Genomic DNA, 54,354 nt, shown 5'->3' with positions numbered 1-54,354 from the left:
ACGGTAGGCCGTCGGCGTGCCGGTGAGATTCGGCTGATGCGGCTTTTCCCACTCGCGCGGCTGGTAGTTGGCCTCGGTCGGCGGCACGTCCACGACGTGATGGATCCAGCCGTGCCAGGAGGGCGGAATACGGCTCGCCTCGGCGTAGCCGTTGTAGATGACCCAGCGCCGCTCGAAACCGAGCGTCGGATCGATCGCCCCGCCGCGGGTGCGATAGTAACGGTTGCCCTGCTCGTCCTCGCCGACCAGCTCTCCGTACCGCCTGGTCCAGAGTTGGGTGCCAAAGGTCTGGCCGTTCCACCAGGTGAAGAACTTGAGGAAGAATTGTTTCATACGGCAAGGGCCCTGCTTCGTGGGATCCTGATGCCATCCGGAGGCCGAAATGTCCAGTTCGGCGGGTGCGGCTGTGCCCCGCCCAAATGCGATGACACCGGCATGGACGCCGCCGCAAATCGGACGCGATCCGTTCATGCCGGGTACAGCGGCTGGATGAGAGGCTCCCTTCGCACGCAAACCGGCGTGATCCCAGGAACCCCCTCCGCTTCAAGGGGTTTGCTTCCGGGAAAAGGAGCTTGACCATGAACAGTCTGAAAGTTTTGAGTGCCGCCGCGGCGGTGGCGCTGGTTCTTCCGTTGGCGACGCCGAGCTTCGCCCAGGGCCATGGTGGCCGCGGCGGTGGTGGTATCGGCGGCGGCGGCGCTCACATTGGTGGTGGCGGCGGCGGCGGAGCTCACTTCGGCGGCGGCGGCGCGCGAATGGGCGGCGGCGGCTTTGGCGGCGGTGCGCGGATGGGCGGTGGCGGAAGCAATTTCGCGGCCGGCGCCGCGGTGCGTCCGAGCGGCGGCGCAGCGCCGACCTTCAGCGGTGGCGGTGGCCGCAGCTTCGCAGCCGCAGGCACCAATTGGAATGGCGGCGGCGGCAACTGGCACGGCGGCGGCTGGCGTCATCGCGGCGGCGGGTTCTGGCCCGGCGTAGCGGCAGGTGCAGCGATCGGCGGGCTCGGCTCGTACGCCTATTACGGCGGAGGATATTACAACGATCCCTACTACTACGGCGACGACAGCTATTATGACGAGCCGACAGTGGCGGTCGTGCCCGACACGGGCGGCGATTCCGTAGGCTACTGCGCGCAGCGCTATAGGTCCTACGACCCGGCGTCAGGCACCTATCTCGGCTATGACGGCCTGCGTCATCCCTGCCCGTAAGGCGGCCTGAAGCAATCGATCCGCAATTGATCCGGGCGGCGCCGACAATTATCGGCGCCGCCCATGCGTTTTGGCCGGCTGTTTGCAGGTCTCCAGCTTGCGATAGAGTTCGAGCCAGCGTCGCTCGCGCGCTGTCAGCGGCCCGCCTTCGAACGACCACGCGGGACGTCCCTCCTCGTCGAGCGGAGCCATGGCGTCGAGCCGCTCGAACTCTGCAAGCTCCTCTGGAAGGACAACGACCTCGCCAATCAGAACGTGGGGACGAGCAGCGTCTTCCCGATCGGCGGGATCAGATCGCAAGGCTGGCTTGTCGGCGGCCACGCCGGCTACAACTGGCAATACACAAGCGTCGTCGCCGGCGTCGAGATCGACGGCACGGCAACCGGTATCTCCGGCCAGTCGCAACGGGGAGTGCTTCAATTCACGCCGCTGGCAAGTGAAGCGATCACTCTGTCAGATGACGTGAAATATCTCGGCACGGTGCGTGGCCGCCTCGATTTATCTTCGTTGAACATCGACGAAATTCACCTGCCGTCATACTCTTGCTGAGCGAGGCGGCAGTAGCCCTCCCAAGACAGCGCGGGGGCTTGGAGTTTCCGTCTCAGCTATGCACAGCACCGTGCATATCTACCCTGACCCAATCCAAAATTGACCCACCCCACGATTCACCTATATCACCAACGGTATGGGGACTTCGATCTATGGGAAATGTCATGCCGCGTATCCTCGTGGTAGATGACGATCCGATGGTCGGCGCGACCATCGAGGTCCTCCTCCAACGTCAGGGCTTCGACGTCACGCTGGCCGACGGCGGAGAAACGGGGCTTGCTGCGCTCGAGGCGCAGACGTTTGACGTCATGCTGGTCGACATCTTCATGCCGCATATGCGCGGCTTCGAATCCATCCGCATCTTTCACGAGCGTGCGCCCGCGATTCCCTTGATCGCGATGTCCGGCTACGCCTTCGCGTCGGCCGCCGATCCCTCCCCCGACTTTCTGCGCATGGCGTTGGAACTCGGCGCGGCGCGCTGCCTGCGCAAGCCGTTCACGCCGGAAGCGCTGCTGACCACGATCCGGGAATGCCTCGCCGGGCCCGGCGATGGTGCACAGCCGAAGGACAAGAAAGAAGCCCCTTGATCCCAACGCAGCGCGTCATTCTCGGTGCTGGACTTGCAATCCTCCTGATCATCACCGCAGCCTCGATCGGGCTCGACGTCAAGTCGCGGTCCGACGCGGCCTGGGTCAATCACACCATCGGGCTCTTGAAGAAGATCTCCGATCTGCGCGTCCTGATGCGCCGCGCCGAGAGCGCCGCGCGCGGCTACGAGCTCTACCGCAACCCGAGCTTCAGCGACGAATTCCAGGCGGCCCGCGCCGGAATCGCACCCGCGCTCGCCGACCTCAAGCGCGCCGTCCGCGACAATCCCGATCAGGTCGCGCTCATCGAGGGCACCGAACCGCTGGCGCAGCGCCGGATCGAGATTGCGGCCGAAGTGATGCGGCTGCGCGCGGAGAACGATCAGGCCGGCATTGCCGTCCTCCAGGGCAAGGCCGAGGGCCGCGGCCTCATGGAAGCGGTGATGGGCAATCTCGACCGTTTGAGCGCGGAAGAAGAGAGGCTGCTCACCGCGCGCACGTCGGATTCGCGCCGCACCGGCATCGTGCTGCTCGGCATCGACGTCGCCGGCGCCATGCTGATCCTGCTCCTGGTCGCGCTGCTGATACGCGAAAGCCAGCGCGCCCGGGTGGCGCTCCAGAGCACGCTGACCGAGACCACGGCCGCCAAGGAAGTGCTCGAGGCGGCTGTCGCCGAACGCACCGAGCATCTCGTCATCGCCCATGACGAGCTGCGGCTGTCGGTCAACGTGCTCCAGAGCACGTTTCACAGCATGGCGGAGGCGGTGCTGGTCATCGACACCGAAAGCAACGTGCTGCTGTCCAATCCGGCAGCGGAGCGCATGCTGCTGCATCGGACCGGCATGAACCTGGGCAATTTGCGCGCGCTGTCCGGCGTCTTCCACGGCGACGGCGTCACGCCGCTCCGGCCCGAAGAGCTGCCGTCGGCGCGCGTGCTGCGCGGTGAGCCGTTCGAAGAGCTTGAGATGATTGTCCGCCCCCACAGCGGCAATCCCGTCCGCCACCTCATGGTCAGCGGCCGGCCCATGCTGAACGGACAAGGCGAAATCTCCGGCGCGGTGCTGGTCTATCACGACGCCACCACCTCGCGCGAGACCGAGCGGCAATTGCAGCAGTCGCAGAAGCTAGATGCTATCGGCAAGCTGACCGGCGGCGTCGCGCACGACTTCAACAACATGCTGACCGTGATCTCCGGCAACACGGAGACGCTGGTGGCGAGCCTGAAGGAGCAGCCCGAGCTGCAGCGCACGGCGCGCCTGATCGACGATGCCGCCGAGCGCTGCGCCGAGCTGATCCAGCATCTGCTGGCGTTCGCGCGCAGGCAGCCGCTCGAGCCGCGCAATGTCGAGATCAACGCCGCGATATCAGACATCGCAAAGCTCCTGCGCCCCACCCTCGGCGAGCAGATCCAGATCGAGACCGCGCTCGAACAGGGGTCGATGACCTCGCACATCGATCCGTCCAGGCTCACCAACGCCGTGCTCAACATGGCCATCAATGCCCGCGACGCCATGCCGAACGGCGGCAAGCTGCTGCTCGAGACCCACAGGGTCGTGCTCGACGAGGCCTATGCGCAAGCCAATGCGGAGGTGCGCCCGGGCCCTTACGTGATGCTCGCCGTCAGCGACACCGGCACCGGCATGCCCGCCGACGTCCAGGAGAAGGCGTTCGAGCCGTTCTTCACCACCAAGGAGGTCGGCAAGGGCTCGGGCCTCGGCCTCTCCATGGTCTACGGCTTCGTCAAGCAGTCCGGCGGCCACATCAAGATCTACAGTGAGGAAGGCCACGGCACCACGATCAAGCTCTATCTGCCGCCGGGCGAAGGCATGGCCGAGGCAATCATCTCCGCCGCGCCGCCGGCCGCAGGCGGGGCCGAGACCATTTTCGTGGTCGAGGACGACAGTCTGGTGCGCAACTTCGTCACCGCGCAGTTGCAGAGCCTCGGCTACCAGACGGTGGCCGCCGCCGACAGCAAGGCCGCGCTGCAATTGATCGAGGCCGGCCAGACTTTCGATCTGCTGTTCACCGACGTCGTCATCCCCGGCGGCATGAGCGGGCGCCAGCTCGCCGAGGAGGTCGCGAAGCGCCGGCCGGGCCTGAAGGTGCTTTACACCTCCGGCTACACCGACAACGCGATCGTCCACCACGGCAAGCTCGACGACGGCGTGATGCTGCTGACCAAGCCTTACCGGCGCAACCAGCTCGCCGAGATGATCCGCAAGGCGCTGAATGGCGGCGGGACGGCTGCGCCCTAGCGCGTCGCCAGCACCACGCCCGCGAGCGTGAAGATCAGCGCCGCGATCTGCCCCGGCCCCAGCGGCTCGCCCAGCGCCAGCGCGGAGGCCACCACGCCGATCACCGGCACCGCCATGGTGCCGATCGCGGCGACGGAGGCCGGCAGGCGCGACAGCGCAGCAAACCAGCTGACATAGGCGATGCAGAACTGCACCACGGTCGAATAGACCAGGAGACCCCAGCCGACCGGCGTCACTAGGTCCAGATGCGAGGTCTCGACGAGGAGCCCCACGATCGCGACCGGCAGGCAGCCGACGCCGATCTGCCAGGCCGCCGCCGTGATCGGCGGCAGGTGAATGGGATATTTCTTCAACAGCACCGTGCCGAGCGCAAAACCGGCGGCGCCCGCGAGCGCCATGACGATGCCCGGGAGCTTCTCTTCGCTGGCGGCAAAGCCGTTGCCCCCCATGATCGAGGCAAGGCCGGCAAAGGCCATCACCAGCGCGATGGTGCGGAGCACCGTCGGCCGCTCGCCGAGCACCGGCCAGGCGATCAGCGAGGCCCAGACCGGCATGGTGTAGGCAATCAGCGCCGCCTCGCTCGCCGGCAGCCACAGCAGTGCGAGCCCCATCAAGACCATCCAGCCGGTGACGTTGAGGAGCCCCGCGATCAGGAGCCGCGGCCAGATCCCGGCTGCGACTTTCAGGCTGTCGCCGCGGATCAGGGCGAGCGCGGCCAGCAGCACCGCGCCGAGCACGCCGGTCACCCCGCGCAGCGTCAGCGGCGGCAGCTCGGCGAGCAGGAATTTCGTCACCGGCCAGTTGAAGCCCCAGCCGACCGAGGTGATGGCAAGGAACATCAGGCCGGCCGGGGCGATGCGCGGCCGCGCATCCCGGCGAGTCGAATCAAGCATGTGGAGTTACCCGGCAGAAAACGAGGTCAGCTTGGCGCGGATTCGCACCTGCCACCACCACCTCGGCGGGCATGCCTGCCCTCACCTTCCGTAGCCCTACGTGAGTCCCGCTGGCGCAACCCTGTTGCCCAAAAATATACCTGCCCTGTGAACAGCGGGATGAAGCCTCCGGAACACCACAAGATGCAAATTTTTTCGATTGGGAATCCCTGAGGACTCACCGATACTTGCCCTCACAACAGGCGTGGGCTTGCCCCCTGTTTTCCCCCGCTGTCCACCATATTTAGTATTTGATTCAGGAACTCGTACTAGTTCTTGACGTGCGCAACGGAGAGTCCTAGCTTTCGGTCCGTTCGGCGCGAGTGTGTTTGCGTCCCGCCGGCACTCCCCCAACGGGTCCGCAAAACAGCACTCCGCCAAGCCAGACAAAGGCAGCGGGATGAGGGCTTGTCTGCCCTTCAGAAGCGGACTTTTCGGGCGCCAGAACGGGCCGGAAACAGGTTCGGATGGCATTGGTAGAAGACGAGGCGTTGAACGCATGTCGCGCGCATCCCCCTGGGGGCGGATGAGTGTGGACGTGCCGGCGGATGTGAGGTGCACGCACCGAACCATCGCGCCGGGAGAAACTGGGCCGGATCCACCGGCTTGAACTGCGAAGCCTTAAGGCCGCAAGGCCCTTCGAGGAATCGCGAAACGAAATATCGGCCCGGTCGCCTTGCGGAGGCGGTCCGGCAAATTAAAGGACGGGGCAAGACCATGCGGATTGAGCGGCGCCACACCACTGCGGGACAGTCACCTTACGCCGGGATCGATTTCCGGCTCACCACGTCGGAGATTCGCAATCCCGACGGCTCGGTCGTGTTCAAGCTCGACAATGTCGAAGTGCCGACCGTTTGGTCGCAGGTCGCCTCCGACGTGCTGGCCCAGAAGTATTTCCGCAAAGCCGGCGTTGCCGCGCGCCTGAAGAAGGTCGAGGAGGAATCCGTCCCCTCCTTCCTGTGGCGTTCCGTGCCCGACACCGAGGCCCTTAGCCTCCTGCCCGAGAAAGAGCGCTATGTCAGCGAGCTCTCGGCCAAGCAGGTGTTCGACCGCCTCGCCGGCTGCTGGACCTATTGGGGCTGGAAGGGCAATTACTTCTCCTCCGACGCCGACGCCCAGACCTTCTATGACGAGCTGCGCTACATGCTCACCATGCAGATGGTCGCGCCGAACTCGCCGCAATGGTTCAATACCGGCCTGCACTGGGCCTATGGCATCGACGGTCCCGGCCAGGGCCATTATTACGTCGACCCCTTCACCGCCAAGCTGACCAAGTCGAAATCGTCCTACGAGCATCCGCAGCCGCATGCCTGCTTCATCCAGGGCGTCGGTGACGACCTCGTCAACGAGGGCGGCATCATGGACCTCTGGGTCCGCGAGGCGCGCCTGTTCAAGTACGGCTCCGGCACCGGCTCCAACTTCTCGCGCCTGCGCGGCGAAGGCGAAAGGCTCTCCGGCGGCGGCCGCTCGTCCGGCCTGATGAGCTTCCTCAAGATCGGCGACCGCGCCGCCGGCGCGATCAAGTCGGGCGGCACCACGCGCCGCGCCGCCAAGATGGTCGTGGTCGACGCCGATCACCCCGACATCGAGACCTATATCGACTGGAAGGTGAGGGAGGAGCAGAAGGTTGCCGCTCTCGTCACGGGATCCAAGATCAACCAGAAGCACCTCAAGGCGGTGCTGAAGGCCTGCGTCAACTGCGAAGGCTCCGGCGACGACTGTTTCGATCCCGAGAAGAACCCGGCGCTCCGCCGCGAGATCAAGCTCGCGCGCCGCAGCCTCGTGCCTGACAACTACATCAAGCGCGTGATCCAGTTTGCCAAGCAGGGCTACAAGGACATCCAGTTCGACGTCTACGACACCGACTGGGATTCGGAGGCTTACCTCACGGTATCCGGCCAGAACTCCAACAACTCGGTCTCGCTGAAGGACGACTTCCTCCGCGCCGTCGAAACCGACGGCGACTGGAGCCTGATCGGCCGCACCACCAAGAAGGTGACCAAGACGCTGAAGGCGCGCGACCTCTGGGAGAAGATCGGCTACGCCGCCTGGGCGTCGGCCGACCCGGGCCTGCACTTCAACACCACCATGAACGACTGGCACACCTGCAAGTCGTCCGGCGACATCCGCGCCTCCAATCCGTGCTCGGAATACATGTTCCTGGACGACACGGCGTGCAACCTCGCCTCCGCCAACCTGCTGACGTTCTACGACATCCCCTCCAAGCGCTTCGACGTCGAGGGTTATGAGCACCTCTGCCGCTTGTGGACGCTGGTGCTCGAAATCTCCGTGATGATGGCGCAGTTCCCGTCCAAGTCGATCGCCGAGCTCTCCTACGAGTTCCGCACGCTCGGCCTCGGCTACGCCAATATCGGCGGCCTGCTGATGACGATGGGCCTGTCCTATGACTCGAAGGAAGGCCGCGCGCTCTGCGGCGCGCTGACCGCTGTCATGACCGGCATCACCTACAAGACCTCGGCGGAGATGGCTGGCGAGCTCGGCACCTTCCCCGGCTACAAGAAGAACGCGAGCCACATGCTGCGCGTGATCCGCAACCACCGCCGCGCCGCCCATGGCCAGTCCAACGGCTACGAGGCGCTCAGCGTCAACCCGGTGCCGCTCGACCTCGTCTCCTGCCCGCAAGCCGATCTGGTCGCGCATGCGCAGGCCGCCTGGGATGCAGCCCTCGAGCTCGGCGAGAAGCACGGCTATCGCAACGCCCAGACCACGGTGATCGCGCCGACCGGCACGATCGGCCTCGTCATGGATTGCGACACCACCGGCATCGAGCCCGACTTCGCGCTGGTGAAGTTCAAGAAGCTCGCCGGCGGCGGCTACTTCAAGATCATCAACCGCGCGGTCCCCGCGGCGCTGCGCGCGCTCGGCTATCGCGAAGCTGATATCGCGGAGATCGAGGCCTACGCCGTCGGCCACGGCTCGCTCTCCAACGCCCCCGGCATCAACGTCTCGACGCTGAAGGCCAAGGGCTTTACCGATGAGGCCATCGCCAAGGTCGAGAAGGCCCTGCCGACCGCGTTCGACATCAAGTTCGCCTTCAACAAGTGGACCTTTGGCGAGGACTTCATCCGCGACCAGCTCGGCATCGGCGCCGAAGCGATCGCGGCTCCCGGCTTCGACCTGCTCCAGGCCGTCGGCTTCACCAAGCGCGAGATCGAGGCGGCCAACGTCCACATCTGCGGCGCGATGACGGTGGAAGGCGCCCCGCACCTCAAGGCCGAGCACTATCCGGTGTTCGACTGCGCCAACCCATGCGGCAAGGTTGGCAAGCGCTATCTGTCGGTCGAGAGCCACATCCGCATGATGGCGGCGGCCCAGCCCTTCATCTCGGGCGCGATCTCCAAGACCATCAACATGCCGAACGACGCCACGGTGGAGGACTGCAAGTCCGCCTACATGCTGTCGTGGAAGCTCGCGCTGAAGGCCAACGCGCTCTATCGCGACGGCTCGAAGCTAAGCCAGCCGCTCAACTCGCAGCTCATCAGCGATGATGAGGACGAGGACGATGCGGTCGAGCAGCTCTACGACAAGCCGATGGCGGCACGTGCCGCCCAGGTCTCGGAAAAGATCGTCGAGAAGCTGGTCGAGCGCATCATCGTGATGCGCGAGCGCGAGAAGATGCCGGATCGCCGCAAGGGCTACACCCAGAAGGCGGTCGTCGGCGGGCATAAGGTGTACTTGCGCACCGGCGAGTATGATGATGGCCGCATCGGCGAGATCTTCATCGATATGCACAAGGAAGGCGCGGCACTGCGCTCCTTCATCAACAACTTCGCCATCGCCGTGTCGCTGGGTCTCCAGTACGGCGTGCCGCTCGACGAATATGTCGACGCCTTCACCTTCACCCGCTTCGAGCCGGCGGGCCCCGTGCAGGGCAACGACTCGATCAAGTACGCGACCTCGATCCTCGACTACGTCTTCCGCGAACTGGCTGTGAGCTATCTCAGCCGCTTCGACCTCGCCCATGTCGACCCCAGCGAGACCGGGTTCGACGTGCTCGGCAAGGGCGTCGAGGAAGGCAAGGAGCCGGACGACAACGCGGGCCACCACGCCACCAAGCTGGTGTCGCGCGGCCTCACCCGCTCCCGTACCGACAACCTCGTGGTGATGCGCGGCGGCTCGGCCGCGGTCGCCCAGGGCAATGACAGCGCACCGGCCGGTGGCTCCAAGGTCACCTCGCTTGCCTCCCACGGCACATCGGCCCGCGGCGGTGATGCGATGGAAGGCGCGGTCGCGCTGAAGCAGGAAGCCCAACACGACCTCTCGCCAACGGAGAAGCTCGAAGCCCTCCAGTGGAGCAAGACCGGCACCGCGCAAACCATGGTGCCCTCCAAGGCCGAGCGCCGCGCGGAAGCCAAGGCCAAGGGCTACGAAGGCGAGATGTGCGGCGAGTGCGGCAACTTCACGCTGGTGCGGAATGGCACGTGCATGAAGTGCGATACTTGCGGCAGCACGACGGGGTGTTCGTGATTATGCCGACTGACGGATTTGGGGCGGAAGTTCAGAAGCACGACCTCCTCGATTTCGTTATGCGAACTGAAGTCCGCTTCGTTCGGTGAAGCTACGGGACCCGGCGCCGCATGCGCCGAGCCCTTCGAAACAAGGTTCGCGGCGGGCTTCGGTCTCGCCGCGAAATCGCTCAATGAACGAATCGTGAATCAACTTGTGAGACGTACGATGACGAGTTCGGTTGCAGAGATCGCCGAGGATAAGCCGGCGTCGGCGAAGACAAAGCGCAAGGCTATCCCCATTAGAGTCCAGAACATCGTGTGGGGCCGCGCCGCAGGTCGTTGTCAGTATGCGGGCTGCAACAAGCTTCTCGTCGGCGACCAGATCTCCGGCGCCGCGAATGCAAACACGGCCTACATCGGACACATCGTGGCGGACTCGGCCGAAGGTCCGCGCGGAGATCCGGCGCGATCCCCCAAGCTGGCGCATGATCCCGACAACCTCATGCTGGTCTGCGACGTCCACCACCGCGTGTTCGACCGCGAAATGGTCGACGAGCATCCGGAGGAGGTGTTGATCGCGATGAAGCGTCGTCATGAAGCGCGCATCCGGACCGTCACCGGCATCGACGAGGAGCTCGGCAGCCACGTCATCCGGTACGCCGCGAAGATCGGCTCCAACGAATCCCCCGTCGAGAAAGGTGCGGTCAAATGGTCGATGATCCCTGAGCGCTATCCGCTCGACGACGGTTGGATCGACCTCGACCTAGTCACCCTCGAGCTCCGCGACGATGATCCCGCATACTGGCCGACGCATGTGAAGAATCTGCAGACCGTCTTCAACGAAAAGGTCCGCGGCCGGATGGAGCGCCAAGAGATCAAACGCCTCGCCGTGTTCGGTCTCGCGCCTATCCCGCTGCTATTCGAACTCGGACGCCTGATCTCCGACATCGCGACCGCCGACGTCCGGCAGTTGCTGCGCGATCCGAAGGGCTGGAAATGGGACTCTTCCTCACCGACGATCGGGTACGATCTGCGACGCCCGGAGCGAACCGGCGGCCCCGTCGCGCTCAAACTCGAAATCAGCGCGCCCGTCGTCGACGAACGCGTCGCGAAAGTTGTTGGTCCGGACCCTTCGATTTGGTCGATCGCCGCCGCTGGCGCGCACAACGACATCGTGCGGCGTCCCGAGGACATCGCGTCCTTCGCCAAGCTATTTCGCAAGACACTGGACGACATCAAGCTGGCCCACGGCGAGCACGTGACGGTGAACGTGTTTCCCGCCATCCCGGTCTCGATCGCCATCGAGGCGGGCCGGTCGTGGCAGCCGAAGGCACATCCCTCCTCTCGATCTACGACCAGAACTGGAAGCTGGGCGGCTTCGCCCTCATTCATCGCCTCGAACACATTCACTGACGTCACGGAGACCGACATGAACGTCCATATGCGCCCCAGCGTCACCCCCGAAGCCGAAGAAACGCTTGAGGATCTCGCGGATTCGCTTGCGATCCCCGAGTCCCGATACGAAGAGGCCGAGCGCAGCTACAAGTCGCTTGGAGATTGGCTAAACCGTCCAGCCTCGACCATTCGGCAGTTCGACCCGCAGGTGCACGTCCAGGGATCCTTCGGCCTCGACACCGTGATTCCACCGATCAGCGACGAGGAACACTACGACGTCGATGCCGTCTGCGAGTTCCGCAAGTTGAACAAAACGCAGACAACACAGCAGGCGGTCAAGACAATGCTCGGCGACGAGATGAAGCTCTACGCTCGCGCGCGGAATATGGACAAGCCCGTCGAGGAGCATCGTCGGTGCTGGCGTCTCGAATACGCGGAAGATGCACAATTTCACATGGATGTTACCCCGGGCCTGCTGAACGCCGCCGAACAGCGCGCCCTTCTCCTTTCGCGCGGACTCGATGCGCGTTTTGCCGATACCGCGATCGCGATCACCGACATCGACCATCATGCGTACCGCATCATTTCCGCCGACTGGCCACGGTCGAATCCACGTGGCTATCTCAAGTGGTTCCTCAGCCGCATGGAGGTCATCTTCGAGGAGCGGAAGCGGGAGTTGATCCGCAAGGGCGTGCGCGCCGGCACCGAACCGATCCCGTTCTACGCCGTGCGGACTCCGCTTCAGTCTGCCATCATGATCCTCAAGCGTCACCGCGACATCATGTTCGCCGCGCGGTCCGACGAGCGCCCTATCTCGATCATCGTCACCACACTCGGGGCCCACGCCTACAACGGCGAGGTGAAGATCTCTGACGCGCTGTTCTCCATCCTAAACGGCATGGACCGGTTCATCGGCAAAGCACCCGACGGCAGCCATGTGGTAGCCAACCCGAGCGACCCAACCGAAAATTTCGCAGACAAGTGGCGCAAACATCCGGAGCGGGTGGCCGCATTCTACGAGTGGCTCGAACAGGCCCGACATGACTTCGCTTACGCCGCCAAACTCTCTAACAAGCAGCTCATCACTGAGACCCTCGCCAAATCGATCGGGCGCGGTGTCGCCGACCGCGTGCGCAAGCGGTCGGCCGCCCGCCTCGGCGCCCCCACAGTGCTGACTGCCGGCCTCGTTCGCAGCGAAGCCGAGGCGCGTCGTGCCCCGCCCCGCCTCGAGGGAGACCGCCGGAATGCTTGAGGCGAGCCATCCTCTCGTCGAGCGCTTCGAGGCGGCCGTCGCCGCAGTCGAAGCGCGATGGGAGGAACTCGGCTGGCAGCCGCGCAAGCTGGACCGGAGAGAGCTCTCAGCTTACCGCAGACGCGCCGCTGAGAAAGGTTGGCGCTTCGCCGCCGAATTTCCCGGCGGACTTCGCCGTCTCGACGTGCTCGTAAGCGCTGGTTTTCCGTCCACGCCCGCCCGCATTGCGCTCGTCGACCGGCCTCCTTTTCTGACCTGGCCTCACGTCGAGAAAGACGGTGTCCTCTGCCTTTTTTCCGATACGACCACGATGTCGGTGGACGATCCATACGATGGCGTGGCGTCGTTGCTGGACGAGGCATTCGCAATGGTCGGCGCGGCGATCCGCGGCGAATTGGACGGCGACTTCCGTACCGAATTCCTGACCTATTGGCATCACGCCGAGCGAGGCGACCGTACCGTGCTGTCGCTCCTCGACCCCGGTCCGCCATCGCGTCGGGTCCGCATCTGGGAGGGCGTGAGCCAGACTGTCGTAGCCGAAAACGACGAACAACTACGCGCGTGGTTGGCCAATGCCAACCCGAAGGCGACGGCCTCGAAAGTCAAGTCGCGCGCCGGCGCGTTCGTCTGGCTCGATCGGGTGCCGACACCCGCGGAGTACCCGTCGTCCGCCAGAGACGTTTACGCGTTGGCCAAATGCGGCGACTCCACAGAGCTGCTTGATGAACTCGTACGCGAGGCGCTTCCCCGCACCTTCGTGTTGTTCGGCGCGGTTGCCGAAGACGGTCCGGCCCTCGCGGCCGCCGTCGTGAACCGCCCCACCGTGGTCCGGGGGCGGGACCCGCTCTCCGCAGGCTTCCGCCCTTCGGCCGTTCCGGAGCAAGTCGCCCGCGACCGACTGTTCGGCGGCGCGCCGTGCGACCGCAATTCCGTCGAGCGGGTCGATCCGGCCTGGATTCACGGTCGTGACCGCGACGCGCGCGTTTCCAGACTCCGCGATGCGATAGTCGCCGTACTCGGCTGCGGATCGGTCGGCGCGCCTGTCGCGCACGCGCTCGCTCGGGCAGGCGTCGGAAAGTTAATTCTCGTCGACAAGCAGGTGCTGAAGAGCGCCAATGTCGGCAGACATACGCTTGGAATTCAATCCATCGACGATCCTAAGGCTCCAGCGCTCGCGCATCAGATCCGAACAGCCCTGCCGCACGTCGAGGTAGTTCACCACGTCTCGGAGGTACAGGAGTTGCTGCTGCGAGCCGAGGATCCCCTAGCCGAGATGGACGTGATTGTGTCAGCTCTCGGCGATTGGCCCGCCGAGTCCCTTGTCGACGCGTGGCAGGCCGGGCATGACCGCCGCGTCCCAATTGTCTACGGTTGGACTGAGCCCTATGCGGCGGCCGGCCACGCAGTTGCGATTACCGGCCCCGGTGACGGTCTCCGTGCGGGCCTTGATGCTTACGGAGTTCCCCATCTCGTTGCCGTGAGATGGGCGCAGGATCCTCGCCGGTACGAACCCGCGTGCGGCGCCGCGTTCGACCCCTACGGTCCAGTCGAGTTAGGCTTTGTTACGTCGCTGGTAGCGCAAACCGCCGTCGACGTCATTCTCGGCCAAATCACGTCCGGAACGCATCGCATTTGGCTTGCGCGGCGCGGATTGGTCGATTTTGCTGGTGGCACCTGGAGCGACGAATTGCGCGCGATTGCGCCGAATGTGCTTGAAGGGGCCACTATTGTTGAACGGCGATGGGGCCGGAGCGCAAGGACCCTCGCGGCGTGATCTCGTTCGATATCGGGGCGTCCGAACAAAGGCTTTCGTTCGGCGACGCCGTACTCGTACACTTCGATCGACACCGGCAGACGCGCATCTGGCATCGCGAGGCTGGTGGCCTCTTATTTGCCCGCCTCGCCCTCCCGACGATCGAAATCTGCGCCATTACCGGCCCGCGTCGAACCGACCGTCGCAGTCGTTATTCATATCGGCCCGACGAACGAGCCGAACAGCGCGAAATCGACGAGATGTTCCGCCGCAATCTTCACTTCGTCGGATGTTGGCACACGCATCCCGAAGATATCGCTTCGCCCTCACTTGTGGACACGCAAAATATCTCCGACTGTGTCCGGCGTTCCAAGCATGCTTTGAACGGCTTCGTCATGGTGATCGTCGGCAGGTCTGCTCTACCGGACAGCCTTTTCGTATCGGTATGTGATCGGTCATCCGTGCATCGACTCGTGCTCGAAGCGATACCCATCAACTCCGTCAGGTAATGGGCTTCGCAAGGGCTCGCTCCATCCTACCCGCTCCCACAAGACCCATGCCAAGAAAAAACGAGCCCCTGCTCCCTCGCCTTCGCAGCTTCCGGCGGGGCGCTCGGTGGGTGCGAAAGAAGTTCGCGCGAGCACCGCGGATGGTTCGGATCGCGGGCAGCGTGACGATGCTGCTTGCGGTCGCAGCGCTCACGAACCTCGTCTATCACGTGATCCGCAAGCCGACCGAGCTGTTCTTCCTTGTCGGCAACGCCCTCGACAAGGAGCCGGCCGAGAATTGGCGGCAATACGGGCCGCTCTTCCGCAAGCTTTCCACCGCTACGATCACGCCCGAATTGCTTGCCGCGCTGGCGCAGGTCGAGAGTTCAGGCAATCCGGTGGCGCGCACCTATTGGCGCTGGCGATGGAGCCTCAATCCCCTCGCGATCTACCGGCCCGCCTCCAGCGCCGTCGGCCTCTACCAGATGCTAGACGCGGCCTACGCCGACGCCGCACGGTTCTGCGTCCGCGGCAACGCGGTCACGGAGACCGGCTGCGGGTTTACCAGCCTCTATAGCCGCGCGATCCCAAGCCACGCCATCGAGCTGGCATCCGTGTATCTGGACCGCAATGTGGCTGACGTTCTCACCCGCGCGGGCGATGTGAAGGCGAGCCCGCAGCAGAAGCAGGATCTGGCCGCCTTCATCCATCTCTGCGGCGCAGGGCCCGCCACAGCCTACGCACGCCGCCACTTTCAGATGATAGCCGGCGAGCGGTGCGGCGATCACCTCGTCGCAAGCTATATCTTAGGGGTCAACGCGATGAAGCGGCAATTTCTGCGCCTTGCGGCGGATGACGGTAATTAGCTCGTAGGGTTGAGCGGCTCGTCCGCCGTAGCTCGACGAGCGAAGGGAATTACGGTGACAGTGCATTCAACTTGTAGATAATTATGGTGATAGTCCGCTCAATTGACTGCCGCGCTCGCGCGGACTGCATACAGAACGACCAAGCGCTCCCTCATCGATCTCGCCAACGACGAGATTGATGACGCGGATGGGGCGAGCATGGTCTCGCGCGCAGGACGGTCAAGATCCGGCAGGATGGCCTTGCCGATGCCCGGCAAAATCTCACCACATGGCCGCCACGCAAGCGACAACCCACAATCGCGATTTCAGCGCAAACACGACGGAGGCTTGCGGCTTCAGCGATATTCAGGAGCCATTTGCAATGTTGAGTGCGGTCGAAAATAAGCCAACGGGAAAATCCGGCCGGCGCGGCGGGAAGAAGAAGGCCGGGCAACGGACCGGGGCCGGCGAGCAACACACAACTGCAGCCCATCAATTGCCGGATGCCTCGGCGGAGATCAGCCAAGAGAACAGGCAAGAGACCGAGCAAGAGATAAGGCAAGAGACGAGCCGAGAGATCAGTGCGCCTGTACCCTCGGCTGCAGCCTTGCCGGGCGAGGCTTCCGGGATGGAGATCGCTGCAAGCGCGCCCGTCGCACCGGTGGAACCCTCCCAGGCCAGCACGCAGGCGATTGCCGATGCCTATAGCGACTACACGAGGACGTCGCTTGAGCACGCCTGGACCTTCCTGGGAAAGCTCGCGACGGCGCGCTCACCAGTCGAGGCCTTTGAGCTTCAGATGGAGTACGCGAAACAGGTGTGCGAATCGTTGATCGCCGAATCCCAGAAGATCGCCGAGTTGCATGGACAATTGACCAGACAAAGGGTCATGCATTTTGAGGGGTTCGTGGCCAGGCTCACCCAGACGACGCTCGAAATCGGCGCGACACGTCACTAACGACAGCTGCGTATTCCGACGCTCCGGGGCCGGAAGACACATGAGCCAGCGAGCGTAGCCCCGATGAGCGCTGCGATATCCGGGGCTGCCCGCTCGACCATTTCCCGGATGTCGCGGAATTACGGTGACAGTGCACTCAACTTATAGGGGGGCCGCGCGATCCCGAGCCACGCCATCGAGCTGGCATCCGTGTATCTGGACCGCAATGTGGCTGATGTTCTCACCCGCGCGGGCGATGTGAAGGCAAGCGCGCAGCAGAAGCAGGATCTGGCCGCCTTCATCCATCTCTGCGGCGCAGGTCCCGCCACAGCCTACGCACGCCGCCACTTTCAGATGATGGCCGGCGAGCGGTGCGGCGATCACCTCGTCGCAAGCTATATCTCGGGGGTCAACGCGATGAAGCGGCAGTTTCTGCGGCTTGCGGCGGATGGCGGCAATTAGCGCGTAGAGTGGGTTAGTTAGCCTGCGGCTGCGCGAAGCGCAGTCCGCCGGCGTAAACCCACCTCTTTCGCTTCCTCGTCGACAAACAGTGGTGGGTTACGCCTTCGAGGCTGGGCAAGTATCCAATGCATCTTCAATGCTGTAGAAAATTATCCGTTGTTGTACGAGGAGGCAGTCAGGAAATTCCATCAAAGTCGCCTTGGGCCCACGCGATAAGAACGATGTTCTACGACGCGGCCGCCGCAATGAATACTTGCCCAGCCTCCTTCGGCTAACCCACCCTACGCGCTAATCAGTTCCGCGCCCGTCGGTGGCCGATCACCACATGCCCCAGAATGTGATCGATAGTCACCACCAATACGGCCACCGCCAGCCCTCATAGCGGACCCACGAGGACACCAAAGGCGGGCCGTAGGGATCGACCCGGTCGTCTTCAGGGCGATAACGATAGCGTGGAACAATATAGTAATCCCACGGCGTTGGCCTGAGCACGGGCGCCGTGACAATAAGCCTCTGCTGGGGTTCACGAACGACTTGGGCCTTCCGCGCCCGGGCTTCGGCACCTGATATCCCAAGGTTACACAGCACCAGGGCCATTCCGAGAGCACACGCGACGGTTATTGTCTTCATGCGTCGGCCTCCTTTTCAAAAGATTGCTAAAGGACGCAAGGCAACGCAAGCCAATTCGCTCTCGACTTGCTTGAATGACCGCTGTTGGCTCTGCCGGACCGCGGCCGCCCGCAGCAAACCGGCCTGCGACCCGAAACGGATTTGGGGTGCGAAGGCCGGCGCAGCGAGCGTAATGCTCCCAGCCGCCGCACCGCCGTGGTTTGGAGCGCCCGCCTGTTGACCCTCCGATAGATCGCAGGATGGATGGAGCGACTTGTCCGCCGTAGCTCGACGAGCGAAGGCGGAAGCGATACCCATCAATTGCCAGCCGCGAAGATGACGCGTTTCGCAAAGGGCTCAACCCATCCTTGTATTAACGTGCTTTCCGCCGCGTGCTTGTGCCCTACCTGATCTTCGCCAAGCACTCCTTCAGCGTACTCGTCCGAGGACGGCCGTCTTGCGAGTTCATCCGGTCTGTAGCTGACTGTCGGTATGGATATCCTTACTGATAGTCGCCAAGTGAGTCGCCTTGAAATTGTGGAGACTGGTCGGCGTCGGCGCTGGTCGGCTGCGGAGAAGCTGCGGATTGTCGAGGAAAGTTGTTCGGGTCCGCGGCTGGTGTCGGCGACAGCACGGCATCATGGGCTTTCGAAACAGCTTCTGTTTTCGTGGCGCAAGGCCTATCGCGAAGGACAGCTTGGCGGCTGTCAGGTCGGTGGATTTGTGCCGGCCCGGATTGTGTCGGAGGTCCAGTCGACGACGGAGCGTGCGGCACCGGCGGCGACTGGCACTCTGGAAGTCGTGACCGCGAATGGCCGACGCGTGATCGTGGATCGCAACGTCGATGTCGCGGTTTTGCTACGGATCATGCGAGGGCTGGAGACACTACCGTGATCCCGATCCCGACGGGCGTGCGAGTGTGGCTGGCGACGGGCCATACCGACATGCGGTGCGGCTTTCCGAGCCTGGCTCTGCGCGTGCAGGAAGTGCTCAAGCGCGACGCCATGGGCGGCGGTCTTTTCTGCTTCAGGGGCAAACGCGGCGATCTTTTGAAGGTCATTTGGCACGATGGCCAGGGAGCATGCCTGTTTACCAAAAGACTCGAGAGAGGAAGGTTTATCTGGCCATCGGTTGCCGGTGAATCGGTAACGATCTCTCCGGCGCAGTTGAGCTATCTGTTGTCCGGGATCGATTGGCGCAACCCTCAAGAAACCCAGCGTCCGACGCGGGTCGGATAGCCGCTTTTACGGTTTGAATCTGCTGCTTGATCTGATTCAATGGCTTCATGATATCGAAGCCAGACGATCTTCCATCGGACCTTGTGAGTGCCCTGGCGGCGCTGCGGGCCGAGCGTGAGGCGCGGCTGCGAGCCGAGGCGGTGGCTGCCAGTGCGCGGGCGGAGCTGTCGGACAACGAGGCGCTGATCGCGCATCTCGAGCTGCGGATCGAGAAGCTCAAACGCGAACTGTACGGGCAGCGCTCCGAGCGCACGGCACGGCTGCTCGAGCAGCTGGAGTTGGAGCTCGAAGAACTCGTCACCACGGCGAGCGAGGATGAGCTTGCCGCGCAGGCCGCAGCGGCGAAGACGCAGAACGTCCGCCCCTTCATGCGCAAGCGGCCGGTGCGCAAGCCATGGCCGGATGACATCGAACGCGAGCGCGTCGTCATTGAGGCTCCAACGACCTGCGCCTGCTGCGGTGGATCGCGGCTGGCGAAGATCGGTGAGGATGTGACCAAGACGCTGGAGGAGATCCCGCGCCGCTTCAAGCTGATCGAGACGGTACGCGAGAAGTTCACCTGCCGCGATTGCGAGAAGATCAGCCAGCCGCCCGCGCCGTTCCATGCCACGCCGCGCGGCTTCATCGGCCCACAATTGCTGGCGACGATCGTGTTCGACAAGTTCGGCATGCATATCCCGCTCAACCGCCAGAGTGCGCGCTTCAAGTGCGAGGGGATCGACCTGCCGTTGTCGACGCTGGCCGACCAGGTCGGCCACGTGACCTTCGCCGTCATGCCGCTCTTCCACTTGATCGAACGCCATGTGCTCGCGGCCGAGCGCCTTCATGGCGATGACACCACCATCCGTGTCCTGGCGAAGGGCAAGTGCACGACCGGGCGGATCTGGACTTATGTGCGGGATGACCGGCCCTTCGCCGGGCCTGCGCCGCCGGCGGCGGTCTATTACGCCTCGAGCGACCGACGAGGCGAGCATCCCCAGAAGCATCTGGCCGCCTTCGCCGGTATCCTGCAAGCCGATTGCTACAACGGCTTCGAGCCGCTGTTCGACCCGCGGAAGAAGGTGCTGCCGATTACGCCGGCGTTTTGCTTTGCCCATGCGCGGCGGGGCTTCTTCGAGCTGGCTGACATCGAGAAAAATGCTCGGGAAGGTAAGAAGGGCAAACCGGTCTCTCCGATCGCGCTGGAGGCGGTCAGACGCCTCGATGCGTTGTTCGAGATCGAGCGCGCCATCAACGGCCGCGGCGCCGACGAGCGGCGCGCCGTGCGCCAGGAAAAGAGCAAGCCGCTTCTCGAGGACATGCACGTCTGGTTGCTGCGTGAGCGCGAAAACCTCTCGCGCTCTTCCGAGGTCCTGAAACCGATCAACTACATGCTCAGGCGCTGGGACGACTTCGCCCGCTTCCTCGACGATGGCAGGATCTGCTTGACCAACAATTGTGCTGAGCGCGCATTGAGAGGCATCGCATTGGGAAGGCGCAACTGGACCTTCGCCGGCAGCCAGCGTGGCGCCGACCGTGCCGCCATCATGCTGACGATGATCACGACCTGTCGCCTCAACGACGTCGATCCCAAGGCCTGGCTCGCCGACGTCCTCGCCCGTATCGCCGATCTTCCCGCTTCGCACCTGCACGAACTGCTGCCCTGGGAATGGAAGCTCCTGCGCCAAGCCGACAAGCCCGCCGATCAGCAGGCTGCCTGACCTTCTCGCAACGCCATCATAGAGCTCGCCGTGCCCGCGCGCATGCGTCAATCAGGCGGTCTTCGTCGTATGCGTACCCTTCAGCCGCTCCAGCTCCGAACGAACCTGCGCCTCCATAGCGTCCTGCAATGCGAGTACGCCCCTGCTGGACAATTCTGCGGAGGCCTTTCGGTCCAGATTCTGCTTCCAATCCCGGATGGCTTGCTTGGTGGCCCTTTGGGCCTCCGACGTCGCCTTGACGTACTCCTTCATGCAGGCGTCGGCCATTGAGCATGTCTGGCAGTCCTCGGCGGCGGCCGGACTTGAAAGAAGCAGGGCGAGTATCGCGGTAAGGACCCTCATGGCGATTCCTCCCCCATGAGCGAGCGTAGCCCGGATGGAGCGAAGCGAAATCCGGGATTGTGCCGCACATTAGGTCCCGGATTGCGCGAAGCCTGTCGTCGGGCGGCGCTACGCGCCGACCCGTTGGCTCCATCCGGGCTACAAGCTCTTAGCCGTGGCAACTACCCACCATGCCATGATGCCCCTGTTTTGCCCGACGGGTCAACGTTCTTCGGTATCACCGAAATCGAAATTCCTGAGTGATTTCTACTTTGCATGGGGTTGTTTTCGATATTTTTGTTGGACGCAGCCTCTCGAGGGCGGCGATGCCAGCATCAAAGCACCCGACCGCCGCTACGCCGCGTCGACCTCCTCGGCACTCGGCGTCGGGCGAGATGCTGATGCGATAGCGAACGCAGCCCGTAGGGTGAGCTGAACGCAGCGATACCCATCGCCAAAGTATCAGCGGAAGTGACGGGTTTCGCGAGGGGCTCAATCCATCCTACGTTCCACGTGCTGTTGTGTCCGTCAGTACCTGGACCTCAGTACTTGGACCTCAGTACTTGGACCTCAGTACTTGGACTTCAGTACCCTGACTTTGAGCTCGAGCCGGTCGTTGACTTCGTGCTCGAACCGGTCGTTGACTTGGTGCTCGTGCCGGTGGTTTGACCTGGAGCGAAATTCGACGCGCCGGGGCTGGTCTTCTTCGAGGCCTTCGCGTGGTGCTTTGCGTGGTGCATCTTATGTCCGGGAGCGTAGCTGGAAGCGCCCGGCTCGCCTTTCTTAGAACCCGTCTGCTGCATCTCCTGACCTGGCGCCTTGCTCGATACGCCCTGAGCAAATACGGCAGGTGCTGTAGCCATGACAGCAGCAACAGAGAGCGCGATGATCTTTGTCTTCATGATGTCCTCCTCCGAATAAGCCCCTCCATGCAACGAAATGAACCCAGCGCCCGTTCCCCTGAACGAATGTTCATAATGAGTGCGGGATTCCCACCAGCGAGCGCCGCAGGGATGGGCCAACGGTCAGCCCGTGGGATGGGCAGAGCGCATGGCTCCCGACCTCACTGGATGAAATCGAAAGGCATCACCGCAAGACAAGACCAGATCACGGCTGTTCTATCAGGATCGGCGAACCGAGTTCATCGAAATGAAACAGCTGAAATATCCGCTGGCCGTTGAAGTCGAGGATTCTCAGATCATCAGTCTCGTGGAGATTGCTCTCGACCGATTGAAAATGCCCGCCGTAGCGCTCTCTGGCGAGCGACAAGGGAACATCAAACGCGACGAACTTGCCGATCCCTTTGTGCCTGAGCACCTCAAGGAGCGTCTGATCGTTTAAGGACTCGTGCGACGTGAGAATGAGCAGCGGGCCGCTCGCCGTGAGCAGCAAAAGCGATTTCATCGGATCCTCCTGTGCAGCCAGACTGAACTCCGGCGTCATAATTTAGCGCGTCAGATAGGTGGAGCGAAGTGAATTGCTGGGATGGGTGGAGCGGCTCGTCCGCCGTAGCTCGACGAGCGAAGGCGGAAGCGATACCGATCAATTGCTGCGGCGAAAGTGACGGGTTTCGCAAAGGCTCAACCCATCCTGCGGCGCTTTAGGTAGCGGAACCATTCGACCTCCATTGCTTTGAGATATGCTGCCTCCGCTAGGGGTGGCAGCGACAAGTTGAGAGGCGAAAATGTTCCTGACGGGACTTGGCGCGGTGCTCATCTTTGGCGGATTCCTGTACATGGCGCGCGCCACTATTTGGCGGGGCCCCCTTAGCGGTCCGGATTCCTCTCGACAGGTTCGCGACACGCTGGAACCGCCTCGCCGGGGCCTGGGATTTCTTGGGATCGCATCGAACTGGCCGGGAATTGTTCTGATGGCCGCCGGTGCAGTGCTGATGGCGTCAGGCGCGAGCTTCTAGTTCTACTGGGTCAGAAAGTCGCAGTACCTGGGATTCAGGAATCAGGTAGTGGGCGGGATTCAGGCCAGCGGTAGGGGCTGAGGATGGATCGCCGAAGGTTTAAGAGCAGTGAATCGCGATTTGCCGCCTATGTCGAGGGGCTTGCGAGCGTGATCGGGCACAAAGACCGAGAGCAGCCGCTTCGCGATTATTGCACCGGGCTGATGCTGCGAGGCGAGCGCAAGAGCGTCGAACCGATCGCAGCGGTCACGGCACCGGCGCGGGTGGCCGCCCAGCATCAATCGCTTCTGCATTTTGTCGGCGAGGGACGTTGGTCCGACGAACGCGTCTTGGCCAAGGTGCGCGAGAAGGTCTTGCCCGAGATCGAGCGTCACGGCCCGATCGAAGCGTGGATTATCGACGATACTGGACTGCCGAAGAAGGGGCGGCAGTCGGTCGGTGTTGCGCGGCAATATTGCGGTCAACTTGGTAAGGAGGACAACTGCCAGGTCGCGGTGTCGCTGTCGATTGCCAACGAACATGCGAGCCTGCCGGTGGCGTACCGGCTGTATCTGCCGCAGGAATGGGCGGAGGATAGCGATCGTCTGCGCAAGGTGGGGGTTCCTGAAGATATTGGCTTCAAGACCAAGCATGAGATCGCGCTGGAGCAACTGCACTGGGCCTGCGCGGCTGGTCTGCCGCGTGGCGCGGCGCTGCTGGATGCCGGCTATGGCAATAACAGCAATCTGCGCGCCGACATCACGGCCCTGGGGCTGGCTTACGTCGCGGGCATTCTGTCGAATACGACGGTGTGGGCAGACGGGACGGGACCGCTGCCGCCGAAGACTTGGTCGGGCCGCGGACGGCCACCAAAGCGCCTGCAGCGCGACGCCAAGCATTGGCCGGTCTCAGTCAAAGACCTTGCACTCGGCCTGCCCAAGCGCGCCTGGCGCACCATCGAATGGCGAGAAGGTTCGGCGGAAACCATGTCTTCGCGCTTTGCGCGGGTGCGGGTGCGTGCCGCGCGGCGTGACGAAAGGCGCCACGAGCCGTGCCCGCAAGAATGGCTCTTGATCGAGTGGCCCAAGGACGAGACCGAGCCGACCAAATACTTTTTGTCGACGCTTCCCGCCGATATCGCCTTTCACCGTCTGGTCTACTTCGCCAAGCTGCGTTGGCGCATTGAGCGCGACTATCAGGAGCTCAAGCAAGAAGTCGGCCTCGGGCATTTTGAAGGTCGGGGATGGCGTGGCTTCCATCATCACGCAACGCTCTGCATCGCAGCTTACGGATTCCTGATCTCCGAAAGGGAGACGATTCCCCCCTCAGGACCTCGTCACGCCCCGATCTTCCCGCAACTTGCCCTTCCCGCAGGTTACCGACCCAGAGGTACTGCCGTTGCGGCCTGAACGTCACATCCCGAACTCAATCGCGACCATGCGCATCCGTTTGGCCAACGCGATCGCCAGAACCTTGCCGCGATGCCCGTGTTGCGGCCAAAGCAAAATGCGACCACGCCCGAAATTTGTGACGCAGTAGAACTAGAGCATGATCCGGAAAAGTGCGAAGCGGTTTTCCGAAAAGATCATGCTCAAACAACAACCTAAAGCGCGATGATGATTCATCCTCATCTCATCGCGCTTTAGGCGGCTTGGCTTGTTTGACTCGCAGCACGGGTGAACGACTTGTCCACCGTAGCTCGGTGAGCGACGGCGGAAGCGATACCCATCACCTTCGCTTCGCCAAGGTGATGGGTTTCGCAAGGATTCAGTCCACCCTACGGATTTACCGCTCCGTGGCCGGTATCTCGTACACCGACACCTTGGCTGCGATCCCGGTCAGCTCTTGCGTCGCAAGCTCCTCATTGGGGGACTCGCCGACCGAGACGTCCTTCATTCTGCGCTTGACCTCTTCGCATGTCTTGCGGACGTCTTCGGTGAAGAGCGCGCATTCTTCGATGCGCTTGAAGATCTTCCGTCCCTCGTCACGATACCCCGCCGCCGTTTCGCGCATGAAGGCAATCGCATCATGGACCTGGACTGTCAGCGCCTCGCATTTTTGCGCGGCCTCGATCAACTCGGTGCCCATGGCCTCGATCTCTTTTGCAGCGGACTCATAGTCGCGAACGACCGCCTCTGCACTGAGCGCGCCGACGCGCGTGACGCCCTCGGTGTGCTCGACGTAATCAGGTAGAGCAATTGAAGCGATCGAGCTTCCCGAGCGAACCGATGCAATGTCCGCCTCGAGTTGCACCAGGTTCACTCCTTCCCGTCTGCGCAATTGTTCAACACTTGCCATGATCGACCCTCCCAATACGCACCCCGCACCCCAAACGGCGCTCAGTGTATTACGGGGTTAAGTGGCATTCCTAACCCGATCTATCGTTGACAGCCCCAGCTTTGCCATTTTTTCCCAGTTGCCAACTGCGGCACGCAGGGATGATGGATGTCATAAGCGTTCAACCTCTCATAATTGCGATTCGCGAAGATGATGGGTTTCGCAAGAACGAGCTCTGATGGAAAAAGCGGGGTTGGTCACCGTCGCGCTCGTGACCATGGAGACGGCGCAACTGTTCCACGTCCGCAACGCGTTTGCCGCCGAAGGCGTCGTTGAGGATCCCGCGACAGGTGCAGCCGCCGCCGCGTTTGCAGGATACCTGCGCGACATCGGCTGGCCGCACGGCGGCGCCATCGACATCGTCCAGGGCGAAGACATGGGACCGAGGTCGCTCATCCGTGCGGAGATAAGTGAAACGGCGGGCAGCTCCATTCGGGTATCAGGCACGGCGCGCTTCATGGACGATGCTGGTTTGCCCGCCGATCACGCCGCCTTGCTCAGCTCGGTCGTGAGCCTCTTCTCCGCATCGGTTGAGAGGGAAGTTCGAAGGACGCGCGGCTTGAATGGCTCGATCTCCGGCAGCACCTTGTCTTCGGTGACTCGATGGGCGGAGCGATGCCCATCGCGAAGCGGACGGGTCTCGCATATGCTCGACGCATTCGATCACTGGGAGGCATCACCATGAACGGCAACCGCTACTACGGCGTCCGCGTCGAGGGCGCCAAATACGGCGTGGGCTTCGGCTCGGCGCTCGCCATCGCGATCTCCTACACCAACAACCATTCGATCCTGTGGGCGATCATCCACGGCATCCTGGGCTGGCTGTACGTGATCTTTGTCGCGCTGTTTCGGTGATATCACACCGGCAGGCGACGGCCGCCCTTAACGGCGCGCAGCTTTCCCTTGCTTTCCTCTCTCCCGCCCCTACGGTGCGCCGCGCACGCACCGGAGACGAGACCAGCCATGAGCGACGCCACGAAATGCCCGAACTGCAATTCGGAGCATGCCTATCAGGATCGCGATCTCTGGATTTGTCCGGAATGCGCCCATGAGTGGAGCGCTGCGGCCGGTGCGGCGGCGGATGCGCCGCAGGAGGCGGGCGTGCGCGATGCCCATGGCAATGTGCTGACGGACGGCGACAGCGTCATCGTGATGAAGGACCTCAAGGTCAAGGGCTCGTCGTCCGTGGTCAAGGGCGGCACCAAGGTCAGGAACATCCGCCTTCAGGACGCCACCGATGGCCACAACATCGCCTGCAAGATCGACGGCATCGGCGCGATGAACCTGAAGTCGGAGTTCGTGAAGAAGGCTTAATTCGCCGACCCCGCCCCGCGAATTATCTCTGCCGCTGCGCCAGATAAAACCCGCACAGCACCGTCACGAGTCCTGCCGCCTGCAACGCCGTCGGCGGCTCGCCGAGCAGCAGCCAGCCGGTGAGCAGCGTCAGCGCCGGCGCGCAAGCCGGAAATACCGCGGCGCGCGCGACGCCGAGGCGCTGAACCGAGACGGCGAACAGATAGAGCGCGGCGGGGCCTGCGAGGACGCCCTGCGCCAGCGCCTGGATCGCGTTCTCCGTGACGCCGATTGCCGCGACGCGGGCGAGCCCGCCGGTCAAGAGATAGATCGGCAGCAACAGCAGCGACAGCACGTTGATGACGAGCGCGGCCGACACGGCGGAGACGCGCCAATGGCGCAACAGCGCGCCGAATCCTGCGAACATGAATCCGGTGAGGACGAAGATGAGGTCACCCCGCACGCCGTCGGCCCCGATATGGCCGATCGATTCCGCGCCGATCACGCAGAGGCCGCCGACGATGACGATGGCGCCGGTGAGGCGCGAGGCGGAAATGTGTTCCTTCAGGAACAAGGCGGCGAGGAGCAGGCCGCCGAGCGTCGCGCAGGACGGCTGGATCACGCTGCCATGGCCGAGCGGCACCAACAAAAAGCCGGTGTAGGAGATCAGCGACATCACCGGACCGCCAAGCACCATCAGCGCGAGGCCCCTGCTCCAGCCGATGCCGCAGAGGTCCGTGATGCCTGCGCGCAGCACCAGCGGCAGGAACGCGATGCCCGACCAGACGTAGCGATGCACCAGGAGATCGACAGGCGTGAAGCCGACCTTCAGGCCGTGCCGCGTGCCGGCAAATCCCAGCGCCCAGAACAGCGCCGCGGACAGGCCGCAGAGCACGCCGATCAGTGCCGGCGCCGCATCGTTGGTTCGAATGGGAGCGTCAGCGCCGCTCGTCCGCTGATCCATGCGGCAAGCGTTATGTCAGCGCACGGTGTGGCTCAACCCATGTAGTTGCAGGGCTGGCCAGCGGAGCAACGCGGAAGATCCGTAGCTTACGCTCCATCCGACCAACTAGAAAAACCGGGGCTGAGATCCAGCCCATACGTCAAGCTCAGCACGAACACGAACAACGAGGCAGCTACGAACAGCGCGGCGTGCTTGAGAATGGACGTACGCGGCGAGGTGATGGCAATGACGGCCTTCTGCGCAACGGGCATGATGCCTCTGGTATGATTTCAAAAATTGGCCGCAACGACGCGGCGGCCGCATCAGGCGCGCGGCCTCCAAAACAAACTATTAAAGACAGGAGCGCCGTTATGAACCGGCATACATGATCGGACCGCTCACGCGAACTTGTTCGCTGCCGGAGTCTCAATCAGCGCATCGGCGCGCAAATCTGCGCCGGAATATTGAACTGCATGGCTCGCGCGACGATGCACGCGACGTCGTGATGCAGCCCCTCGCATAAGGCGGTGGGTCTCGCGTCGCGAGCCCACCTGCCTTCACGCGACGTCAGTTTAGCGTGCCGCACCGATGGTCGCGGTCTTCACCTTGCGCGGGGTCAGCACGCTGGCCTGGTGCACCGTGGCGACCGCGGCAGGCGCCGTCTCCTGCTGCTGGACATGCGCAGCACCCAGCACGCGAACCTGCATGGGCGAGACCGCGAAGCCATTGGCCTCATAGCTCGGCAGCTCGGTGGCGAAAGCGGCGGTGCTGCCCGCGATCGTCAAAATGGCGGCGGCGATCGACAAAGTCTTCTTGGTCATTGGTGGTGCTCCTGGAAGAAGTTCGGAGCATATTTAAGCGTGATTTGCTGCATTGCGATATGCATTGTTGCATTGCAATATCGCGCGGCGCGCATGGCGATATGTTTAATGCACGCAAGGTCTTGGCGGAATCACGCCTGTCGCGACGCGGGGCTGCTCCGACCGGCGTTCAGCCGCCGAGCACGTTGCCCCAGCCATCGAAGACGTAGGCCTTCCAAGCCACGGTTCCATCCGCGCGCGCCCTGCTGGCGCGGCGATAGTCTTCGGCCTGCTCAGTGGTCCAGGTGATGATCCTGTCGGAGACGAGATCGTGCAGGATGGCGGGTTCAGTGGGATCGAAGGCGTCCATGGGACGAAGCGAGGAATGCGTTGTCATGGACGACCAAACGCGCCGGCGGGCACAAGGTTGCGCCCGGCGTCGGGCAAAACACCGCAGTCGAGTCGCGCCTCAAGCAACACACTCTCTCCAGGAGCGACCAGGGCGACGCCCTACTTCAACGCAGTCGCAAGCGCTTGGAGTTTTGCAACGAGGTTGGTGCCGAGAGCGTAGATGACTTCGATGATGGCGAGCGCGATGCCCGCTGCGATCAGGCCGTATTCGATCGCCGTGGCGCCGGATTCATCGGCGGCAAATTCGGCCAGCAGGCATTTCAATTTCACTATCGTGTCCTTCGCGAGGTCTGCCGGACGCAGTCGGCGCGAGAGAAGTGGACCGCCACAATCCAAGATTGAGTAAATATGGACACTCAATTTGATGACAATCCACGCCTCAATTTGCAGGCTTTCCCCGCCCTTAAGGCCCGTGGAACCGCAATGGAACTCGCGTTGCCCGCGGGCAACACCCGCCCGAAAAGCCCCTCGCCCCGGAATTGCGCCATTGCGCCGCCACACCATCCTCCGAACAATCGACGTACCGCGTGCTTGGCTGTGCAACACTGGTTCGAACAGAACCTTTTGGAGGCAGGGATCATGAACGATCAGCGGTCTCTTATCGTGGCGGTCTCGTGCCCCTCGGCCGTCCTGGTCGGCTGGCTGGCGCTCTCCTTATCCGCCTACGCGCCCGCTCTCATCGAGAACAGCAGCGCCAACGCGGCTGCCGTGTCCAGCGCGAAAGACTTCACGCGTCTCGAACTCGCCGATGTCCCGCGCGCCGCGACCATCGATGATGGCGTCGCGTTGACCGCCGCCATCGCGGCCGCCGTGACTGCGGCGCCGAGCCCGGCGACTGCTGAAACAGCTGCGCCTGAGACAGCCGCACCCGTCCAGCTCGCCTCCGCCGATCCGACGGACATGCTGCCGGTGGAAACGGCCCAGTCCAGACTTTCGACCGAACCCGTTGCCGCCAGCAGCGAGGTCGCGCCGGCGCAGGAGCCCGCGATCAAACTCGCATCCGCTGACCCTGGTGATGTCGTGCCATCCGACACGCTCTCGCCCGCAACGATCGCGACCGGGCCGGCCGTTGCCGCCAGCAAGGCTTCGCCCGCCGCCGACACCGTCGCCGTACTGGACGAATGCTTCGTCGTGGACGCCTGCATCGATCGCTATCTCTGGGCGCTCTATCAGCGCACAGCAAAGGAAGACTCGATCAAGGTGCAGGAGCGCCGCGCCGTCGCCGTCAAGCGCAAGGGCAAGACCGTCACGGTGATGCGCAGCTTCACCAAACTCGTCGACGAGGATTTCGGCTGGAAGGATCCGAAGGCGGCCGATCACGCCGGCATGCCGCTGATGGAGTACGTCATCGGCGGCATGGATCGCAGCTTCAAGCGAAAGCTGTTTCGCACGCTCCTCGCCGCTGAAGCCGCGGGCCTGTCGCCCGGCATCACCAGCGCATTCCGCGACGACTATCGCCAGTCGATCGCCAGCGGCCTGAAGGCGGCGTCCGACCGATCGTATCACGGCGGCAGCACGCGCGGCGGCTACGGTCACGGCATGGCGGCCGACATCGTCAGCACCAAGGGCGACAACCGCGCGCAGCGCTGGGTCTCCACAGAGGTGCTGTGGAAATGGGTCGACGCCAACGGCAAGCCGCTCGGCATCGGCCGGCCCTACCTCGACCGCGATCCCCCGCATGTCGGCCCGGTCGACGGCCAGGAATATATCTCGCGGCGTGGCAGCGCGGATCGGAAGGAAGCCGCGAACGCGAAACCGAGGAAGGTACACGTAGCGTCGAAGTCAAAGCCGCCGAAAGCGCAGGCCGCGCGCGAGCAGAAGAGCCCGGCCAAGCCGCAGAAGTCGGCGCAATCCGCCGCGAAGCGGGCGACCTGAGGCATTACGCGCCTCGCACGGGCAGCGGCACGAGGCGCATCTCGGCCGTGCCAGCTTCTTGCGTGCGGACGAGCACGGCAAAGATGGTCTCGACCCCGAGCCGCACGGCCGCCTCGATCGCCGCACCCTTGGCCAGATGGGCCGCGATCAGGCCAGTCAACAGATCCCCGGTGCCATAGGGACGGATCGGCAGGCGCGGCGTCGCAAAGCGCGACAATTGTCCGTCCGCGCACAGGATCGTCTCGACCTGCCCTTGCGGCGTGTCGGTGAGCGTGCAGCCGGTGGCGACGACGTCGATGCGGCCCTGCCCGGCAAGCGCCGCACACGCCGCACGAAGGCCTTGCGCATCCGCGATCTTGCAGCCGGAGAGCAACTCGAGCTCGAACTGGTTCGGCGTGATCAGGCTTGCGGCCGGCGAGAGGCGGTGCCTCAACACATCCATAATGCCGTCGGCGACATAGATGCGGCCGTCATCCCCGATCACGGGATCGCAGAGATAGACGAGCTTCGAATTCCGCGTCAGCGCGCGCTCGACGAAATCGGCGATGACCGCGGCGTTCTCGGGTGAGCCGAGATAGCCGGTGACGAGCACGGCAGCCTCGTCGACCAGGTCGCGCTCCTCCACGCCCCTGAGCAGATCGGCCATCAGCTCGGCGTCCAGCACGCGCCCGCGCAACGTCGGATAGCGCGGATGGTTCGACAGCAGCGTCGTCGGCACCGCCGCGACGTTCACGCCCTCCGCCTGCATGGCATAGGCCGCCGCGCTGTTGCCGACGTGGCCGTGGACCACCTGGCTCTGGATCGAGATGACGAGCATGCAGAGGTCCGTAGGATCAATCGTAGCGCAAGGCAAGCGTAGCCTGGATCACGAAACGTCGTGGCAATCGTAGCCCGGATGGAGCGCAGCGTAATCCGGGGTCCGAGCTCGCAGCACCATTCCCGGATTACGCTTCGCTCCATCCGGGCTACGAGATTTCATACCCGAGCCCCGGCCGCAGCGCCCGCATCTTCCGCGCCAGGCGCCGGTGGCCCGTCTCCTCCGACCGCGCCAGTTGATCGGCAAGCGCGACATGGTCCGCATCGCTCTTGTGCTGGTTGAGCTTGGCCTGCCCCTCGACCTGATCGACCACGAGGTCGATGACCCGGATCGCCGCCAGCATGCTCTCACGCTTGCCCGGCTCCATCTGCCCGAGATCCCAGGGTGCTTTTTGCAGCCGCGCCTCGGAGACCGCGAGCAGCGCATCGCCATGGCCACGGTTCTCGCCCTGCCCGCGGAGCTGGGCGACGCCCGACAGGTGCACCGCCTCGTAGAGCCAGGTCGAGACGTTGTCGGACGAGGCGTACCAATCGTTGGAGATGTAGGCGTCGTCGCCGGCAACGATCAGCAGGAAGCGCCTGGTGCCGTCCACGAGCTCGACCAATGGATTTTTCGCCGTGAGATGGATCTGCGCGATAGCGCGGCCATCGCGCTCGGCCAGCACAAACGGCGCGTGCGAGGCGCGCGGGCCGTCCGCATCCGCGGCCACGATCACGCCAAAGCCGCGCGCACCCGCGAACTCCAGCGCGCGCTGCTCCTCGATACGGAACTGGGGGCGAAGGACATGCATGGCGCGGCGCTCAATCTGCTGGAAGGGGACAAGGGCAAGCTAGCGACTTGTCGCGGGCTCGTCACGCGCGAGTGGTATGTCCCCGAGGCATGGCCAAGTCCACCAAAAGCCATGATTCGCCTGTTGAAGATACCTACCGCGCGGTATCTTTCGCGCCTCCTTCCAGGTCCGCCATGACGTCCGCCTTCAACGCCCATGCCGCGCTCGCCCTCGCCATCGTCTTCGAGGTCGCCGCATCCGCCTTTCTCCAGCAGTCCGCGCAGTTCACGCGGCCGTGGCCGACGCTGGCGATGGTGCTGTTCTATGCCGCCTCGTTCTACGCGCTGTCGGTCGCGATCCGGGTCATCCCCCTGAGCATCGCCTATGCGATCTGGGGCGGGGTCGGCATCATCCTGACCGCCACGCTCTCCTTTGTGCTGTTCCGTCAGATGCTGGATGCGGCCGCCTTCGTCGGCATCGCGCTGATCGTATCCGGGGTGGTGGTCATCAACCTGTTCTCGGAGACGACGGTGCATTGATGGCGGCAAGCGCCTACACCCGCGCCAAGCAGCCCGAGCAGGTGCGGCGGGCCCTGCTCGACTACGCGGCCGCCATCGCCATGGACCATGGCGTGTCCGGCGTCACGGTGCAGGCGGTGGCGGCGGCGGCCGGCGTCACCAAGGGCGGCCTGTTTCATCATTTCGGGAGCAAGCAGGCGCTGATCGAGGGCCTGTTCGCCGATCTGCTCGCCCGCGTCGACGCCGAGATCGACGCCGCCATCGAAGCTGACCCGAAGCCGCGCGGCGGTTTCACGCGGGCCTATGTGAACGCGGTATTCACCGGCAAGGCCTTCGGCTTCGCTACGCCCTGGGCGGCGCTGAGCATGGTCGTCGTCACCGATCCGCCGCTGCGCCGGCTCTGGAACGAGTGGATGAAGGCGCGCCTGAAGCGCCATCGCGCCACTGACGGTACGTCCGAGCTCCAGATCGTGCGCCTTGCCGCCGACGGCGCCTGGCTGTCCTACGTCGCGACCGGACAGACCCGTATCAGCGCCGACCTCCGCGCCGTGCACGACCGGCTGATCGCACAGACCTATCGGCGCGGGTAACCGCCGACCTTCACGGCGCCGTCTTGATCTTGGCGCGCAGCATTGACGAGTCCACGATTCCTGGCAGGAAGCTGAAATTCGCAGAGGTCTTGCCGTCCGCCAGCGTTGCGAAACTGTGGCAGCTGACGCACGACCCCGGCCCCGCGGCTCCATTGCTGAGATAGTTCTGGATGTAGGTTTCGAGCGTCATGTTGGAGAGCATGCCCGGCACCGCATTGGCCGGAACCGGATTCGGCGGCGTCGGCGGTTCGACATTGCCGCCCCATTGCGTGCCTATCAGCATGTAGTTCTGGAACACGCTCTTGAGCGAGCGCAATGCCCTCCGCCATTGCTCGTTGAGCACGCCCGTGGTCGGGTAGATGCGCCAGCAGCGCACCGCCTGCGGCATCGCAGTCGCGCCGGTCGTACCGCCCTGCGCATATGGCTGGCGCGAATTCCACGGGAATGCCGCCTTGGTGCCGCCGGGGGCTGCGGGGATACGTTGGTGCCGCTGCCCGGCGCAGCGCCAGTGTTGAAGAATGAGAAATGCGCGCCGGGCGCCGGATCGGCTGGACCGCAGCTCGGCTGGTTGATCCAGTTCGTGGCCTTGTCGGTGCCGCAGCCATCCGCGACGTTGCAGGGCGCGGCCGCGAGCGGCGCGTTGTCGACATGCTCGAAGGTCGCCCAGATCCATTGCGGCCGCAGCGCCGGATTAATCTTGTCCAGCGGATTGCGCTCGAGGATGTGCATGCCGACGAGCCCCACCCGCACGCTGCGGCAGAACGGACGGCCGCCGCGCACGAGGTCGCCGGACACTGCGAGCAGGATGTTCTGGGTGAAGAATCTTGCCGGATCGTCTTTGGCAGGATCGTGGATGCGCCAGGACGCCTTGATCTCGATCGCTCCATTGGCACCGTCGGGCACCGTGGCCGACGAGGTGAACTCGGCGCCGCCCCGATTGTGCTTGATGAAGTTGAGCTGACCGGCCTTGGTCGTCAGCGTCTGTAACTTCTGACCACCGGGCGCGCGCAGATATTGCGCCTCGACCTCGTTGACGCGCCGCTCGAACAGGGTCCAGTTGCCGTTGATGTCGATCAGCGGCTTGTTGGTCGCAGCCTGGAGATATTCCTCGTTGTTCGGCATCGGCTGGCCCTGGCCGTTCGAGCCGATATGGAAGATCGGCAAGGCCAGCGCCTGGGTGCAGCCGGCTATCACCGGCGCATTGCCAAACAGCGAAGAGACCTTCGGATAGGTCTGCCAGACCCGCCGGCCCGGCTGCGTCAGTCCCTGCGGCGCCGGCTGCTTGACGCTGTCGGCCGCCCAGTTGAGCGCGACGAACATCTGCCAGGCCATGTTGTCGAACGGCGACTGCACGTCCGCTGTCTCGCTTTGTGGCGGTTGGCCATAGAGGCCGTTATAGCCCTGGGTTTGCTTTAGGCCGGGATCGGGGCCGATATAGGCCGGCACGATCGCGCACAGCCCATTGCCGCCATTGGCGCAGAACTTCGCCTGCGGAATATATGGTGGCGCTGCGGCTTGCGGCGGGGGGCTCTGCTGCGCGGCCGGCCGCGGCAGTGCCGCCGCGATCGCAACCGGCATCAGGGCTACAATTAGCCAAGCTTCATGGGAAATCCACACGGATACGAGCCCGACCCATTGCCGCCAGAGCTCGAAAAATGTGATGCGCGACCTAATCCCGAGATCTGTCCGACGGGGACGCTTCAGTTGCTTTCTGCATAACAACTACTTCAGGTTTAATATCACCTCTCGATGGACTCTACAATTATTCTATTTTTGATTGAACCCGTGGCCGCGCGCCGGAGCGTCGCGGGCGGCGGCTAGCGGTTTTGTCACCGGGCGGGCGGACGTGGCGCGGATCGGGTCGGCTTTGCGGCACGCTTCGCCGCAGCGCGTGGGGGCTCATCGACCGACTGCAGATACGCAGCGAGCGCCTTGGCCGAGTCGGGACTGGTCGCGTAATGGTCTTTCAGGAACCAGGACAGCGTCAGGCTGAAGCGCCCCTTCGCAAGGCCGCGCGGGCTACGATGACAGGTCGAGCAGCCATCGGCGAACAGCTTTGCGGCCGGTTTGCCGGCATCGAGATTTTGCGCGGATGCGATCGTCGCCGTCAGCGCGGCGGCGGCTGCAAGAGTCGTTACAATAGTCATCGGGGGCGCGAGGAAATCGCGCCCCGATCGAAATAGCGAAGTCAAATGTCGTCCCCTAGCCCCGTCGCGCAAGTCACGCCGCCAGCAACTGATCGAACTCCGGCGGCGCGTAGGCCTTGCCGTCCTGATCGGTAATGACGACCCGCCACCCTTCACTCGCCCAAACCTTAGCCTTCGCCACGATGAGCAACCGGCTCTCGCGGGCGAAACTGTACTTCGCATTGTCGCGTTCTGCGACCATCTTGTACGCCAATGCGCATCCCCTTGCGTTGCCCTGCACCCGCTCTCCTCGTGGCAGCGGGCTTTGGCGGCAATTCGCCGGGAGCGTGGCTATTTGGTGCCATCCACGGCAGCATTGTGCGCGGAGATCGATTCCAGCCGGGCCCGGACCGTCGCCATCGCGACGAAACCGATAGCGCCACGTCTGCGCTCCGCTCAGTGCACGCGGATGATATGTGGGCGGCCGAGATCGATCAGCCCCTGCACTGCCGACAGGCGGTCGTTGAGGGCTGCGATGGTGAGCAGCAGATTGTTGCGGCGTTCGTCGAGCAAGCCTATCTCGGCGCCGGAAAGCTTTGTACTCGCCCGTTCTTTCTGGATGCCATCGAGGGATTTGCGCAGACCGGCGATCAGGCCGGTCAGCTGCTTGGCCTCTTTGGTCATCGACCGCTTCGCGACATTTTGGCGGCGCGTCTCCGACTGACTCTGTCTCATCGTCATCCTCCCGTGCCCCGCCTGCCCCGAGTGGATGCTTACAGCTTTCGATAGAGATATTACGATCGATGAAATCTACTCGCGAAGAACTGGTTCAAACTTTAGGCGCTTTGCGCCCGGCCCAAGAAAGAGCCCGGCGCGAAGGCCGGGCTCTTGCAATAGCTAGTGCTTCTGGTGGTCGCCGGGGCCGCCGGCCGGGCCACCGCCGCCATGCGGAGCGGCATTGATATGCGGGGCACCGCCGCCCGGGTGCGGCATGGCAGGTGCGGCTGCGCGCGGCGCCGGCATCTGGGCATGCGCATTCATCGGCGAACCATGGCTGACATTGGGCTGTGCCATATGGGGCTGCGCCATATGCGGCGCCGCCGGCCGGGCCGCGGGCGCGGCCGCCACACGCGGCGCTTCATGTGCACGAGCCATCGGTTGCGCCCGCGCCGCGGCACGGTTCGCAGCATGGTCATGCATCATGCGCGCCTGCGCATCACGCGGGTTGGGGCTCTGCACGTGGGTCTGCTCGCGCGCGAAACGCTCGCTTCGTCTGGCGTGGATGCGGTCATTCGCGACCGCAGCGTCGCGTTTGGTGATAGCGGCGTCATGCCGTGCCGTCACGGCATTGCGCCCGGAGACTACAGCACCGCGCTTGGCGTTTTCCCCGTGACGCCCCAGCGCGATGGCGGCGTCTCGCGTCGCTGTGCGGCCGATGCGGGCTGCGCGCGGATCGAGATCCATCCGCGTCGCGAAACGCTCATGCGAGATCCAGTAGTTATTCCAGTAGGCGTGCCGCCGATACCACGGCCGCCCTTCATAGTAGCTAGACCAGTATGAGCTCAGCACGAAGGGAACGATGGGCACGTCGATCTCGTCGACATAATCGGGAAGATAGACGTAGTGATTGCGGTAGAGATATTCGAGATATTGCGACGACACCCAGCCGCGATCATCGGAGAAGCTGACGTCGCACCAAGCATTCCCTCTCAGGCAACCATGGATGTTGACGCGGGCGCCCCCGGGGACGCGGTCGACCAGGGGAAAGCCCGACCCCGGCCCGGCGCGCAAGCCGGTCGAGACGGTGACGATGCCCGGAGCGGCCGATGCAGCCGTCGGGGCAAGCAGCAATGCGGCAACCAAAATGCTTTTGAGTCTCATGGCGTGTTCCTCCTTTGCAGGTCGGAACGCCCGAGCGGAACGAGCGTTCCGCGCATTGTCATCGCATCCGTCGAAATATTGAGACGCAGGGCAGTTTAGTGTGCGCCGAGTTCGATATTCATCCGCCGTTCATCGGCGAAGCGAATATCCGGCTCACCTTACTTGCAGCATGAACCCGTCAAAGTACGACGCGAGCCCGGCAAAGTCCTTGAGCGGCAGCACCTGAGCGACATATTGATCCGGTCGCACCACGACCATGCAGCCGGCATTGCGATCGATGCCGCGCATGGCGAAGACGTCCTGTCCGTTCTTGAGGTCAGGACAGAACATCTTCTCGTAGTCGATCAGGCCGTAGCGGCCCTTGCGTGGAAGAAGCAGCGCGGGCATCGCCTCGACGGCGAACTCGCGATGATCCTGCTGAAACACCGCGCGCAGGTCGATCACGCTGTCGATGTCGGCGCCTGCCGGAGTGTATCGCTTCACCGGAGATTCCCTTGCTTCGGCGAGGAACTCGCACAACGCACGAATGGCCGAGCCGGTTGCCGCGGGATCTTCCGTGGGCGAAAATGCGTAGATGCGGAAGCGGCCGTCAGCCTGCGCGGCGTGGCCGAGATGGACCGGCTTCGCGTCCGCAAGCCGGATCACGGGCGCGGAATGAAAGCGCGTGCCGATGACAAGACCTTGCGCGAGATGCTGATGCGAGGCCGCGCCGGTGAGGACCGACGGACGATAGTGCGTCGCTGTGCCCGCGGTGTAGCGGCCGTGCCTCACGAAATAGTCCTGCGTCTTCGCCGCGTCGGAGCCGCCGGCCTTGGCGGCGGAAGCAAGAATCCCCGCCCATTCGCGGTCGAAATCAATCAGCTCTTTCGCAACCGCCTGGCGCTCCACCGAATAGGAATGCAGCAGGCTCGGCGCACATTGCTGGCGGATGACGGCGGCGAGCTTCCAGCCGAGATTGAAGGCATCCTGCATCGAGACGTTCATGCCCTGCCCCGCCTTCGGGCTATGGGTGTGGCAGGCATCGCCAGCGATGAAGATGCGTGGCAGGCGCGTCGCAATCTCGGCCTCCGGCACGTCATCGAACTTGTCGGTCAGACGCTGGCCGATCTCGTAGACCGACCACCATGCGATCTCCTTCACCTCGAGCGCATGCGGCTTCAATATCCGCTGCGCCTTGGCGATCACGTCATCGGCGGTGATGCTGCGATCGGCGACGCGCTCGCCGACATCGAGCTTGGCGAGCTCGACATAGAGGCGGACCATGTAGCCGCCCTCCCGGGGAATGATGAGAAGGCTGCCGTCCTTCGCGGATTGGATCAGGGCCTTGAAGCGGATGTCGGGAAAATCGGTCACCGCCAACACGTCCATCACGCCCCAGGCGTGGTTGGCGGAATCGCCGTGCAGTTCGCGGCCGATCGATTTGCGCACCGTGCTGCGCGCACCGTCGCAGCCGACGACATAGCGCGCCTTGATCGTCTCGACCCTGCCCTCGTTCTCGGGATCGACGCCCGCGAGACGGACAGTCACCGCATGATCGACAGGACCGGCGGCGGGATCAACCTGGAGGTCGAGCAGGCGGCGACCGTAATAGGGCTCGAGCATGGCCGGCGATTTGCGCATGACGTCGAGAAAGCCGTCATGGATGCGCGCCTGGTTTAGGATAACATGCGGGAATTCCGATAGCCCGTCCTCGACGTCCTGCACCCGGCCGCTGCGAACGATCTTCTCTGGCGCCCGCTCGTCCGGCTTCCAGAATGTCGTCTCGTTGACCCAATAGGCCTCCTTCAGCACGCGCTCGCTAAAGCCGTAGGCGTGGAACATCTCCATGGTGCGGCAGGCGATACCGTCGGCCTGGCCGACCAGCAACGGGCCCGGCTTCTGCTCGACGATGCAGGTCTTGATGTCGGAAAATTGCGCAAGTTGGGCGGCGAGCGTGAGACCCGCGGGGCCACAGCCGACGATCAGGACATCGAGCTCTCCAGCCACGGCGCCCGGTGCGCCCGAGCCCTGAACGCGCTCGGCGGGATCGGCGATCTCAGGATCGCCCGGCTGAAATCCATTGAGATGGAATTGCATGAGCACCTCTCCCGCCGATGTTCTGTTTGGTATTGCTCAGTATGCTGACTATCAGTATACTTGTCAACGATCCCGCGTCGCGCCTGCCCTAGGAGAATTCGTTGAAAGACAATAACGACATGCCCGGACATCTGGCGCGCCGGTTCCAGCAGATCGCGGTGGCGGTGTTCTTGGCCGAGGTCGGGGATGCCGGCTTCGACCTCACGCCGGTGCAATACGCGGCGCTCGCGACCATCAAGGCTAATCCCGGCCTCGACCAGGTGACGCTCGCCGGATTGATCGCCTACGACCGCACCACCATCACCGGCGTAATCGACCGCCTCGTGCAGAAGGGCCTTGCGGAGCGACGCGCCTCCCGCCGCGACCGCCGCGCCCGCGAGCTCGAGATCACTGACGAAGGTCGTCGCACGCTGCGCAAGATCACGCCGGCCGTGGAATCCGCCCAGCGCATCATGCTGCGCGGTCTCAGCGCGAAGGAAGGCGAGGAGCTGATGCGGCTGTTGCACAAGGCGATCGCCGCCGGCAACGAGCTCAGCCGCGCCCCGCTACGCGATGTGCAGGCATAGCCCGCTTCCAGGTACGTAATTATCGCAGCGCCGCGAAACCCGGAACTAACCTTCGGCTGCTACCGTCGACCTCATTCGGCGCTTTAACGCGCGATTAACTCTGCCGGTTGGGAGTTTCGGATGCTCAGGTTCGTCATTGTTGCCGCAGCGGTCGCGCTCTCGACCGGCCAGGCGCTCGCGAACGGACATGGCGGCGGCGATGCTCCTCCGCCGCCGAAGCCCGACGCCACGACCTCGCCGGCCCGTGTCGTCCTGACCAAGCAGGGCCCCAAGCTCGTCGATCTCAAGGGCATGACGCTCTACTATTACGAGCGGGACACTACCGGCAAGACATCGAACTGCAACGGCAAATGCACCGAGAGCTGGGTTCCGCTGGTCGCACCCGCGGATGCCAAGGCGATCGGGGATTTCACCGTGATTGGCCGCAACGACGGTAGCAAGATGTGGGCCTATCGCTATCGCCCGCTCTACACCTCGCCCGCCGACAAGACGCCGGGCGAAGTCAACGGCAATGCGACGACCCTACAATGGCGCGTGGCTCGGCCTGAAGATTAACGCGAGAACGGCGCGCGTCGGTCAGCGCCCGACGTGCTCATGATCTTCGCCCGCGCCGTGGAATCGACCGAGGCATAATTCACGTCCGGATTCAAATGCAGCGCCGCGTAGAGGACCATTCCGGCCAGGATCGATCCGTAAAAGCCAACGGAGGCCAGCCGCCATTTCCGCACGATGCGGCGGTCACTCTCATTCAATCGGTAAAAGAATCTTTGCATGATGCCTCCAATGGCAGCGAGCCATCGAGACATAGCGCAACGGGAGCCGATCAGTTGTGAAGCAGTTCACCCTTGAAAGGCCGAGTATCGTGCGCTCATTCACACCTGAGTGAGCGCGACGGCAAGTAGGATCGCTCCCCCTCACCCGCGCCAGCTTGCTCCCGTCCCGGCCTGCGTGCTCTGTCCGGGCGGCAGCACCACGACGGTCGAATTGAGCTTCACCCGATCGAACAGATCGATCACGTCCTCATTGCGCATCCGGATACAGCCCGACGAGATCGCCTGCCCGATATATTCGGGCTGGTTGGTGCCATGGATGCGGTAGAGCGTGTCCTTGTTGCCGGAATAGAGATAGATACCCCGCGCGCCCAACGGATTGGCGGGACCACCGGCAACGCGCGGTGGATACGGTCCGAGCCGCGCCTGGATGTCCGCCGTCGGAACCCAGTCGGGCCACTCCGCCAAGCGACCGACCCGGGCCACGCCGGAGAACGCCATCGCTTCCTCGCCGACCGCGACGCCGTAGCGGATCGCCTTGCCCTCGGGCAGGACGTAATACAGGTAGCGCGCATCGGTATCGACCAGGATCGTGCCCGGCTGCTCCTTGCGCGGATAATCGACGATGTGACGGAGATATTGCTCGGGCACGTTCGCCTGCGCGTAAGGCGTGTGCGCCAGCAACTGCCGGTCGCGCGGCGTCATGCTCGCGTCGCTCGACGGCGAAAGCGTTGTCTGCATGCAACCGCCCAGCGGAAGCAAGGCGACGACGAACAAAGCGATTAAAGATTTTGGCACCGCCGGCCCCCCGATAGCGGATAGCAGCACCCCCAGCCGCATCAGATGCTGCCCAAATCGTGCTGAAAACAAGGCAGCACGGAACACGTGGGCGTGTTCGCGATGGCTGGTTCCGTCACCACAAACGGCGGAAGACAGTCGCATAGTCTCCATCCCCTCGCCTTGCTTTGGTCAAACCCGGCTGGACTCGTGCGTCATCGGGCTTGGGATAGGCTCACTTCAACGGATCGGCTCGCGCCAATGCGGACGACCAAGGCTTCAAAGGAGCTGCGATGCTCGCGATGCTGAACAGCAAGCAAATCGTCGATGAGATCGTGAAGGACACGGTCAAGGACAACGATCCGCACGATGCGGTTCAGATTTCACCCGAAATGGTGCTGGTCGCACGCGCGAGCAGCGTTGCGCCCACTCTGGCGCCGGAGATCGCGAGCCGACCGGAACCCAAGTTCGCGCCGATCTTCGAGACACAGGCCACGGCGCCTTCGGTCGACACAGCCGTGCGCGCGGCCGCCAGCGATCTTAACAGCCGGCAGAAGCGATCGTCCGCCGGCAAATGGCTGCGCGGCGCGTTCGTCACGATGCTGTTTGCCGGGGGCAGCGCGGCCGCAACGGTCGCGTGGGAGAAGCACGGCGATACCGCCAGGCAGATGCTCGCCGAATGGATGCCCGCGTTGACGTCGCTCACGTCTTCGCTCACGTCTTCGACGTCGCAGGCAACGCCCGTTGCGGTCGAGCAAGCCGCCGCCGCGCCCGTTGCACAAGCGACAATTGACCAGACCGCCGATCCGTCCGCCACTCCGCCGGTAGCTTCCGCCACTCCGCCGGCAGCTCAAGACGTCGCCGCCGTGCCCGATGCAGCGCAATCGGTGCAATCGATGACACGCGATCTCGCCGCGATGGCGCAGCAGATCGACCAGCTCAAGGCCAACATCGCCCAGCTGAAGGCCGGACAGGAGCAGATGGCGCGCGAGATGGCGAAGACACCGGCACCGAAGCCGGTGGCCGAGGCGAAGCCGGTCGATCCCCGCGCGCGAATCTCTGCGTTGCCGCCGCGGCCGCCCGCTCCGCCGGTGCGCAAGCCGAAGCCGGTGACGACGCAGGCATACTCGCCCGCATATGCTCCTGCGCCGATCGCACCTCCGCCGTCGCAGGTTGTTGCCGTGCCGCCGCCGGCCGTGGTCACGACGCAGGCCGTCGCCGATGACGACGGACCCGTCGTGCGCCCGCCGATGCCGGTGCACTGAACGAACAACGGGCGACGACGCAGCCTCGCTCGCTGCGCGGCTCACGCTGGCCGAGTCGATGTGATGCGTTGAGTCCGGGCGACTACGGTGAGCGATGCTCCGGTCGCGTTTTCGAAAAGAGAAAAGGCCGTCGGGATTTAAGCCGCCGGCCTTCTCTTGCAGCTGCCGGTTCCCGGAGCCCGGTTCTGCTGCAATTCATGCCTAATGATCGCCCCGACATGTTTAATAAAATCTTAATACACCCTCCCGCTGCACATCATTTCTGCGCCATAAGCACAGAGATTGCGCGGCCGGTTTATTCGGTAATGATCGACTCAGTGATACCATCGGACATGTGTTGAAGACTTTTGCTGAAGATCTGGGTCGTCACACCGGGGAATTCCGATGCCTTACTACTACTTCGATCTTGTGGTTGGTGAAGAGTTCAAGAACCAGGGCGGCATTATCCTCGAAGACATCGAGGTCGCCTCCGATCGCGCCGACCAATTGGCGAACGAGCTGTCGCAGGTGAAGCCGGAGCTCCAGCAGAAAGGTTGCGCGGTGCGTGTCACCGATCGCGATCACAACGAGCTCTATCGCACGCCGCTCGATCCCGTGCCGGCCTGGCAACGATCCGGCTAGATCGTCCTCCACCTTCGTCGCCGCACGCTCTCCCCCATTGCGGAGCAGCGCGCCAGCCGCTAGCCTTCCCGAAAATTTGGGGAGGTCCAAGGAATGCGTTACGGTTTCCTGATTGCTGGATTGCTGGTGGCGGCCGCGCCGGCCCAAGCCGCCGACCACCCGCGATCGACCTATGTGACGATGGTCTTGCAGGCTTTCGCCGCCAAGGTCGAATGTCCCGGCACTGACGTCGTCTATCAGGACCTGGTGCAGAAGGCGCAGCAGATGCAGCTGCCTGACGGCACCACCGAGAAAGTGCGCAAGGCCATTGCCTACATGCATACCGGCGGCAAGATGGGCGAGAAGCAGGATGACGACCTGATGGCCGAGGTTGCGGTCGCGACGCAGGCGACCGATCTCGACCAGCGCCGTCTCGGCATGCCCCGCTGGTGCGACGTGCAGAAGACTAATCTCGCCGGCCTGATCCGCAGCAAGGGCGGTTAGCCACTTTTTCGCGGCGCTAAGCCCGCCGCGACGGAATCCCTGCTCCGGCCAACAATCGTCATATTCCTCGCCAACATGCGGGCGTCTTCGAACAGGAGAACCCGATGCGGATCGTTCACGTCGTCTTCGCCGGTGCGCTCGCGGCCGTCACGGTGCTGAGCGTTCCGGTGATGGCGCGGAATTCCGACGCCCAAAAGGGCGAGGACAAGTCAACCTCGTCATCCTGTAGCGCCTATCAGCAGGCGCCGGATGGGTCGTGGGAGCAGCTCCCGTGCAAGGAGACAGGCGAGCGCGGGCAGGCGCAAACGCAGCATCGCACCCCGGAACAGGTCAGCGACCATCGAGAGCGCTGAGCACGCCTGGAGCTGCGGAACTGATCGTGATCGCGGGCAGTCTGCGGATCAGCTCTGGTGCGGTCCGCGAATGATCTTCATGGCGTCCGCGATGTGACGCCATTCCTTGGCCTCTTCCGCCTCGCCGCGGCCTTCACAGGCCTGCGCCTGTTCGGCGGCCTTCGCAATGGCAGCGAAACCATGCCGTTCCAGCATCTGCCGCGCGACGGTGTGGACCTGGACCTCGGGCATCATGGGCGCTCTCCCGTTTGAGGAAGCCGCGGACGATCGGTCGACGGTGCCGCGGTTCGTTTACAACGATCTCGCCGCAGCTCCCGTTCCGCCTGTTGCCGGTCAGATCGGCCGATATCGAGCGCGTTTGGCGGCGAGCACACACGACAATGGCGGCCCGCTGTTGCCAGCGGACCGCCTTTTCACCCACCCCAAAGTTGGACGTTCTCGGCCGGGTCCCCTAAACCGCGATGAGATGAGGATGAATCATCATCGCGCTTTAGGTTGTTGTTTGAGCATGATCTTTTCGGAAAACCGCTTCGCACTTTTCCGGATCATGCTTTACGCGACCGCCACGCGCTTGCGCTCGAAGTCGTTGGGCACCTCGATATCGACCTCAAGGGTCGAGACCTCGTCGCCGCGGTCGAGTCGCACGATCACCTTGGTCGGATCGAGCGTGACGTGCCTGGAGACAACGGCGAGAATTTCCTCACGCAGCACACCGAGCAAGTCGGGCTGGCCGCGCAGTCCGCGCTCGTGCGCAAGCAGGATCTGCAACCGTTCGCGTGCGACGGGTGCAGAGGCTTTCTTGCCGCGGAGAAGCCGAAGCAGACCCATGCTCATGCAGCCCTCCGTCGCAGCAGACGATCCATGAAGCCCTTGCGTTCGGACGGCACCTGCATCGGCACGCTGTCACCGCACAGCCGCCGCGCCGCGTCGATATAGGCCCGTGCAGGCGCACCTTCCGCGTTCGACAGCGTCACCGGCGTGCCGACGTTGGAGGCGCGCAGCACGTCCTGGCTCTCCGGGATGATGCCGAGCAAGGGCGTCGCGAGGATCTCGAGGATGTCGTCGATGGACAGCATCTCGCCGCGCGCGGCGCGGGAGGGATCGTAGCGCGTGATGAGAATGTGCTTCTCGACGCGCTCCCCCTTCTCGGCCCGCACTGTCTTGGAATCGAGCATACCGATGATACGGTCGGAATCGCGCACCGAGGAAACTTCCGGATTGGTGACGATCACGGCTTCGTCCGCAAAGCGCATTGCCATCGAGGCGCCGCGCTCGATGCCGGCCGGGCTATCGCAGATCACCCAGTCGAAGCGGCCGCGCAGGTCGTCGATGACCTTGCCGACGCCCTCCTCTGTCAGCGCGTCCTTGTCGCGGGTTTGCGAGGCTGGCAGCAGCCAGAGGTTCTCGAGCCGCTTGTCGCGGATCAGCGCCTGCGGCAGCTTGGCCACGCCTTGCACCACGTTGATGAGGTCGAAGACGACCCGGCGCTCGGCACCCATCACGAGGTCGAGGTTGCGCAAGCCGACGTCGAAGTCGACGACCACGACCTTGTCGCCGCGTTGCGCGAGCGCAGCGCCCAGCGCGGCGGTCGTCGTGGTCTTGCCGACGCCGCCCTTGCCTGATGTCACGACCAGAACCTTGGCCATCGAAATTTCCTCCTTAACTGGTCAGTTCAGCGCTGTAATTCGCATGGTGTTGCCCTGGAGCCAGGCCTGGGCAGGCCGGCCACGCAGGGCGTCGTCGATATCGTCGGCGGTCTGATAAAACCCATCGATTGCAAGCAGTTCGGCCTCGATCTTCTGACAATAGATGCGCGCGCTCGCGTGTCCGTTGACGCCCGCCATGGCGCGGCCGCGAAGAGCGCCGTAGATGTGGATCGACCCGCCCGCGACGACTTCGGCACCAGAACCGACGGATCCGAGAATGGTGACGTCGCCATCCGGGAAGATGATCGTTTGGCCGGAGCGCACCGGGCTTTCGAGCAGCAGCGAGGTCGGCTGTTTGGCCTCGACCTTCTTGGGCGCGCTCGGCTCGACCACGCAGCTGCGCCCGCCCGAGAGCAGCGGCGGCATGGAAGGCGTCAGCCGCGCCTCCTCCACGCCCTCGATTCCGAGCACGCGGATATTGCGATCCTGGAGGCTAACCAGCAGATGGGTGATACCGGACTGGCTGAGATCGACCGAAGATAGGTCGACCACCACGGGCCTTCCGGCGAAGAATCCCGGCGAGCGCGCGATCGTGGCGTCGATCTCCTGGAGCCAGTCCTGGATCGGAACCGTCGGCACGAACACGAAGGCCACATAGGAGCGCCCGCGCAGGCGTACCAATTGGCGTTGAGGTCTTGCTACTGCTGCCTCCATGGCCTGCCGACTCGTCCCTGTTATTGAATGGTTAACGATGCGGCGGATATGGTTAACGGGCGGTTAATTTCTCCGTGAGGTTACGTGGGTTGGGCGGAGGGACGGACACGCCCGCCCCAGTGCGCACAAGGCGGGCGATGACAGAGAGTGTGCGGGCGCCTGGCCCGCTACTTCTTCACCTTGCCCGCATCCATCTTGATGCCGGGATCGAGCATCCTGGTCGTGAAGGCGGCGGTGACGTCGAATGGCTTTTCCATTCCGAGATAGGTCTGGACCAGCTCGTAGTCCTTCTTCATCCGATCGCCGTCGATCCAGCCGAGCGACTTCGTCGTCGTGAACTCGTCGGTCATCAAGAACTTGATGCGCTCCCACTGCCGTTCCTGGTTCTCCTTGTCGAGCCCGGAGACCTGTTCGAGCAGCGCCTTCAGGCACGGCGTAGCGTCGGCGACGCAGGCGGCGAACGCCTTTTGCGAGATGCGGACGAAGTCCTCGACGAGCTTCGGGTTCTTCTGGAGATAGGCACCGTTGACGATCAGCGAATTGCCGTAGGGGTTGAGCCCGATGTCCTTCCAGTTGACGTAGCCGAGGTCGGCGCCGAACTCGATCGCCTTCAGATCGTGCTCGTTGTAGAAATCGCTGATGATATCGACGGTGTGGCTCTTCAGCGCCGCGATCTTCGCGGTCGGCCCGATATTGACGAAGCTGACGGAGTCGGGTGTGAGGCCCGCGGCCTTGGCGAAGGCCGGCCACATCACGCGCGAGGCGTCCCCTGGGGGATTGCCGATCTTGTGGCCGGCGAAATCCTTTACCCCGTTCACGCCGTAGCTCTTCAGCCAATAGAATGTCTGGCCGGTGTTGGCGTAAATGCTCATCACGGCGACATCGTCGGCACCCTTGCTCTTCGCCACCAGCATGGTGGCGAGATCGGCAATACCGAAGGGCGAGCCGCCGGACCCGACCTTGGCGGCGGAGACGCCGGAGCCCTTGCCGACTTCGATTGTTAGGTCGATCCCGGCCTTCTCGTACCAGCCTTGCGCCTTGGCGAAATAGAACGGCGAGTGGTCGGCCGTCGGCGTCCAGTTCAGGATCAGGTTGACCGCCTCGCCGGCGCCCGCGGGCACCGCCGGCAGACCGAGCGTCAGGGCAACGACCAGCGCCTTTAAACCCTTCATCGCATCTCTCCTCATTTCCGCGACCCGGCTTGTCGCTCTCCCCGTGTACCGCTACCAATGCAACAAGTCCCTCCTCCAATTGTCAACTGTTTGGTTGGAAATGCCTGCAAAACGATCTGGCGACACCGTGCCGCAGCGGCGCGACCCCGTCGCAACCCGCCGGAAACTGCTCACCGCGGCACGCCTGGAGTTCGCCCGGCACGGCTTTGCGGGCGCCCGTGTCGACGAGATCGCGGAACGCGCGGGCGTCAACAAGCAGCTCGTCTATCATTATTTCGGGGACAAGGACGCGCTCTATCTCGCCGTGCTCGAATGGGTCTATGAGGACATCCGCGAGCAGGAGCGCAGGCTCAATCTCGAGGGCCTGCCCCCGGAAAAAGCGATCCGCAAACTGATCGAGGCATCCTTCGATCACCTTGCCGCCAACCCTGATTTCATCGTGCTTTTGAACGACGAGAACCGCGGCGGTGCCCGCCACGTTCGCGGCTCGACGCGGTTGGAGGCCATGCATTCACCGCTGGTGAAGAGCGTTTCCCACATCCTCAACGAAGGAGTGCGCAGTGGCGCTTTCCGCAAGGGAATCGACCCCGTCCAACTCTATATCTCGATTGCGGGGCTGAGTTATTTCTTCTTCTCCAACACGCCGACGCTGTCCGCCATCTTCGGCAAGGACCTGTCGAGCCGGGCTCAGCGGCGCGCCCGCCGCAGGCATGTCGCAGACCTGGTGCTCCAGTCGCTCCGGCCCTAATCAACCAATTGGTTGAAACTCGCCTCAAGGCCGGTTAGGCTTGTCGTCGCGGCAGGATGGCCGCAACAACAGGGAGCAATCGGTGGCAGGCGACGGAGCACGCACCGCACGCAGCTTTGCGATCATCCTGATCGTGCATCTTGCCGTGCTCGTGCTGTGGCAGGTGCTGGTGGATGCCTTCCACGTACCGAAATTCATCCTGCCCTCTCCGCTCGCGACAGTTCAGACGCTGGGAACCGCAAGCTACGCCTGGGGCGCCAACACGCTGGTAACAGCCGCCGAGATCCTCGGCGGTTTTGCGCTCGGCGCCGTCGTTGGGGTCACATTTGCCGTGATTTTCAGCTGGGCGCCGCTAATCAGCCTGGTGCTGCTGCCGCTGTTCGTGACGCTCAACATGATCCCGAAGGTGGCGCTCGGTCCGCTCCTGATCGTCTGGTTCTCCTACGGCATCGTCCCGAACATTCTGATCGCGTTCAGCATCTGCTTCTTCCCGATCCTGCTCACCACGGCACGGGGCCTGCGCGAGGTCGAGCCGGACCTGCTCGATCTCGTCAAATCGCTGCGCGGCTCGCGCTGGACGCTGTTCCGCAAGATCCAGCTCCCGGGATCGCTGCCTTACGTGTTCTCCGGCATGAAGGTCGGCGCCATCCTGGCGGTCGCCGGCGCCATCGTCGGCGAGTTCATCGCCTCCGAGCGCGGGCTCGGCTATCTCATGATCCAGGTGCAGTCGTCGCTCGACACGCCCGCGATGGTGATGGCCGTTGTGCTTCTGACGCTGCTCGGGGTCGCTCTCTACGGCCTGGTGCTCGCCCTCGAACGCATGTTCGTGGTCGGCGACGCCAGACAAACCTGAAAACGGCAGACTTAACTGACCAAGGAACGGTTCGATGCTCCTCACCCGCCAGACGCTGCCGAAGACCATCCCGGACATCGCCGCGCTCGACGACCTCCTGTGCCGGCCGACCCAGGCGCTGATCGACGATCTCAGCAAGATCGACGGCGACATCATGATCCTCGGCGTCGCCGGCAAGATGGGACCGACGCTGGCGGGGCTTGCGAAAGCGGCTGCGCCCGACCGTCGCGTCGTCGGCGTGGCCCGGTTCAGCGACCCGGGCATCAAGGACTGGCTGCACGCGCGCGGCGTCGAGACCATCAACTGCGATCTGATGGACGAAGCTGCGATCAAGGCGCTGCCTAAGGCGCCCAACATCGTCTTCATGGCCGGGCGAAAGTTCGGCGCCGAGGGCGATCTGTCGCTGACCTGGGCGATGAACGCCCATGTCCCGGCGCTGGTCGCGCAGGCCTTCCCGTCGTCGCGGATCGTGGCGTTCTCGACCGGCTGCGTCTATCCCTTCGTGCCTGTCGACGGCAAAGGATCGAGCGAGGAAATGGCGCCGAACCCGCCCGGCGAATACGCCCAGTCCTGCGTCGGCCGCGAGCGCATGTTCGAACATTTTTCGCGCAGGTTCGGAACGCCAGGGCGGCTGTTCCGGCTTAATTATGCGATCGACATGCGCTATGGCGTGCTGCACGATATCGCGACAAAAGTGCTCACGGGCACGCCGATCGACGTCAGCATCGGTCACGTCAATTTCATCTGGCAGGGCGATGCGTCGTCCCAGGCGCTGCGATGCCTTGCCCATTGCACGACGCCGACCTCGCCGATCAATGTCAGCGGACATGAGATCCTCGCGGTGCGCGATCTCGCCGCAAAATTCGGCGCCCGCTTCGGCCGCGCGCCGGTGCTGGTCGGCAAGGAGGAGCCGACGGCGTGGCTGACCGACACCTCGAAGGCAGTCGAGCTGTTCGGCCTCCCCGTCGTCGAGACCGAGCAGCTGATCGCCTGGACAGCGGATTGGGTCGCCCGCGCCATGCCGAGCCTCGGCAAGCCCACCAAATACGAGGTGCGCGATGGTCGCTACTGACGACGTCCCCGTCATTCAGCTCGGCGTCGAGGACGCAGCGGCCGGTTTGGTGCTCTCGACGGAAGCGCACTGGAACCAGACTGAAGAGGATTGGCGCGTCTTCCTGCACCAGGGCATCGTGTTCGGCATCCGCAACGGTTCTCAACTGGTCGCCACGGCCGCGCTGCTGCCCTACTCCGGCGAGAACGCCTGGATCAGCATGGTGCTGGTGACGGCGAGCCAGCGCCGCCGTGGTTTCGCAACGCGTCTCGTCGACGCCTGTCTGGAGGCGGCGCGCAAGCGCGGCCTGACGAGCTGGCTCGACGCGACGCCCGACGGTGCCGCCGTCTACGGTCCGCTCGGGTTCACGCCGACCCTGCAATTGCGGCGACTGCGGCTGGAGAAATCCGGCCAAGCCTTGGCGCCGGCACCTTCGGCCGCGCCGCGTGACGCACTCTGCGAGCGCGACCGGCGAGCCGCAGGCTTCGACCGGACCGCGCTCCTCTCCGCCTTCGCACAGCGCCCCGGCTCGCGTATCATCTCGACCAAAGGAGCCATTGCGCTGATCCGCGACGGGAGAACCGCGCGCCACATCGGCCCGTTGTTTGCAAATGACGCTGCGGACGCCTTGGCTTTGGTCGATGCGATCGCGCGGTCGGAGAACGGACCGATCCTGCTTGATGCCGTCGCCTCGCAGGATGCGTTCCTGGCGGGATTGACCACCGCCGGCTGGACTATCGAACGTCCGTTCCAGCGCATGCGGTTCGGCCCCGCCACTGCTGCAGGCGAGGAAGTGCCATTTGCCGTCGCCGGCCCAGAATTTGGATAGGACATCATGCATCACAGCCAGATCAACAGCGACGTCCGCAAGCTGATCGCCGACGGCACCGTGCTGCCGGCACATCCGCTCGCACTCACGGCCGAGCGCCAGCTCGATAAAAAGCATCAGCGTGCGCTGACGCGCTATTACATCGATTCCGGCGCGGGTGGGCTGGCGGTCGGCGTGCACACGACGCAGTTCGCGATCCGCGATGTCGGCCTCTATCGTCCCGTGCTCGAGCTCGCCGCCGAGACCGCCTCGAGCTGGACCAAGCGACCGCTGGCGATGGTCGCAGGCCTCGCCGGGCAGACCCCGCAGGCGACAAGCGAGGCGCGCACCGCGCGCGACATAGGCTATCATGCCGGACTGCTCAGCCTCGCCGCGATGAAGAGCGCCTCCGAGGACGAGATCATCACGCACTGCACGGCGGTCGCCGCCGAAATTCCCCTCGTCGGCTTCTACCTCCAGCCGGCCGTCGGCGGCGTCATCCTGTCGAGCCGGTTCTGGCAGCGCTTTGCATCGATCGACAATGTGATCGCGATCAAGATCGCGCCGTTTAACCGTTACCGCACGCTCGACGTCTTGCGCGGCGTTGCAGCCGCCGGCGCGCTCGACCGCGTCGCGATTTACACCGGCAATGACGATCACATCCTGCTCGACCTCACCTTGCCGTTCGATTTGCGCGACAACGGCGTCACCACGCGGACTTATTTCAAAGGCGGGCTGCTCGGCCACTGGTCGGTGTGGACCGCCAGCGCCATCAAGCAGTTCGAGCGCTGCAAGGCGGCGCGGCACAAGGACAGTGTGCCGGCCGATTTGCTGGCGCTCGATGCCCGCGTCACCGACTGCAACAGCGCCTTCTTCGACGTCGCCAACAATTTTCACGGCTGCATCGCCGGCTGCCACGAGGTGCTGCGGCGTCAAGGCCTGATGCAGGGCCTGTGGTGCCTCGATCCGAACGAGGGCCTGAGCCCCGGCCAGAAGGACGAGATCGACCGCGTCCGCCGCGAGCATGCCGATCTCAGCGACGACGCCTTCGTTGCCGCCAATCTGGACAAATGGCTGGCATGACGGCGGAGCCCTTCATCAGCCTGCGCGGCGTCCGCAAGGTTTATCGCAGCGGCGGCGCCGAATTTTTGGCCGTCTCCGACGTCACCATGGACGTGCAGGAAGGTGAGCTGGTCTCGCTGGTCGGTCCCTCCGGCTGCGGCAAGACCACGGTGATGAAGATATTGGCCGGCCTGCATGGCGCCGACGGCGGCACGGTGAAGATCGGCAACGCCAAAAGCCTGTTCGATCCGACCCGCGACATCGGCATGGTGTTCCAGCAGGCGTTGCTGCTGAAGTGGCGGACGATCCTGGACAACGTGCTGCTGCCGGCCGAGATCGTGGGCCTGCCGATGAAGGCCGCGCGCGAGCGGGCGCGCGATCTGCTCAACCTGGTCGGGCTAGCCGGCTACGAGACCAAGTTTCCGCAGCAGCTCTCCGGCGGCATGCAGCAGCGCACCGCGATCGCGCGCGCCTTCATTCACGATCCAAAACTGATCCTGATGGACGAGCCGTTCGGCGCGCTGGACGCCTTGACCCGCGAGCAGATGAACCTGGAGATGTTGCGGATCTGGCGCGAGAGCGGCAAGACCATCGTCTTCGTCACGCATTCGATCCAGGAAGCCGTCTTCCTGTCCTCGCACTGCGCCGTTCTGACGGCGGGACCGGCGAAGATGGCCGATTATTTCGCGATCGACCTGCCCTTCCCGCGTGCGCTTCCGCTCAAGACGACCGACGCGTTCGGCGCCTATGCACGGCGCATCTATGAGAAGCTGGGTTTGGGCGCGGCCTAGACACCGCGCCCGCCCGTCCCATGATCAGCCCTTGCGCATCTTGCTGAGCAGATAGTTGTCGTAGAAATTTTCCGCGATCTGCGTGTAGAAGAGCAGCTCCTTCATATACGCGTCGTGGCTCTCCTTGGTCCGCTTGAACAGATCGCTCTTGCCGGCAAGCTCGTTCAGATGGTCCTGGGTCGCGGTGTAGCAGGCCTCCAGAACCGGCTGCGGGAACGCCTTCAGCTCCGCGCCATTGGCGATCAGCCGCTTCAGAGCCGCCGGATTCACGCTGTCGTATTTCTCGAGCATCCAGGCGCCTGCCGCCGAGCCGGCCTGGTTGAGGATCGCCTGGTACTGCTTCGGCAGCGAAGCCCACTTCTCATCATTGACGATCATGTGCAGCATTGCGCCGCCTTCCCACCAGCCGGGGAAGTAGTAGTATTTTGCGACCTTCTGGAAGCCGAGCTTCTCGTCGTCATAGGGACCGACGAACTCCGCGGCGTCAATCGTCCCCTTCTCAAGCGCAGGATACACGTCGCCGCCTGCGATCTGCTGCGGCACCACGCCGAGCCGCGCCAGCACATGGCCGCCCATGCCGGCGATGCGGAATTTGAGACCCTTGAGATCGTCGACCGTCTTGATCTCCTTGCGGAACCAGCCGCCCATCTGGGTGCCGGAATTGCCGCAGAGAATGGCGTGGGCCTTGAACGGCTTCAGCGCCTCGTTGGTGAGCTCGGCGCCGCCGCCGAACGCCCACCAGGATTCCTGATGGCGATGGTTCATGCCGAACGGCGCGCCGGTCGCATAGGCCAGCGCCGGCTCCTTGCCGATGTAGAAATAGAGCGGCGTCTGCGCCATCTCGACGGAAGCGACGCTGACGGCATCGAGCGCCTGGAGACCCGGGACGAGCTCGCCGGCGGCAAAGGTCTGGATCTGGAATTTATTGTCGGTGGCCTCCGCCACGTACTTTGCGAAGGTCTGCGCGGTGCCATAGATGGTGTCGAGCGACTTCGGAAAGCTCGAGGTCAGGCGCCACTTGAGCTCGGGCATGCCTTGCGCGATCGCAGGTGCCGCAACCAGCGTCGTCGCGCCGGCCACCGCGCCGCCCTTGAGGAATGTACGGCGTTTCATGATGGGTTCTCCCCCGGAAAGTAAGCTTCAAACGTATTGGCTTGGGCCACGGCCTTCGCGGACCGTTTGCCTATTCCTATAGCGGAGTTCAAGCTGTGAGCGGCAGCCCGGATGGAGCGCAGCGCAATCCGGGAATCTTCCAGGATCTGCATGGCTGGCCCCGGATTACGCTGCGCTCCATCCAGGCTACAGCCACGCTTCTCAAAGCAGTCTCGCGCTGACGAACAGCGCGCG

62 protein-coding genes and 1 pseudogene (2 of these 63 only partly in view) are annotated in these 54,354 nt (G+C 63.9%); 34 read left to right on the top strand and 29 right to left on the bottom strand.

Annotation, left to right across the window (positions count from 1 at the left end):
- Positions 1 to 333: the 5' portion of an NADH:ubiquinone oxidoreductase subunit NDUFA12 gene (locus IVB18_RS23745; protein ID WP_247991339.1), read on the bottom strand. It extends 75 nt beyond the left edge of the window; only the first 333 of its 408 coding nucleotides appear in the window; the start codon lies at positions 331 to 333; the stop codon falls past the left edge of the window.
- A gap of 245 nt (positions 334 to 578) precedes the next feature.
- Between IVB18_RS23745 and IVB18_RS23740 the strand changes: the two genes are divergently transcribed.
- The 4 genes from IVB18_RS23740 (at position 579) to IVB18_RS23725 (ending at position 4,596) form a co-directional block, all read left to right on the top strand.
- On the top strand, positions 579 to 1,205 hold the full coding sequence (locus IVB18_RS23740; protein WP_247991981.1) for a BA14K family protein: 627 nt from the start codon (positions 579 to 581) through the stop codon (positions 1,203 to 1,205).
- 63 nt (positions 1,206 to 1,268) lie between these two features.
- Positions 1,269 to 1,754 carry a hypothetical protein gene (locus IVB18_RS23735; RefSeq protein ID WP_247991338.1) on the top strand — a complete coding sequence of 162 codons (486 nt, stop codon included), beginning with the start codon at positions 1,269 to 1,271 and terminating at the stop codon, positions 1,752 to 1,754.
- A gap of 164 nt (positions 1,755 to 1,918) precedes the next feature.
- Complete coding sequence (locus IVB18_RS23730; RefSeq protein WP_247991337.1) at positions 1,919 to 2,341, top strand: response regulator; 423 nt, start codon at positions 1,919 to 1,921, stop codon at positions 2,339 to 2,341.
- Positions 2,338 to 4,596: a CHASE3 domain-containing protein gene (locus IVB18_RS23725; protein WP_247991336.1), complete on the top strand. Its 2,259-nt coding sequence runs from the start codon at positions 2,338 to 2,340 to the stop codon at positions 4,594 to 4,596. The genes IVB18_RS23730 and IVB18_RS23725 overlap by 4 nt, the downstream gene beginning before the upstream one ends.
- On the opposite strand, the gene IVB18_RS23720 is transcribed toward IVB18_RS23725, so the two are convergent.
- Positions 4,593 to 5,489, bottom strand: coding sequence for a DMT family transporter (locus tag IVB18_RS23720; RefSeq protein ID WP_247991335.1), 897 nt, complete (start codon positions 5,487 to 5,489; stop codon positions 4,593 to 4,595). The two genes, IVB18_RS23725 and IVB18_RS23720, sit on opposite strands and share 4 nt — an antisense overlap.
- A gap of 756 nt (positions 5,490 to 6,245) precedes the next feature.
- On the opposite strand from IVB18_RS23720, the gene IVB18_RS23715 reads away from it, so the two are divergent.
- The 10 genes and pseudogenes from IVB18_RS23715 (at position 6,246) to IVB18_RS23670 (ending at position 20,676) form a co-directional block, all read left to right on the top strand.
- The gene (locus tag IVB18_RS23715; RefSeq protein ID WP_247991334.1) at positions 6,246 to 10,016 is read left to right on the top strand and encodes a vitamin B12-dependent ribonucleotide reductase; all 3,771 of its coding nucleotides are present in this window, start codon (positions 6,246 to 6,248) and stop codon (positions 10,014 to 10,016) included.
- A 207-nt stretch (positions 10,017 to 10,223) separates the two neighbouring features.
- Entirely contained in the window at positions 10,224 to 12,644 is a 2,421-nt protein-coding gene (locus IVB18_RS23710; RefSeq protein WP_247991333.1) for an SAVED domain-containing protein, read from the top strand.
- On the top strand, positions 12,637 to 14,418 hold the full coding sequence (locus IVB18_RS23705; RefSeq protein WP_247991332.1) for a ThiF family adenylyltransferase: 1,782 nt from the start codon (positions 12,637 to 12,639) through the stop codon (positions 14,416 to 14,418). The genes IVB18_RS23710 and IVB18_RS23705 overlap by 8 nt, the downstream gene beginning before the upstream one ends.
- Positions 14,415 to 14,906 carry a Mov34/MPN/PAD-1 family protein gene (locus IVB18_RS23700; RefSeq protein WP_247991331.1) on the top strand — a complete coding sequence of 164 codons (492 nt, stop codon included), beginning with the start codon at positions 14,415 to 14,417 and terminating at the stop codon, positions 14,904 to 14,906. Before IVB18_RS23705 ends, IVB18_RS23700 begins: the two co-directional genes overlap by 4 nt.
- Positions 14,907 to 14,953: 47 nt before the next feature.
- On the top strand, positions 14,954 to 15,751 hold the full coding sequence (locus tag IVB18_RS23695; protein WP_247991330.1) for a transglycosylase SLT domain-containing protein: 798 nt from the start codon (positions 14,954 to 14,956) through the stop codon (positions 15,749 to 15,751).
- Between the two features lie 268 nt (positions 15,752 to 16,019).
- On the top strand, positions 16,020 to 16,688 hold the full coding sequence (locus IVB18_RS23690) for a phasin family protein (RefSeq protein ID WP_247991329.1): 669 nt from the start codon (positions 16,020 to 16,022) through the stop codon (positions 16,686 to 16,688).
- A 153-nt stretch (positions 16,689 to 16,841) separates the two neighbouring features.
- Positions 16,842 to 17,129: pseudogene (locus tag IVB18_RS23685) on the top strand (lytic transglycosylase domain-containing protein); the annotation flags it as partial.
- A 1,101-nt stretch (positions 17,130 to 18,230) separates the two neighbouring features.
- Positions 18,231 to 18,632 carry a transposase gene (locus IVB18_RS23680; RefSeq protein WP_247983905.1) on the top strand — a complete coding sequence of 134 codons (402 nt, stop codon included), beginning with the start codon at positions 18,231 to 18,233 and terminating at the stop codon, positions 18,630 to 18,632.
- Positions 18,629 to 18,976, top strand: a complete 348-nt coding sequence (gene tnpB, locus IVB18_RS23675) for an IS66 family insertion sequence element accessory protein TnpB (protein WP_063676425.1) — start codon at positions 18,629 to 18,631, stop codon at positions 18,974 to 18,976. The genes IVB18_RS23680 and tnpB overlap by 4 nt, the downstream gene beginning before the upstream one ends.
- A 47-nt stretch (positions 18,977 to 19,023) precedes the next feature.
- The gene (locus IVB18_RS23670) at positions 19,024 to 20,676 is read left to right on the top strand and encodes an IS66 family transposase (RefSeq protein ID WP_247983904.1); all 1,653 of its coding nucleotides are present in this window, start codon (positions 19,024 to 19,026) and stop codon (positions 20,674 to 20,676) included.
- A 51-nt stretch (positions 20,677 to 20,727) separates the two neighbouring features.
- On the opposite strand, the gene IVB18_RS23665 is transcribed toward IVB18_RS23670, so the two are convergent.
- From IVB18_RS23665 to IVB18_RS23655, 3 genes are all read right to left on the bottom strand, one after another.
- Positions 20,728 to 21,018 carry a hypothetical protein gene (locus tag IVB18_RS23665; RefSeq protein ID WP_247991328.1) on the bottom strand — a complete coding sequence of 97 codons (291 nt, stop codon included), beginning with the start codon at positions 21,016 to 21,018 and terminating at the stop codon, positions 20,728 to 20,730.
- Positions 21,019 to 21,581: 563 nt separating this feature from the next.
- Entirely contained in the window at positions 21,582 to 21,899 is a 318-nt protein-coding gene (locus tag IVB18_RS23660) for a hypothetical protein (protein WP_247991327.1), read from the bottom strand.
- Positions 21,900 to 22,104: 205 nt separating this feature from the next.
- Positions 22,105 to 22,401 carry a cytosolic protein gene (locus IVB18_RS23655; protein ID WP_247991326.1) on the bottom strand — a complete coding sequence of 99 codons (297 nt, stop codon included), beginning with the start codon at positions 22,399 to 22,401 and terminating at the stop codon, positions 22,105 to 22,107.
- 280 nt (positions 22,402 to 22,681) lie between these two features.
- Between IVB18_RS23655 and IVB18_RS23650 the strand changes: the two genes are divergently transcribed.
- Positions 22,682 to 22,912, top strand: a complete 231-nt coding sequence (locus IVB18_RS23650; protein WP_247991325.1) for a hypothetical protein — start codon at positions 22,682 to 22,684, stop codon at positions 22,910 to 22,912.
- Positions 22,913 to 22,995: 83 nt separating this feature from the next.
- The gene (locus IVB18_RS23645; protein WP_247984493.1) at positions 22,996 to 24,300 is read left to right on the top strand and encodes an IS701 family transposase; all 1,305 of its coding nucleotides are present in this window, start codon (positions 22,996 to 22,998) and stop codon (positions 24,298 to 24,300) included.
- Between the two features lie 376 nt (positions 24,301 to 24,676).
- On the opposite strand, the gene IVB18_RS23640 is transcribed toward IVB18_RS23645, so the two are convergent.
- Entirely contained in the window at positions 24,677 to 25,189 is a 513-nt protein-coding gene (locus IVB18_RS23640) for a hypothetical protein (RefSeq protein WP_247991716.1), read from the bottom strand.
- A 217-nt stretch (positions 25,190 to 25,406) separates the two neighbouring features.
- On the opposite strand from IVB18_RS23640, the gene IVB18_RS51985 reads away from it, so the two are divergent.
- The 3 genes from IVB18_RS51985 to IVB18_RS23625 all read left to right on the top strand — a co-directional run bounded on the left by IVB18_RS51985 (position 25,407) and on the right by IVB18_RS23625 (position 26,542).
- Positions 25,407 to 25,913, top strand: a complete 507-nt coding sequence (locus IVB18_RS51985; RefSeq protein ID WP_346732655.1) for a PhzF family phenazine biosynthesis protein — start codon at positions 25,407 to 25,409, stop codon at positions 25,911 to 25,913.
- Positions 25,910 to 26,083: a hypothetical protein gene (locus tag IVB18_RS23630; protein WP_018644642.1), complete on the top strand. Its 174-nt coding sequence runs from the start codon at positions 25,910 to 25,912 to the stop codon at positions 26,081 to 26,083. Before IVB18_RS51985 ends, IVB18_RS23630 begins: the two co-directional genes overlap by 4 nt.
- A gap of 108 nt (positions 26,084 to 26,191) precedes the next feature.
- Positions 26,192 to 26,542, top strand: coding sequence for a zinc ribbon domain-containing protein YjdM (locus IVB18_RS23625; protein ID WP_247991324.1), 351 nt, complete (start codon positions 26,192 to 26,194; stop codon positions 26,540 to 26,542).
- A 22-nt stretch (positions 26,543 to 26,564) separates the two neighbouring features.
- Here the strand turns inward: IVB18_RS23625 and IVB18_RS23620 are convergent, their stop codons facing one another.
- The 5 genes from IVB18_RS23620 to IVB18_RS23600 all read right to left on the bottom strand — a co-directional run bounded on the left by IVB18_RS23620 (position 26,565) and on the right by IVB18_RS23600 (position 28,939).
- On the bottom strand, positions 26,565 to 27,485 hold the full coding sequence (locus IVB18_RS23620) for a DMT family transporter (protein ID WP_247991323.1): 921 nt from the start codon (positions 27,483 to 27,485) through the stop codon (positions 26,565 to 26,567).
- An 86-nt stretch (positions 27,486 to 27,571) separates the two neighbouring features.
- Positions 27,572 to 27,736, bottom strand: coding sequence for a hypothetical protein (locus IVB18_RS23615; RefSeq protein ID WP_247991322.1), 165 nt, complete (start codon positions 27,734 to 27,736; stop codon positions 27,572 to 27,574).
- 300 nt (positions 27,737 to 28,036) lie between these two features.
- Entirely contained in the window at positions 28,037 to 28,285 is a 249-nt protein-coding gene (locus IVB18_RS23610) for a hypothetical protein (protein ID WP_247991321.1), read from the bottom strand.
- Between the two features lie 169 nt (positions 28,286 to 28,454).
- Positions 28,455 to 28,661, bottom strand: coding sequence for a hypothetical protein (locus IVB18_RS23605; protein WP_247991320.1), 207 nt, complete (start codon positions 28,659 to 28,661; stop codon positions 28,455 to 28,457).
- A 113-nt stretch (positions 28,662 to 28,774) separates the two neighbouring features.
- Entirely contained in the window at positions 28,775 to 28,939 is a 165-nt protein-coding gene (locus tag IVB18_RS23600) for a Flp family type IVb pilin (protein WP_247991715.1), read from the bottom strand.
- A 315-nt stretch (positions 28,940 to 29,254) separates the two neighbouring features.
- On the opposite strand from IVB18_RS23600, the gene IVB18_RS23595 reads away from it, so the two are divergent.
- Positions 29,255 to 30,550, top strand: coding sequence for a hypothetical protein (locus IVB18_RS23595; protein WP_247991319.1), 1,296 nt, complete (start codon positions 29,255 to 29,257; stop codon positions 30,548 to 30,550).
- 4 nt (positions 30,551 to 30,554) lie between these two features.
- On the opposite strand, the gene pdxY is transcribed toward IVB18_RS23595, so the two are convergent.
- Both pdxY and IVB18_RS23585 read right to left on the bottom strand, forming a co-directional pair.
- Positions 30,555 to 31,367 carry a pyridoxal kinase gene (gene pdxY, locus IVB18_RS23590; protein WP_247991318.1) on the bottom strand — a complete coding sequence of 271 codons (813 nt, stop codon included), beginning with the start codon at positions 31,365 to 31,367 and terminating at the stop codon, positions 30,555 to 30,557.
- A 148-nt stretch (positions 31,368 to 31,515) separates the two neighbouring features.
- Positions 31,516 to 32,157 carry an FMN-binding negative transcriptional regulator gene (locus tag IVB18_RS23585; protein WP_247991317.1) on the bottom strand — a complete coding sequence of 214 codons (642 nt, stop codon included), beginning with the start codon at positions 32,155 to 32,157 and terminating at the stop codon, positions 31,516 to 31,518.
- Between the two features lie 173 nt (positions 32,158 to 32,330).
- Here IVB18_RS23585 and IVB18_RS23580 point away from each other — a divergent pair, with 173 nt between their 5' ends.
- Entirely contained in the window at positions 32,331 to 32,675 is a 345-nt protein-coding gene (locus tag IVB18_RS23580; protein WP_247991316.1) for a multidrug efflux SMR transporter, read from the top strand.
- Positions 32,675 to 33,244, top strand: a complete 570-nt coding sequence (locus tag IVB18_RS23575; RefSeq protein ID WP_247991315.1) for a TetR family transcriptional regulator — start codon at positions 32,675 to 32,677, stop codon at positions 33,242 to 33,244. Before IVB18_RS23580 ends, IVB18_RS23575 begins: the two co-directional genes overlap by 1 nt.
- 10 nt (positions 33,245 to 33,254) lie before the next feature.
- On the opposite strand, the gene IVB18_RS23570 is transcribed toward IVB18_RS23575, so the two are convergent.
- The 7 genes from IVB18_RS23570 to IVB18_RS23540 all read right to left on the bottom strand — a co-directional run bounded on the left by IVB18_RS23570 (position 33,255) and on the right by IVB18_RS23540 (position 39,327).
- Positions 33,255 to 33,560: a hypothetical protein gene (locus IVB18_RS23570; RefSeq protein ID WP_247991314.1), complete on the bottom strand. Its 306-nt coding sequence runs from the start codon at positions 33,558 to 33,560 to the stop codon at positions 33,255 to 33,257.
- Complete coding sequence (locus tag IVB18_RS23565; protein WP_247991313.1) at positions 33,521 to 34,822, bottom strand: hypothetical protein; 1,302 nt, start codon at positions 34,820 to 34,822, stop codon at positions 33,521 to 33,523. The genes IVB18_RS23570 and IVB18_RS23565 overlap by 40 nt, the downstream gene beginning before the upstream one ends.
- 251 nt (positions 34,823 to 35,073) lie before the next feature.
- Positions 35,074 to 35,391 (bottom strand): hypothetical protein, encoded by a 318-nt coding sequence (locus IVB18_RS23560; protein WP_247991312.1) that lies wholly within the window; start codon positions 35,389 to 35,391, stop codon positions 35,074 to 35,076.
- A gap of 73 nt (positions 35,392 to 35,464) precedes the next feature.
- Positions 35,465 to 35,671: a hypothetical protein gene (locus tag IVB18_RS23555; protein ID WP_346732654.1), complete on the bottom strand. Its 207-nt coding sequence runs from the start codon at positions 35,669 to 35,671 to the stop codon at positions 35,465 to 35,467.
- 155 nt (positions 35,672 to 35,826) lie between these two features.
- The gene (locus IVB18_RS23550; protein WP_247991310.1) at positions 35,827 to 36,105 is read right to left on the bottom strand and encodes a hypothetical protein; all 279 of its coding nucleotides are present in this window, start codon (positions 36,103 to 36,105) and stop codon (positions 35,827 to 35,829) included.
- A gap of 162 nt (positions 36,106 to 36,267) precedes the next feature.
- Positions 36,268 to 37,251: an SH3 domain-containing protein gene (locus IVB18_RS23545; RefSeq protein ID WP_247991309.1), complete on the bottom strand. Its 984-nt coding sequence runs from the start codon at positions 37,249 to 37,251 to the stop codon at positions 36,268 to 36,270.
- 153 nt (positions 37,252 to 37,404) lie between these two features.
- Positions 37,405 to 39,327, bottom strand: a complete 1,923-nt coding sequence (locus IVB18_RS23540) for an FAD-binding monooxygenase (RefSeq protein WP_247991308.1) — start codon at positions 39,325 to 39,327, stop codon at positions 37,405 to 37,407.
- A 101-nt stretch (positions 39,328 to 39,428) separates the two neighbouring features.
- Between IVB18_RS23540 and IVB18_RS23535 the strand changes: the two genes are divergently transcribed.
- Together IVB18_RS23535 and IVB18_RS23530 are read left to right on the top strand one after the other, a co-directional pair.
- On the top strand, positions 39,429 to 39,893 hold the full coding sequence (locus IVB18_RS23535; protein ID WP_247991307.1) for a MarR family winged helix-turn-helix transcriptional regulator: 465 nt from the start codon (positions 39,429 to 39,431) through the stop codon (positions 39,891 to 39,893).
- 120 nt (positions 39,894 to 40,013) lie between these two features.
- On the top strand, positions 40,014 to 40,448 hold the full coding sequence (locus IVB18_RS23530) for a hypothetical protein (protein ID WP_247991306.1): 435 nt from the start codon (positions 40,014 to 40,016) through the stop codon (positions 40,446 to 40,448).
- Here the strand turns inward: IVB18_RS23530 and IVB18_RS23525 are convergent.
- Together IVB18_RS23525 and IVB18_RS23520 are read right to left on the bottom strand one after the other, a co-directional pair.
- Entirely contained in the window at positions 40,445 to 40,666 is a 222-nt protein-coding gene (locus IVB18_RS23525; RefSeq protein ID WP_247991305.1) for a hypothetical protein, read from the bottom strand. The two genes, IVB18_RS23530 and IVB18_RS23525, sit on opposite strands and share 4 nt — an antisense overlap.
- 141 nt (positions 40,667 to 40,807) lie before the next feature.
- Positions 40,808 to 41,461: a L,D-transpeptidase gene (locus IVB18_RS23520; RefSeq protein ID WP_247991304.1), complete on the bottom strand. Its 654-nt coding sequence runs from the start codon at positions 41,459 to 41,461 to the stop codon at positions 40,808 to 40,810.
- A 272-nt stretch (positions 41,462 to 41,733) separates the two neighbouring features.
- Here IVB18_RS23520 and IVB18_RS23515 point away from each other — a divergent pair, with 272 nt between their 5' ends.
- The 4 genes from IVB18_RS23515 to IVB18_RS23500 all read left to right on the top strand — a co-directional run bounded on the left by IVB18_RS23515 (position 41,734) and on the right by IVB18_RS23500 (position 44,162).
- A complete protein-coding gene (locus IVB18_RS23515) occupies positions 41,734 to 42,705 on the top strand; it encodes a hypothetical protein (protein ID WP_247991303.1) in 972 nt (323 codons plus the stop codon).
- 384 nt (positions 42,706 to 43,089) lie between these two features.
- A complete protein-coding gene (locus IVB18_RS23510) occupies positions 43,090 to 43,326 on the top strand; it encodes a hypothetical protein (protein WP_247991302.1) in 237 nt (78 codons plus the stop codon).
- A 93-nt stretch (positions 43,327 to 43,419) separates the two neighbouring features.
- Positions 43,420 to 43,809, top strand: coding sequence for a hypothetical protein (locus IVB18_RS23505; RefSeq protein ID WP_247991301.1), 390 nt, complete (start codon positions 43,420 to 43,422; stop codon positions 43,807 to 43,809).
- Positions 43,810 to 43,913: 104 nt separating this feature from the next.
- Positions 43,914 to 44,162, top strand: a complete 249-nt coding sequence (locus IVB18_RS23500; protein ID WP_247991300.1) for a hypothetical protein — start codon at positions 43,914 to 43,916, stop codon at positions 44,160 to 44,162.
- Between the two features lie 48 nt (positions 44,163 to 44,210).
- Here IVB18_RS23500 and IVB18_RS23495 read toward each other — a convergent pair whose 3' ends face one another.
- From IVB18_RS23495 to IVB18_RS23475, 5 genes are all read right to left on the bottom strand, one after another.
- Positions 44,211 to 44,396, bottom strand: a complete 186-nt coding sequence (locus tag IVB18_RS23495) for a hypothetical protein (RefSeq protein ID WP_247991299.1) — start codon at positions 44,394 to 44,396, stop codon at positions 44,211 to 44,213.
- Between the two features lie 318 nt (positions 44,397 to 44,714).
- Positions 44,715 to 44,996, bottom strand: a complete 282-nt coding sequence (gene minE / locus IVB18_RS23490) for a cell division topological specificity factor MinE (protein ID WP_247346707.1) — start codon at positions 44,994 to 44,996, stop codon at positions 44,715 to 44,717.
- On the bottom strand, positions 44,993 to 45,808 hold the full coding sequence (minD, locus tag IVB18_RS23485; RefSeq protein WP_247991298.1) for a septum site-determining protein MinD: 816 nt from the start codon (positions 45,806 to 45,808) through the stop codon (positions 44,993 to 44,995). Before minD ends, minE begins: the two co-directional genes overlap by 4 nt.
- 21 nt (positions 45,809 to 45,829) lie before the next feature.
- Positions 45,830 to 46,522 (bottom strand): septum site-determining protein MinC, encoded by a 693-nt coding sequence (gene minC / locus IVB18_RS23480; protein WP_247991297.1) that lies wholly within the window; start codon positions 46,520 to 46,522, stop codon positions 45,830 to 45,832.
- Positions 46,523 to 46,689: 167 nt separating this feature from the next.
- The gene (locus IVB18_RS23475; protein ID WP_247991296.1) at positions 46,690 to 47,694 is read right to left on the bottom strand and encodes an ABC transporter substrate-binding protein; all 1,005 of its coding nucleotides are present in this window, start codon (positions 47,692 to 47,694) and stop codon (positions 46,690 to 46,692) included.
- Between the two features lie 100 nt (positions 47,695 to 47,794).
- Here IVB18_RS23475 and IVB18_RS23470 point away from each other — a divergent pair, with 100 nt between their 5' ends.
- From IVB18_RS23470 to IVB18_RS23445, 6 genes are all read left to right on the top strand, one after another.
- On the top strand, positions 47,795 to 48,442 hold the full coding sequence (locus tag IVB18_RS23470) for a TetR/AcrR family transcriptional regulator (protein ID WP_247991295.1): 648 nt from the start codon (positions 47,795 to 47,797) through the stop codon (positions 48,440 to 48,442).
- An 82-nt stretch (positions 48,443 to 48,524) separates the two neighbouring features.
- The gene (locus tag IVB18_RS23465; protein ID WP_247991294.1) at positions 48,525 to 49,295 is read left to right on the top strand and encodes an ABC transporter permease; all 771 of its coding nucleotides are present in this window, start codon (positions 48,525 to 48,527) and stop codon (positions 49,293 to 49,295) included.
- Between the two features lie 34 nt (positions 49,296 to 49,329).
- Positions 49,330 to 50,367, top strand: coding sequence for an NAD(P)-dependent oxidoreductase (locus IVB18_RS23460; protein ID WP_247991293.1), 1,038 nt, complete (start codon positions 49,330 to 49,332; stop codon positions 50,365 to 50,367).
- The gene (locus tag IVB18_RS23455) at positions 50,354 to 51,175 is read left to right on the top strand and encodes a GNAT family N-acetyltransferase (protein WP_247991292.1); all 822 of its coding nucleotides are present in this window, start codon (positions 50,354 to 50,356) and stop codon (positions 51,173 to 51,175) included. Before IVB18_RS23460 ends, IVB18_RS23455 begins: the two co-directional genes overlap by 14 nt.
- A gap of 6 nt (positions 51,176 to 51,181) precedes the next feature.
- On the top strand, positions 51,182 to 52,237 hold the full coding sequence (locus IVB18_RS23450) for a dihydrodipicolinate synthase family protein (protein ID WP_247991291.1): 1,056 nt from the start codon (positions 51,182 to 51,184) through the stop codon (positions 52,235 to 52,237).
- Complete coding sequence (locus IVB18_RS23445; protein WP_247991290.1) at positions 52,225 to 53,007, top strand: ABC transporter ATP-binding protein; 783 nt, start codon at positions 52,225 to 52,227, stop codon at positions 53,005 to 53,007. The genes IVB18_RS23450 and IVB18_RS23445 overlap by 13 nt, the downstream gene beginning before the upstream one ends.
- Positions 53,008 to 53,031: 24 nt before the next feature.
- On the opposite strand, the gene IVB18_RS23440 is transcribed toward IVB18_RS23445, so the two are convergent.
- Entirely contained in the window at positions 53,032 to 54,120 is a 1,089-nt protein-coding gene (locus tag IVB18_RS23440) for a substrate-binding domain-containing protein (protein ID WP_247991289.1), read from the bottom strand.
- Between the two features lie 201 nt (positions 54,121 to 54,321).
- Positions 54,322 to 54,354, bottom strand: the 3' end of a protein-coding gene (locus IVB18_RS23435; RefSeq protein WP_247991288.1) for a hypothetical protein. Its footprint extends 225 nt past the window's final position; 33 of the gene's 258 nt are visible here — the last part of the coding sequence; the start codon falls outside the window, past its right edge; it ends in the stop codon at positions 54,322 to 54,324.

It is taken from the genome of Bradyrhizobium sp. 186 (assembly GCF_023101685.1).
GTDB lineage: Bacteria > Pseudomonadota > Alphaproteobacteria > Rhizobiales > Xanthobacteraceae > Bradyrhizobium.
The sequence above is the reverse complement of the archived record's forward strand: the minus strand, read 5'-3'. Positions and strand labels throughout refer to the sequence as shown.

Bases quoted from the DNA above. Each gene is read 5' to 3' on its own strand.
- IVB18_RS23620 (WP_247991323.1), bottom strand. From the start codon at position 27,485: ATGGATCAGCGGACGAGCGGCGCTGACGCTCCCATTCGAACCAACGAT.
- IVB18_RS23540 (WP_247991308.1), bottom strand. From the start codon at position 39,327: ATGCAATTCCATCTCAATGGATTTCAGCCGGGCGATCCTGAGATCGCC.
- IVB18_RS23560 (WP_247991312.1), bottom strand. From the start codon at position 35,391: ATGACTATTGTAACGACTCTTGCAGCCGCCGCCGCGCTGACGGCGACG.
- IVB18_RS23735 (WP_247991338.1), top strand. From the start codon at position 1,269: ATGCGTTTTGGCCGGCTGTTTGCAGGTCTCCAGCTTGCGATAGAGTTC.
- IVB18_RS23510 (WP_247991302.1), top strand. From the start codon at position 43,090: ATGCCTTACTACTACTTCGATCTTGTGGTTGGTGAAGAGTTCAAGAAC.
- IVB18_RS23445 (WP_247991290.1), top strand. From the start codon at position 52,225: ATGGCTGGCATGACGGCGGAGCCCTTCATCAGCCTGCGCGGCGTCCGC.
- IVB18_RS51985 (WP_346732655.1), top strand. From the start codon at position 25,407: ATGGAAAAAGCGGGGTTGGTCACCGTCGCGCTCGTGACCATGGAGACG.
- IVB18_RS23615 (WP_247991322.1), bottom strand. From the start codon at position 27,736: ATGCCCGTTGCGCAGAAGGCCGTCATTGCCATCACCTCGCCGCGTACG.
- IVB18_RS23475 (WP_247991296.1), bottom strand. From the start codon at position 47,694: ATGAAGGGTTTAAAGGCGCTGGTCGTTGCCCTGACGCTCGGTCTGCCG.
- IVB18_RS23495 (WP_247991299.1), bottom strand. From the start codon at position 44,396: ATGATGCCCGAGGTCCAGGTCCACACCGTCGCGCGGCAGATGCTGGAA.
- IVB18_RS23610 (WP_247991321.1), bottom strand. From the start codon at position 28,285: ATGACCAAGAAGACTTTGTCGATCGCCGCCGCCATTTTGACGATCGCG.
- IVB18_RS23720 (WP_247991335.1), bottom strand. From the start codon at position 5,489: ATGCTTGATTCGACTCGCCGGGATGCGCGGCCGCGCATCGCCCCGGCC.
- IVB18_RS23515 (WP_247991303.1), top strand. From the start codon at position 41,734: ATGCTCGCGATGCTGAACAGCAAGCAAATCGTCGATGAGATCGTGAAG.
- IVB18_RS23625 (WP_247991324.1), top strand. From the start codon at position 26,192: ATGAGCGACGCCACGAAATGCCCGAACTGCAATTCGGAGCATGCCTAT.
- pdxY (WP_247991318.1), bottom strand. From the start codon at position 31,367: ATGCTCGTCATCTCGATCCAGAGCCAGGTGGTCCACGGCCACGTCGGC.
- IVB18_RS23550 (WP_247991310.1), bottom strand. From the start codon at position 36,105: ATGAGACAGAGTCAGTCGGAGACGCGCCGCCAAAATGTCGCGAAGCGG.
- IVB18_RS23505 (WP_247991301.1), top strand. From the start codon at position 43,420: ATGCGTTACGGTTTCCTGATTGCTGGATTGCTGGTGGCGGCCGCGCCG.
- IVB18_RS23655 (WP_247991326.1), bottom strand. From the start codon at position 22,401: ATGAAATCGCTTTTGCTGCTCACGGCGAGCGGCCCGCTGCTCATTCTC.
- IVB18_RS23695 (WP_247991330.1), top strand. From the start codon at position 14,954: ATGCCAAGAAAAAACGAGCCCCTGCTCCCTCGCCTTCGCAGCTTCCGG.
- IVB18_RS23665 (WP_247991328.1), bottom strand. From the start codon at position 21,018: ATGAGGGTCCTTACCGCGATACTCGCCCTGCTTCTTTCAAGTCCGGCC.
- IVB18_RS23680 (WP_247983905.1), top strand. From the start codon at position 18,231: ATGGATATCCTTACTGATAGTCGCCAAGTGAGTCGCCTTGAAATTGTG.
- IVB18_RS23450 (WP_247991291.1), top strand. From the start codon at position 51,182: ATGCATCACAGCCAGATCAACAGCGACGTCCGCAAGCTGATCGCCGAC.
- IVB18_RS23650 (WP_247991325.1), top strand. From the start codon at position 22,682: ATGTTCCTGACGGGACTTGGCGCGGTGCTCATCTTTGGCGGATTCCTG.
- IVB18_RS23455 (WP_247991292.1), top strand. From the start codon at position 50,354: ATGGTCGCTACTGACGACGTCCCCGTCATTCAGCTCGGCGTCGAGGAC.
- IVB18_RS23640 (WP_247991716.1), bottom strand. From the start codon at position 25,189: ATGGCAAGTGTTGAACAATTGCGCAGACGGGAAGGAGTGAACCTGGTG.
- IVB18_RS23740 (WP_247991981.1), top strand. From the start codon at position 579: ATGAACAGTCTGAAAGTTTTGAGTGCCGCCGCGGCGGTGGCGCTGGTT.
- minD (WP_247991298.1), bottom strand. From the start codon at position 45,808: ATGGCCAAGGTTCTGGTCGTGACATCAGGCAAGGGCGGCGTCGGCAAG.
- IVB18_RS23730 (WP_247991337.1), top strand. From the start codon at position 1,919: ATGCCGCGTATCCTCGTGGTAGATGACGATCCGATGGTCGGCGCGACC.
- IVB18_RS23525 (WP_247991305.1), bottom strand. From the start codon at position 40,666: ATGCAAAGATTCTTTTACCGATTGAATGAGAGTGACCGCCGCATCGTG.
- IVB18_RS23595 (WP_247991319.1), top strand. From the start codon at position 29,255: ATGAACGATCAGCGGTCTCTTATCGTGGCGGTCTCGTGCCCCTCGGCC.
- minE (WP_247346707.1), bottom strand. From the start codon at position 44,996: ATGAGCATGGGTCTGCTTCGGCTTCTCCGCGGCAAGAAAGCCTCTGCA.
- IVB18_RS23715 (WP_247991334.1), top strand. From the start codon at position 6,246: ATGCGGATTGAGCGGCGCCACACCACTGCGGGACAGTCACCTTACGCC.
- IVB18_RS23585 (WP_247991317.1), bottom strand. From the start codon at position 32,157: ATGCATGTCCTTCGCCCCCAGTTCCGTATCGAGGAGCAGCGCGCGCTG.
- IVB18_RS23545 (WP_247991309.1), bottom strand. From the start codon at position 37,251: ATGAGACTCAAAAGCATTTTGGTTGCCGCATTGCTGCTTGCCCCGACG.
- IVB18_RS23470 (WP_247991295.1), top strand. From the start codon at position 47,795: ATGCCTGCAAAACGATCTGGCGACACCGTGCCGCAGCGGCGCGACCCC.
- IVB18_RS23710 (WP_247991333.1), top strand. From the start codon at position 10,224: ATGACGAGTTCGGTTGCAGAGATCGCCGAGGATAAGCCGGCGTCGGCG.
- IVB18_RS23660 (WP_247991327.1), bottom strand. From the start codon at position 21,899: ATGAAGACAAAGATCATCGCGCTCTCTGTTGCTGCTGTCATGGCTACA.
- IVB18_RS23630 (WP_018644642.1), top strand. From the start codon at position 25,910: ATGAACGGCAACCGCTACTACGGCGTCCGCGTCGAGGGCGCCAAATAC.
- IVB18_RS23605 (WP_247991320.1), bottom strand. From the start codon at position 28,661: ATGACAACGCATTCCTCGCTTCGTCCCATGGACGCCTTCGATCCCACT.
- minC (WP_247991297.1), bottom strand. From the start codon at position 46,522: ATGGAGGCAGCAGTAGCAAGACCTCAACGCCAATTGGTACGCCTGCGC.
- IVB18_RS23670 (WP_247983904.1), top strand. From the start codon at position 19,024: ATGATATCGAAGCCAGACGATCTTCCATCGGACCTTGTGAGTGCCCTG.
- IVB18_RS23690 (WP_247991329.1), top strand. From the start codon at position 16,020: ATGGCCGCCACGCAAGCGACAACCCACAATCGCGATTTCAGCGCAAAC.
- IVB18_RS23705 (WP_247991332.1), top strand. From the start codon at position 12,637: ATGCTTGAGGCGAGCCATCCTCTCGTCGAGCGCTTCGAGGCGGCCGTC.
- IVB18_RS23645 (WP_247984493.1), top strand. From the start codon at position 22,996: ATGGATCGCCGAAGGTTTAAGAGCAGTGAATCGCGATTTGCCGCCTAT.
- IVB18_RS23460 (WP_247991293.1), top strand. From the start codon at position 49,330: ATGCTCCTCACCCGCCAGACGCTGCCGAAGACCATCCCGGACATCGCC.
- IVB18_RS23580 (WP_247991316.1), top strand. From the start codon at position 32,331: ATGACGTCCGCCTTCAACGCCCATGCCGCGCTCGCCCTCGCCATCGTC.
- IVB18_RS23530 (WP_247991306.1), top strand. From the start codon at position 40,014: ATGCTCAGGTTCGTCATTGTTGCCGCAGCGGTCGCGCTCTCGACCGGC.
- IVB18_RS23440 (WP_247991289.1), bottom strand. From the start codon at position 54,120: ATGAAACGCCGTACATTCCTCAAGGGCGGCGCGGTGGCCGGCGCGACG.
- IVB18_RS23565 (WP_247991313.1), bottom strand. From the start codon at position 34,822: ATGCCGGTTGCGATCGCGGCGGCACTGCCGCGGCCGGCCGCGCAGCAG.
- IVB18_RS23500 (WP_247991300.1), top strand. From the start codon at position 43,914: ATGCGGATCGTTCACGTCGTCTTCGCCGGTGCGCTCGCGGCCGTCACG.
- IVB18_RS23575 (WP_247991315.1), top strand. From the start codon at position 32,675: ATGGCGGCAAGCGCCTACACCCGCGCCAAGCAGCCCGAGCAGGTGCGG.